This window comes from Vibrio sp. 11986-1-5 (genome assembly GCF_963878025.1).
Lineage (GTDB): Bacteria > Pseudomonadota > Gammaproteobacteria > Enterobacterales > Vibrionaceae > Vibrio > Vibrio injensis.
Map to the genome: position 1 here is coordinate 57672 of NZ_CAWNVW010000051.1, position 56054 is coordinate 113725.

The following is a 56054-nucleotide window of genomic DNA, read 5'->3' on the forward strand; positions in this document are numbered from 1 at the left end:
GAACCATTGAGTGCCATTCTACCCGGCGTAGCACTGCATGAACTGTGGGGAATGATGTCCGTAGCAGAGCAAGCGTTAATGACCGTTTCGATTTTTGTCGTCATAGCTGGATTACTCGGCATGTTGAGTAGTTTACTCACTAGCCTACAAGAACGCCGTCGAGAAATGTCAATTTTGCGGGCGATGGGCGCTCAACCCAAACACGTATTTGCTTTATTGATAAGCGAAGCGAGTGTTTTAACTTTGTTAGGCATTGTCACTGGTCTCATTGGCCTATACCTTGTTCTCGCTATCGCCTCCCCTATCGTAGCGAGTCAATATGGTATTCAACTACAACTCCAAGCCCTGACTCATTATGAGTGGCAACTGCTTGGCTATGTGCAAGCGGCTGGCACCATGATAGGCTTTATTCCTGCGCTGCGTGCCTACCGTCAATCACTCAGTGATGGTATGACGATACGACTCTAGGAGAAACAATAAGATGTATAAATGGTTACTGAGCTTATTGGTGCCACTACTTACGGCGATGAGCTTTAACGTCTACGCCAATAGTGAACCACTGCAATTAGACTGGATTGATCTCATTCCGGAAAATGAGCGCAACCAATTTAACGCGATGGGCATGCCGATGATCGATCACAACCTCGATTTACCCGCTCAGCAAATAAAAGTGGGTAGTGTACGCAGTGAGCTCAATGGCAGTCAGGTAAAAATCCCAGGCTTTGTCATTCCTCTTGAGGGAGACGAAAACTCCATTACCGAGTTTTTACTGGTTCCTTACTTTGGGGCTTGTATTCATGTCCCACCACCGCCACCGAATCAGATCATTTATGTCAAATACCCTCAAGGAGCTCCCATTCAACAGCTATGGGATGTGGTGTATGTGATAGGAACATTGAAAACCGAAGTGGTCAGTGCGGAATTGGCGGAAACCGCCTATCTGATTGAGGGAACCGCGATCGAAGATTACGATGACATGTAACAGGTTGTTAAATAATTGCTAATTGAAGACCGCTTTACTGGTTACATCATGTATTTGGCTAAATAACTTAGTAATCCCAAATAGATCAAAAACAGTAAAGTGGTCGATAGGTGCTTAAACCAGCGATTTTCTTTATCGTACTTCATTGCGTCCCCCAAGTCCTCTGATAACAATTTTAACAAGTTATTATCATTTATGATAGCGCAAATTTGTGCGCTATCACCAAGAGTTTCACTGGTTACCTTCGCCAATCCACGGTACATTTTAGAATATGATTCAATGGTAAAATTTGGTAACCCATGGCTGAGCTGAAATCCTCGGTTGTGATTGAGCATCCAACCACAACCCATTCCAATACAGAGAAAAAATCCAGTTATCTAAAAGATAGCGCGAGTCGTATCTCATCCATTGCTCAGCAACATGGGGTAGATGCTTTACTGCTCGATGAAAAACCGCAAAAAACGACGTTAGACAGAGCGCTAAAACGTGAACGAGAGAGAAAAGAGCAACGACAAAAAAACCTTGAACAGATCGTGCGTCTGGCGCACCTTTCTTGTCATAACGAAACGGCGGGCGATCCTGATCAAGACTGGCTATACCGTTTCTTCGATATGGCGCAAGATATTCATAACTCATCCATGCAGCGTCTGTGGGCTCAAGTTCTGAAACGTGAAGTGACCAACCCAGGGTTTACTTCGATGAAAGCACTGAGTATTTTGCAAAACATGACTCCCAAAGAAGCGCAAATTTTACAGCGTGCCGCCGGTCTCAGTTGCAGCTTTGGCAGCGATCCGAGCTTGAAATTACTGTTTGGTCTTAAAGTACAAAACAGTATTTTTAGTTTAGGTAAACGCAATATTACCTCAACATTAAATATTGGTAGCCACCAATTACCTTACTCCAGCTTACTGGTATTAATCGAACTTGGCTTACTGCATGCCACAGAATTAGAATCAGGAGCAATCGAGTTTGATCCCCCCCTCACCCTGAGCTATCAAGGTAAACAGCTCACGTTAAACGTGACCGCCAAAGGGGTACATTTGCTGTACTATCGCTTTACCCCCACAGGCAATGAACTCTGCCGACTATTAGGCAATAAACCCAATAGTAGTTATTACGATCAACTGATCGCTCTATTAGGGCAAAAGTTTATTGTTCATAGTGACGCGAGCGGTACCATTCATCACACGGTATAAACCTGCACTCATAAAAAAGCCACTCACAAAATGAATGGCTTTGAATAAGCAATAGCAAAGTCGTATCGCTTTAACGAATAATCCCTCGTTGCTGTAACGCAACAATACAGCGCTCAACCAATACCTCAACAGGCTCTTCACCTGCGGGTAAATCAATCTCAGCTTCCAACGGAGCTTCGTACACCGAATCAATCCCAGTAAACTGAGTCAGTTCACCCGCTCGCGCTTTTTTATACAACCCTTTTGGATCACGCTGCTCACACACGGCTAATTGAGTGTTCACAAACACTTCCAAAAATTCGCCTTCGGGCATTAATGCTCGTACTCGTTGCCTTTCAGCACGGTGCGGCGAAATAAAAGCCGTTAAAACAATCAATCCTGCATCGGCCATTAACTTGGCAAGCTCACCAATACGGCGAATATTTTCTCGGCGATCCTGCTCAGAAAAACCTAAATCGGCACACAGTCCATGACGCACATTATCGCCATCCAACAAATAGGTATGGTAACCAAGCTCAACAAGACGTTGCTCCAAAGCTCCCGCAATGGTTGACTTTCCGGATCCAGATAACCCAGTAAACCACAGAACGGCTGGGCTCTGGTGCTTTAATCGTGCTCGATGAGTCTTATCAACACTGTGCTCATGCCAGACGATCGTCGGTTTAGTAACATTATCGATAGTGTGCATTATTGCCCCTTAAATTGGCTGATATCTTTCGCCTCCCAATGGGGGAAATGTTTTCTGACTAATGCATTAAATTCCAACTCAAAAGCCGACAATCTACTGGTAACTGGGGCGTCTAACGCTTGCAATGGCTCACGAATCAAACCCGCTCCGACCGTGACGTTAGTCAAACGGTCAATGATAATAAAACCACCAGTATCCGCACAATCTTGATAGGTATCTACTGCTAGTTGATGGGTAAAGCGCCATTGACAACGGGCAATGCCATTAAGCGGTAGCTGTTCAGTTTGAAAGGTACTGAGCTGATTAATATCGTACTGATATTTAATGTGGGTTACTCGACCCAGAGTTTTTTTACCCGCAATTTTAATATCGTATTCACGCTCGGGTTGTAGTGGCTGCTCCGCCATCCATACCACATCCGCGACGAGTTGCGAGGTTAGCGAAACGTTCGCATCGGCCAACACTAATAGATCGCCGCGACTGATATCGATCTCATCTTGTAGAGTTAAGGTCACCGCTTGTCCTGCATTGGCATGGCTTAAATCTCCATCAAAGGTAACAATCCGCGTAATCGCAGAGGTTTTCCCAGACGGTAACACTTTGACCTTATCACCAACATGAATTGTGCCCGCGGCAACCGTACCAGCAAAACCACGAAAATCTAAATGAGGACGATTCACATACTGAACGGGAAAACGAAAATCAGCATTGATACTCGGTGGCTTAATCTGCACATTTTCCAACTGTTCGAGCAAAGACTCACCACGATACCAAGGCATGAATTGGCTCTTCTCGACGACATTATCACCTTCCAACGCAGAGATTGGAATTAAATCAATAGCGATGTCTTGGGCAAGATTTTTCGAGAAATCAGCGTATTGCTGGCAAATTTCGTCAAATCGAGCTTGGGAGTAATCCACCAAATCCATCTTATTGATCGCAACAATGAAGTGTTTGATCCCCAATAAATGGGCAATAAACGAATGGCGACGGGTTTGATCTAATACGCCTTTGCGTGCATCGATCAGGATAATGGCCAAATCGCAAGTCGATGCTCCAGTGGCCATGTTACGCGTGTACTGCTCATGCCCTGGTGTATCGGCAATAATAAATTTGCGCTTCTGAGTGGAAAAATAACGATAAGCAACGTCAATCGTAATGCCTTGTTCACGTTCAGCTTGTAAGCCATCGACCAATAGTGCGAGATCAGGCCGTTCACCGGTGGTGCCTACGCGCTGGCTATCAGAATGAACGGCAGCTAACTGATCTTCATAGATCTGTTTAGAATCATGCAACAGACGACCAATTAACGTACTTTTTCCATCATCAACCGATCCACAGGTTAGAAAGCGTAATAATGATTTATGTTGATGTTGGTTGAGGTATCCTTCAATACCCAGCTCAGCAAGTTGAGCATGCACTGCACTGTTCATTTTCTTTCCTCAAATCCTTAGAAATAACCTTGGCGTTTTTTCAGTTCCATCGATCCAGACTGATCGTGATCGATCGCCCGCCCCTGTCGCTCACTGGACGTTGCCACCAACATCTCTTCAATAATCCCGGTCAACGTATCGGCTTCAGATTCTACGGCTCCGGTCAGGGGGTAGCAGCCGAGAGTTCGGAACCGAACTCGCTTGTATTGAACCTCTTCACCCGGTTGTAATGGCATCCGCTGATCATCGACCATAATCAACATGCCATCTCGTTCAACCACTGGGCGAATATCAGCCAAATACAGCGGCACAATATCGATATTTTCTAGATAGATGTATTGCCAAATATCCAATTCCGTCCAGTTCGATAAAGGGAATACGCGAATGCTTTCCCCTTTATTAATTTGTCCGTTATAGGTTTTCCATAGCTCTGGACGTTGGTTTTTCGGATCCCACGTATGGTTTTGATCACGAAACGAATAGACCCGCTCTTTGGCTCGAGATTTTTCTTCATCACGACGCGCACCACCAAAAGCGGCATCAAACCCATAGTGATTGAGAGCTTGTTTCAATCCTTGGGTTTTCATGATATCGGTGTGTTTTGAGGAGCCATGCACAAAGGGATTAATCCCCATCGCCAATCCTTCTGGGTTTTTATGTACCAAAAGTTCAAAACCATACTTTTCAGCTGCCGCATCACGAAACTCGATCATCTCGCGAAATTTCCAATCCGTATCCACATGCAGTAAAGGAAAAGGAATTTTTCCCGGATAAAACGCTTTGCGAGCCAGATGCAACATCACGGAGGAGTCTTTACCTATCGAGTACATCATCACTGGGTTCGCAAATTCTGCCGCCACCTCACGAAGAATATGAATACTCTCCGCTTCAAGTTGCTGTAAATGGGTTAAACGTTGTGGATCCATTCTGTCGGTTTCCTTTTCGCTGCCTTGTCATTATCTCGAACAAGAAAATGGCAAGAGTAAAATAATCAATTAGGCATAGTGGTAGTGGGTGGGACGCTCAGTTTGCTCGCCAAACCAAGCCAATTTATCGGCTAACGCGACCACCTCACCAATCACAATTAAGGCCGGTGATTGCGCTTGAGTCGCTAATTGGGGTAAATCTTGCAAAACGCCTCGAAATACTTTTTGGGCTTGCTGAGTACCTCGCTCAATTATCGCAATTGGCGTCGAGGCATGGCGTCCATGTAAGAGGAGTTGCTGAGTGATCATCGTGGCGTTCATCAACCCCATATAAATAACTAAGGTTTGATGACCACGCGCTAAGGTCGGCCACTCCATCTCATCAATAGTGTCGTTTTTTAAATGTCCGGTGATAAATAAAGCCGACTGCGCATAATCACGGTGAGTTAATGGAATACCAGCGTACGCCGTCGCTCCAGCCGCAGCAGTAATGCCAGGGATCACTTGAAATGGAATGCCAGCATCCGCTAACACTTCCAGCTCTTCCCCACCACGGCCAAACATAAAAGGATCACCGCCTTTTATCCTCACCACGCGATGCCCCAATTGGGCAAAATCCACCAGCAGTTGATTAGTTTTTTCTTGCGGAACACTATGATGACCGGCACGTTTACCCACACAGACCAAAATCGTTTTGCTGGGGATCAACGCCATAATGTCTTCTGAAACTAAATAGTCATAGAGCACAACATCCGCTTGTTGTAGATAGTTGAGTGCTTTAACCGTCAGCAATTCAGGATCGCCAGGACCAGCACCAACTAATGCGACTTCTCCGGTGCGTAATTGGCTACGCGATAAGCGGGTATAGGAGTTCGAAATTCCCCCTCCATCTAATGCTACTAGCGTTGCTTGATGCGCTTTTTTCGTCGTAACGCTTTGTAAACCCGCCATCGTTGTTATCCTTAACTCAAATTGATGGCTTTATTATGAGTGGTAGATGTTATTGCTCGAAATTCTAAAATTTCATTTTTTATACTAAAAGCTGATAAGCAATCGTCAGCCTTGCTTTGCAATAGCAAAAGCTTCTGAATAACTCACACTTTGTGATGTTCAGTCCGACACATTGCATCACAATTTGTTACATTCACCGCTATTGCTAACGAGGAAAGCCAAACAAGCAATCCCGATAATCAACAGGAAATGACCTATGCACTCAAAACATCACTCCTTAGCCATCGCTGTGTTAGCGGGTCTTTTAAGCATGGCGGGGCCAGCAATGGCGGAAACACTCCAACTGAGAATCATTGAAACCACCGATATTCATACCAACTTGATGGATTATGATTACTACAAAGATATGCCATCGAAACAATTGGGATTGGCTCGTGCAGCAAGCTTAGTTAAACAAGCTCAGCAAGAAGTCACCAACTCTGTTCTGGTGGATAATGGTGATTTATTGCAAGGTAGCCCTATGGGTGACTATATGGCGGCAAAAGGCATCACTCCAGGCGAGATTCACCCGGCTTATAAAGCAATGAATCAACTCGGCTACGATGTGGGTAATATTGGTAACCATGAGTTTAATTACGGTTTAGATTTTCTCCAGCAGGCGATTAAAGGAGCGGACTTTCCTTACATTAATGCCAATGTATTTGATCAATACACAGGCGAGCACTATTTCCAACCCTATTTGATTAAGCCTCATACTTTTATCGATCAAAATGGCCAAGAGCAGATTGTCAAGGTTGGTTACATTGGCTTTGTCCCTCCGCAAATCATGGTCTGGGATAAGAAAAATCTTGCAGGCAAAGTGTTTGCCAAAGACATTAAGCAAACCGCAGAAACGCTCATCCCCCAGATGAAAAAGCAAGGTGCAGAGGTGATCATTGCGATCCCTCATTCAGGGATCTCGACCGATCCTTATCAAGCTGGGGCAGAAAATTCGGTGTATTATCTCACTCAAGTCAAAGGCATTGATGCCATCGCCTTTGGACACTCACACGCGGTATTCCCAAGTGCCGACTACGCGAACTTACCGGGTGCAGATATCAGTCAAGGTACCATCAATGGCATTCCTGCGGTGATGCCCGGTCGTTGGGGCAGCCATGTCGGCGTGATGGATTTAACCTTAAAAAATGAAAATGGCCAATGGCAAGTGGTCAATGGACGCGCAGAAGCTCGGCCAATTTTCGATCGTAAAACTCAACAAGCACTGGTTTCAGCAGATAAAAACATCGTCAAAGCCTTAGCCAAAGACCATCAAGCAACGCGAGAATTTGTTAATCAACCTATCGGTAAAGCCGATGATGTGATGTACAGTTTCTTAGCCCTAGTGCAAGACGACCCAACGGTGCAGATTGTTAACTTAGCCCAAAAAGACTATGTCGAGCAATTTATTCAAGGCGACGCTAATCTGGCAGGATTACCCGTTTTATCAGCAGCTGCCCCTTTTAAAGTCGGAGGTCGTAAAGATGATCCTAATGGCTTTACTGAAGTCGAAGCTGGACAACTGACCTTCCGTAATGCCGCCGATCTGTATCTTTATCCTAATACACTGGTGGCACTGAAAATGACCGGTAAGGAGGTCAAAGAGTGGTTGGAATGCAGCGCAGGCCAGTTTAACCAAATTGATCCACAGAGTGAGGCCCCGCAAAGCCTAATTAATTGGCAGGGTTTCCGTACTTATAATTTTGATGTCATCGATGGCGTCAATTATCAAATTGATGTCACACAACCGGCGAAATACGACGGTGACTGTAAACTTATCAACAAAGAGGCTGAACGTATAGTTGGCTTGACTTATCAAGGTCAACCACTGGATCTTAAACAAACGTTTTTAGTCGCGACCAACAACTATCGTGCTTACAGCAATAAATTTGCTGGTACGGGCAGTGAGTTTGTTGCCTTTGATTCGCCAGATGAAAACCGCACCGTGGTAGCAAGCTATATTTCTCGCATTAGCGCAGAACAAGGCCATGTTACCCCTAGTGCTGACAACAACTGGTCATTTGCGCCTATCAAAACCGATGCTCGCTTAGATGTGCGTTTTGAAACCTCGCCTAGTGAAAAAGCGGCACAATTTATTGAGGCCAAAGGCCAGTATCCCATGCAAAAAGTGGCTAACGACTCACTCGGCTTTGCCATTTATCGCATTGACCTGACTCAATAAGTTTTTCATTGTTGACTCATGCATCGAATGATTAGCTGCATGAGTATGATGATTTAGCACTTTGAGTAGCTAAGAAAATCAAAAGCCAGCGAACAAACGCTGGCTTTATCACAACATGGCGCCGGGTTGGTTTTATTTCAATAAACGAGCACGAAATTGACGGCCTTTCATTTTGCCGGTTTCCATTTTCTTCAGCGCTCGCTTAGCCACCGATTTATGCACAGCAACGTAAGCACGCATTGGCAGAACATTAATCTTACCAACGAACTGGCCATCAATCCCATCATCACTGGTTAAAGCACCTAAAATATCACCCGGACGAACTTTTTGTTTTTTACCACCATCGATCTGGATCGTTACCATCTTGGCTTGATAAGGCGTAGTGTTCTGCCCACTCATATTTGGCAATTGAGCAGGCTCAATGGGCATATCCATATATTCATCTATCATCGCTACGCGATGCATCTCATTGTCGCTAAAGAAACTGATCACTAGTCCTTGACTGCCAGCGCGCCCCGTACGGCCTATACGATGAACGTGCACTTCAGGGTCACGGGACAACTCAAAGTTAAACACCGCATCTAAGTTATCCACATCCAGCCCACGAGCAGCAACGTCGGTAGCGACCAAAATCGAGATACTTTTATTAGCAAACTGCACCAAGGCTTGGTCACGATCGCGCTGCTCTAAATCACCGTGCAGCTCAATCACGCTGAAGCCTTTATGCTTTAACTGCTCGGCAACATGGGTCACTTCCCTTTTGGTATTACAAAATACCACCGCTGATTCTGGTTGATGATGTAATAGCAACTGGGCTAAGGCATTATCACGCGCCTCCGCACCTTCCAGTTTATAAAAGTACTGTTGAATCGTCGTTGAAGCGTGGGTGGATTCTACTTTAACCATTTCTGGATTACGCATGATCCGCTCAGCCACCTGCTTGATTTGAGCAGGAAAAGTGGCACTGAATAGTAAGGTTTGTCTGACTGTTGGCGCTTGAGCAATAATCGCATCTAACGCATCTTGAAAACCCATCTCTAACATTCGGTCTGCTTCATCGAGTACTAAAGTATTCAGCTCGGAAAGATCAATCCGTCCTTTTTCAAGATGATCCAAAATACGCCCTGGTGTACCAACCAAAATATGCGCGCCATGCTCTAATGAACCGATTTGCGGCCCCATCGGCATACCGCCACATAAAGTAAGAATTTTAATATTGTGGATGGCGCGACCTAAAGTGCGGATTTCCGTCGCTACTTGGTCAGCCAGCTCACGAGTAGGACAGAGCACGAGCGCTTGCACGCGAAAGCGTTTGACATCAAGATTGGATAAAACACCTAATCCAAAAGCGGCCGTTTTCCCTGAGCCTGTCTTTCCTTGGCCGATAACATCCTTGCCCGCTAAAATGGTAGGTAGGCTTAATGCTTGAATGGGAGTCATTTGGGTATATCCCAAAGTATCAAGGTTAGAAAGCAGTTCAGGCTTTAGTGGTACGGTCGAAAATGCACAATTACTCAAGGGGTGTCCTTTGGTTAGACGAAATTAAACGTCCATTATCGTTATTTAACTTCGTGTGGCTAGTGAATATTTAATGATCGGTACCCAAACAACTTGGAGTTGCAGGTAGGCAGTAAGTGAATTCATCCCCATGAGCATAGACAGACTCTGTCATTGGCGACCTCCCCTCCCTGCAGCTTCAATTAGGGAGGAGATAGAGGTGAAATTCTTCGTCAACTTTAACCTTTGTTAATGAATCCTATTCTTAAGCTTGCTACAGTCATCTTTTCATTTTTAAAGGAAAATTACGATGATCACTTGGCAATGCCTTCCCTTTACAGGTTTAACCACTCACCAACTGTATGAATTACTCAAACTACGAGTGGATGTATTTGTCGTCGAACAAGCCTGCGCTTACCCAGAGCTCGATAGTAAAGACGTTCAACCTGGCGTATGGCATTTATTAGGCTATCAAGATCAGTCCTTGATTGCTTATGCGAGACTGCTGGCTCCTGGAATCAGTTATCCTTCAGTCAGCATTGGCCGAGTCGCCACTCAACAGCAAGCTAGGGGTAACGGCCTCGGACGTCAATTACTAGAACAAGCATTGGCCGAGTGCCAACATCAATGGCCAGATAAGGACATAGAAATCGGCGCACAACATTATTTGGCGAGTTTTTATCAAGGATATGGCTTTCAACCGACCTCGGCCGTCTACTTAGAAGATGGTATTCCTCATATTGATATGCGGTTAGAAAAATAGCGTGTTTATCGCTCCTAATTACTGGCTGCGTCCGAAACCACCATCCGATAGTCGGAAAAACATTACTGATTGATTATTACGTTCTAACTGCAAAATATCCAGTTGCCCATCTGCGGCCAGCTTAAAACGGATTCGTTGCCCTTGCTGTATTTGACTCAAGGGCTTATCACTACCTTCAATCCTCACTAATGCGTTGAGATCAGCTAAGGGTAACTGATTGCTTCTAAACACTTGCGACAAGGTATCACCTTGTTTAACGATATATTCTTGCCAAATCTTTTCCTGAGGAGCAGCCAGAGTTGTGACCGTTGTGGCTTGTTCGACACGTTGCTCACTTAGCCCTTGGGTATTCACCGGAATGGATACTCGAGTGCTCGCTGGCGCAGAAACACGAGTTGGAGCATCTTCTTTAGATGAGAAAGGGTAAATCAACAACAAGACAAATAAAGGAATCAAAACCATTAACGCTCGTTGATGATAAACAGGGAGCTGTGCCCAAAATGCTTTTATACTCTGCCAGATAGGATGCTGAGTAAGCCGCTTAGCATAAGATCGCCAATCAATAGCCGCCCACTGCTGCAAAAATTGCCGTGCCATCTGCTTCAGAGAAGAAGATGTTTGTTGCTTTTTTCTGTGTCGACGATTCATTTTTATCCGCCCTTCATTGACTTGGTACAGTATAAAAATTCATGCTCTAAGAGTATAGAGCATGACCCTGCTTCAACCAAAGGTTGACACAATCTTGAAGATTAAAGCTCGAAGTCTCGATCTGAATCACACCTTGGCACCTTTATAACATGAATGCTCGCCAAACATTTCATCATAGCGCTGAAGCTGGTATTCTGTGGGCTTTATTTTTGTGACAAAGAGTGACGTGTATGTCTGACGTAAAATTTGAAACTGTAGAACAAAAAGCCAGCTACGGCATTGGTCTACAAATGGGCCAGCAACTAGCGGGAAGTGGTCTTGAAGGGCTAAATGTGGATGCGATTGCTGCAGGTATCGCGACAGCGCTTGTCGGTGATATGCCAGCAATCGAAATCGATGAAATTAACCAAGCCTTACAAGCCATGCATATGCGCGCTGAAGAGGCGATGCAAGCTGCCGCTAAAGTTGCCGCTGCAGAAGGTGAAACATTCCTTAAAGATAACGCTCTACGCTCAGAAGTTACCGTGCTTGACTCAGGCTTACAGTATGAAGTGATCACTCAAGGTTCTGGTGAAATTCCAACTTCTGATAAATCTGTCCGTGTCCATTATCATGGTGAACTGACGGATGGTACCGTTTTCGATAGCTCTGTTTCTCGTGGCCAACCTGCTGAATTCCCAGTGACTGGTGTTATCAAAGGCTGGGTAGAAGCATTACAGTTGATGCCAGTGGGATCGAAGTGGAAACTGTATATTCCACACGATCTCGCTTATGGTGAACGCGGCGCTGGCGCAGCAATTCCACCCTTTGCCGCACTCGTGTTTGAAGTAGAATTGCTTGATATTCTTTAATCATCATTAATACGCTATTGTTAAGCGGTGCAATGCACCGCTTTTTTTATACGAATTTTCTGAGATTAGTCATCAGGGGTAAATCATTCATCGTGCATTTGCTACACTGTTTAAAAATGTAGCATCCATTGATGGTCATAAGTTGACATCAATAATGATTTAGGGACCAATCGCATTATGAACCACACTTTACTTAATACATTACTGCTCTCAACGTTACTTAGTAGCGCACCCAGCATGGCCTTCCTCAAACTTGGTGAACAGTCAAATCAAGGTCTAGCAACATTAGTTGGTAGTGGCTTATTGGAAACCAAGCAACATACCACACTGATTAACCAAGTAAAAAATCAACTCCCAATCTCAGATCAACAAGCGGGAGGAGGAGTTGCAGCATTATTAGCTCTCGCTAATAATCAATTACCACAGCAGAATCAAACTGAACTTAACACCGTGATCCCTAACCTTGGGCAACTGACTCAATTAGGCTTATCAACAACCAACGTTTCACCATCAGCGATGACTCATCTTAAAGACGTAACGAATGTCTTCAATCAATTAGGTTTGGATGCCAATATGATCGCACAATTTACACCAATTATTATTCAATATTTAACAAGTCAGGGGGCTGGAAGCAGTTTAGTTGGTGCGTTGCAAAGTATGTGGCAATAAAGATAAGAATGTCGATCACGGAATAAAAGGCAAAACAGCCAAGAAATAAAAGAATAAAATTGTCTTGTATGGTAAGTAGATCTATCGATTAATTATTAATCACAATGCAATAAAAAAGCCGAGCTAATGCTCGGCCTTTTATTCGCGAACTGATTACTCCGCAGCAGCTTCAACAGCTACTTCTGGGCGGTCAACAAGCTCAATGTAAGCCATTGGAGCTTTATCGCCAGCACGGAAACCACACTTAAGAATACGAGTGTAGCCACCTTGACGTGCAGCAAAACGTGGACCTAATTCGTTAAATAGTTTTGCAACAACTTCGTTATCACGAGTACGTGCAAATGCAAGACGACGGTTAGCAACACTGTCAGTCTTAGCTAGTGTAATCAAAGGCTCAACGACGCGACGCAGCTCTTTCGCTTTTGGCAAAGTAGTCTTGATAACTTCATGACGTACTAAAGAGCTAGCCATGTTGCTGAACATCGCTTTGCGATGACTGCTGTTGCGGTTGAGTTGACGACCACTCTTACGATGGCGCATGACCAAATCCTTCTAACTAATATCGATTAATCTTCAGCGATTGACGCTGGCGGCCAGTTTTCTAGGCGCATACCCAGAGAAAGGCCACGTGATGCAAGCACGTCTTTAATCTCAGTAAGAGATTTCTTACCAAGGTTAGGCGTTTTCAGTAGCTCAACCTCAGTGCGCTGTACTAGATCACCGATGTAGTGAATCGCTTCTGCTTTCAAACAGTTAGCAGAGCGAACTGTTAGTTCAAGATCGTCTACAGGACGCAGTAGGATCGGATCGAATTCTGGCTTCTCTTCCTTCTCCTCAGGAACGCGTACATCACGAAGATCTACGAACGCATCCAACTGTTCAGCAAGAATTGTTGCTGCACGGCGGATAGCTTCCTCAGGTTCTAGAGTACCGTTCGTTTCCATATCGATGACGAGCTTGTCTAAGTCAGTACGTTGCTCAACACGAGCAGCATCAACAGAGTAGGCAATTTTGTCTACTGGGCTGAATGTTGCATCGACAAGCAAACGACCGATTGGACGTTCATCTTCTTCAGTATGAATACGAGCAGAAGCAGGAACATAACCACGTCCACGTTCTACTTTGATGCGCATAGCGATCTCAGCATTGTCATCAGTCAGATGACAAATAACGTGTTCAGGGTTTACGATCTCTACATCACCATCATGGGTGATGTCACCTGCAACCACAGGGCCCGAGCCTGATTTGTTTAATGTAATGAACACTTCATCTTTGTTTTCGCCTAAGCGAACAGCCAGTCCTTTCAGATTAAGAAGAATCTCAAGGATATCTTCCTGTACACCTTCTTTGGTACTGTACTCATGAAGTACGCCTTCAATTTCTACCTCTGTTACGGCACAACCCGGCATAGATGATAAAAGAATTCGGCGAAGTGCATTACCAAGAGTATGGCCGAAACCACGCTCTAATGGCTCAAGAGTTACTTTTGCGTGTGTCGTGCTGACCTGTTCGATATCAACAAGACGTGGCTTAAGAAATTCTGTTACAGAACCCTGCATTGTGTCCTCTCTTTAGTTTAAACCTTACTTAGAGTAAAGCTCGACGATCAATTGTTCGTTGATGTCAGCAGATAGGTCTGAACGTTCAGGCAAACGCTTGAATGTACCTTCCATCTGGCTTGCATCTACTTCAATCCAAGTTGGTTTTTCGCGTTGTTCTGCAACTTCTAGAGCTGCTTTAATGCGAGATTGCTTTTTCGCTTTCTCACGGATTGCAACAACGTCGTTAGCCGCAACATTGAAAGAAGGTACGTTTACAACGCTACCGTTTACTAGGATAGCTTTATGGCTAACCAATTGACGTGCTTCAGCGCGAGTTGCACCAAAACCCATACGGTAAACTACGTTGTCCAAACGGCCTTCAAGAAGCTGAAGTAGGTTTTCACCCGTGTTGCCTTTTAGGCGCGCAGCTTCTTTGTAGTAGTTACGGAATTGTTTTTCTAGAACGCCATAGATACGACGAACTTTTTGCTTCTCACGAAGCTGAACGCCATACTCAGATAGACGACCGCGACGAGCGCCGTGTACACCTGGTGCGTTATCAATTTTACACTTGGTATCAATCGCACGAACGCCTGACTTAAGGAACAAGTCAGTACCTTCGCGGCGGCTAAGCTTCAGCTTAGGACCCAAATATCTTGCCATGATCTTTCTCCAATGTTCCCAGAAACGTTAAACGCGACGTTTCTTAGGTGGACGACAACCGTTATGAGGGATTGGTGTCGCATCAACGATGTTTGTGATACGGAAACCAGCAGCATTCAGTGCGCGAACTGTAGATTCACGACCTGGACCTGGACCCTTAACCATAACCTCTAGGTTCTTTAGGCCATATTCTTTAGCCATTTCAGCACAACGTTCAGCAGCAACCTGTGCAGCAAACGGTGTTGATTTACGAGAACCGCGGAAACCTGAACCACCAGCAGTAGCCCAAGCTAGTGCGTTACCTTGACGGTCAGTGATGGTTACGATTGTGTTGTTGAAAGATGCGTGGATATGCGCTACGCCATCAGCAACTTGCTTGCGTACACGCTTACGTGCGCGAGTTGGTTGTTTAGCCATTGTACTCTACCCTTCCCGATTATTTCTTGATCGGCTTACGCGGACCCTTACGGGTGCGAGCGTTGGTTTTAGTACGCTGTCCACGTAGTGGTAGACTGCGACGATGACGAAGACCACGATAGCAACCAAGGTCCATAAGACGCTTGATGTTCATGGAAACTTCACGACGAAGATCACCCTCTACAGTGTATTTAGCTACACCATCACGCAGTTGATCGATCTGCTCTTCAGTTAGTTCACTGATCTTAACACTTTCAGCAATACCCACGTCAGCTAGGATAGCTTTTGAACGGGTTTTACCGATGCCGTAGATTGCAGTTAATGCGATCACAGCATGCTTTTGATCAGGAATGTTAATGCCTGCTATACGGGCCACTATTCACTCCTAGTACTTTCTATAAAAGAATTATCCGCAGCAAAGCCCGTCGAGGATACGCTGCGGGATACTACTTCTTTTGCACGCAAAAGGTAGGCCGAGAAATATACTCGACCACCCTTTAATTTTCAAGTAAAAATTTCTGCTTATTAGCCTTGGCGCTGCTTGTGCTTTGGCTCACTGCAAATCACGCGAACGACACCGTTACGCTTGATAACTTTACAGTTACGGCAGATTTTTTTAACGGAAGCACGAACTTTCATTGCTAAACTCCGTAAATCTAACTTAAATGGCGACCGTATTAACGGCCATAGCCTTTTAAATTTGCCTTTTTCAACACAGAGTCATATTGATTTGACATCAAATGAGTCTGTACCTGTGCCATAAAGTCCATAATAACCACTACTACAATCAGTAATGATGTACCGCCGAAGTAGAAACGTACGTTCCACGCGACCATCATGAACTCAGGGATCAGACAGATAAAGGTAATGTATAACGCACCAGCTAGGGTTAAACGAGTCATTACTTTATCAATGTATCTTGCTGTCTGTTCGCCTGGGCGGATACCGGGTACGAATGCACCTGACTTCTTCAGGTTATCTGCTGTTTCACGTGGGTTGAAAACCAACGCTGTATAAAAGAAACAGAAGAAAATAATCGCTGCAGCATAAAGCATTACATACAATGGCTGACCAGGGCTAAGCGCTAATGAAACGTCTGTTAACCAGCCGAACCATTGGCTCTCACCATTTTGACCAAACCACTGAGCGAGTGTTCCTGGGAACAAAATAATGCTTGATGCAAAAATTGCAGGTATAACACCAGCCATATTTATCTTTAATGGCAAGTGAGTACTTTGCGCTGCAAAAACTTTACGACCTTGTTGACGCTTTGCGTAGTTGACAACGATACGACGCTGACCACGCTCCATGAAAACAACAAAGTAAATCACAGCAAAAGCTAATACCGCAATCAACAACAAAAGAAGCACATGCAGTTCACCTTGACGCGCTTGCTCGATAGTATGTCCTATTGCCGAAGGCAATCCAGCAACAATACCTGCAAATATAAGAATGGAGATACCATTCCCAATCCCTCGCTCTGTAATTTGTTCACCTAACCACATCAAGAACATGGTACCGGTTACTAAACTTACGGTCGCAATCAGGGTAAACATGGTTTGGTCGATAACAACCAGATTGTTGACCATGTTTGGTAAGCCTGTTGCAATACCTATAGCTTGGAATGTTGCAAGTACAAGCGTGCCGTAGCGCGTATATTGGCTTATCTTACGACGGCCTGCTTCACCCTCTTTTTTGAGCTCGGCTAACGCTGGATGAACTACAGTTAGCAACTGGACAACAATTGATGCCGAAATATACGGCATGATGCCCAGTGCTAATATAGATGCACGCTCAAGAGCACCACCAGAGAACATGTTAAACATCTCTATGATGGTACCTTTTTGCTGTTCGAACAAATCGGCAAGTACAGCAGCGTCAATACCAGGAATCGGCACAAAAGAGCCCGCTCGGAATACTAAAAGTGCACCAATTACGAATAATAAGCGCGACTTCAACTCACCTAAGCCGCTCTGAGCACTACGAAAATCTTGTCCTGGTTTCTTAGCCATCTGTACCTCAATCCTCGAGATTATTCCTCGATTTTACCGCCTGCAGCTTCGATTGCAGCTTTAGCGCCTTTAGTCACGCGCAGACCTTTAACAGTCACTGCTTTGTTGATCTCACCAGAAAGAACGATTTTAACGAATTCAATATTCTTCGTTACAAGGTTCGCTGCTTTCAAGCTGTTTAGATCAACAATGTCACCTGTTACTTTCGCTAGCTCAGCTAGACGAATTTCAGCAGTCACAAGACTCTTACGAGAAGTGAAACCAAACTTAGGTAGACGTTGTTTCAGAGGCATTTGACCGCCTTCAAAACCTGGACGAACACCGCCGCCAGAACGTGACTTTTGACCTTTGTGACCACGGCCACCAGTTTTACCAAGGCCAGAACCGATACCGCGACCTAAACGCTTCTTAGAAGGCTTAGAACCCTCAGCCGGCGATAGAGTATTCAAATGCATTCTGATTACTCCTCAACTTTAACCATGTAGTAAACCTTGTTGATCATACCGCGTACACACGGAGTATCTTCAAGTTCTACTGTATGGTTGATTTTACGAAGACCTAAACCGCGCAAAGTAGCTTTATGCTTTGGTAGGCGACCAATTGAGCTTTTAGTTTGAGTTACTTTAATAGTTGCCATGTGTTCTTACTCCGAAATCGCTTCAACAGTTAGACCACGTTTAGCTGCAACCATTTCTGGTGACTTAACATCTACTAGAGCGTCGATCGTAGCACGAACGATGTTGATAGGGTTCGTAGAACCGTATGCTTTAGATAGAACGTTATGTACGCCGGCAACTTCAAGTACAGCACGCATCGCACCACCGGCGATAACACCTGTACCTTCTGCAGCTGGCTGCATGTAAACTTTAGAGCCCGAGTGGCGACCTTTCACTGGATGGTGAAGAGTGCCTTCGTTAAGTGCGATAGTAAACATGTTACGACGCGCTTTTTCCATTGCTTTTTGAATCGCTGCAGGTACTTCACGTGCTTTGCCGTAACCGAAACCTACACGACCATTACCGTCACCAACTACTGTTAGTGCAGTGAAGCTCATGATTCGACCACCTTTAACCGTTTTAGAAACACGGTTAACTGCGATTAATTTTTCTTGCAAATCATTCGCTTGAACTTGTTGTTCTTTAGCCATCTTCCAACCCTACCTTAGAATTTCAGACCAGCTTCGCGAGCAGATTCTGCTAGCGCGGCTACTCGACCGTGGTATTGGAAACCAGAACGATCAAACGCAACTGACGATACGCCTTTTTCAAGCGCACGCTCAGCAACAGTTTTACCTACTGCTTTTGCTGCATCGATGTTACCAGTATTCTTCACTTGCTCACGGATCGCTTTTTCTACAGTAGAAGCTGCGGCGATAACCTCAGAGCCATTAGCTGCAATCACTTGAGCGTACACGTGACGAGGAGTACGGTGTACTACTAGGCGAGTTGCACCCAGTTCTGCAATCTTACGACGTGCGCGTGTAGCACGACGGATGCGAGATGCTTTCTTATCCATAGTGTTACCTTACTTCTTCTTAGCTTCTTTAGTACGCACATTTTCATCTGCGTAACGAATACCTTTACCTTTATAAGGCTCAGGCGCGCGGTAAGAACGAATGTCAGCCGCAACTTGACCAACTTCTTGCTTATCACAACCAGTTAGGACAATTTCAGTTTGGCTTGGACATTCGGCTTTAACACCCGCTGGCAACTCGTGCTCAACAGGGTGAGAGAAGCCTAGAGTTAGACCTACAGCGTTGCCTTTCATAGCAGCACGGTAACCTACACCCTTAAGAACGAGCTTCTTAGTAAAGCCTTCAGTAACACCAACAACCATATTGTTCACTAGTGCACGAGCAGTACCTGCTTGAGCCCAAGCGTTTGCGATTCCCTCACGAGGACCGAACGTTAGGTTGTTTTCTTCCTGTGCGATCACGACGCCAGTATGAACTACACGAGATAGCTCACCTTTAGGACCTTTAACCGTGATCTCTTGGCCGTTTAGTTTCACCTCTACGCCAGCTGGAATAGCGACAGGTGCTTTAGCAACACGAGACATGTTCTACTCCTATTTATTAAGCTACGTAGCAAATGATTTCACCGCCAAGACCTGCTTTACGAGCAGCGCGATCTGACATCAGACCCTTGGAAGTGGAAACAACAGCAACACCAAGACCGCCCATCACTGATGGTAGTTCGTCTTTCTTCTTATAAACACGAAGACCTGGACGAGACACGCGCTTGATTTGCTCGATTACTGGTTTAGCTTGGAAGTACTTAAGAGTAACTTCTAGCTCAGGTTTTGCTTCGCCTTCAACAGCGAAGTCTGCGATATAACCTTCAGCTTTAAGTAGTGCAGCAATTGCAACTTTAAGCTTTGAAGAAGGCATTTTAACAGCAACTTTGTTTGCTGCCTGACCGTTACGAATACGGGTCAGCATATCCGAAATCGGATCTTGCATGCTCATAAACTTTACTCCAAATGATTAAGTGGCAATTACCAGCTGGCCTTACGAAGTCCAGGAATCTCGCCTTTCATGCAAGCTTCACGAACTTTAATACGGCTCAGACCGAATTTACGTAGGAAACCGTGTGGACGACCAGTTTGGTTGCAACGGTTGCGCTTACGTGATGCACTCGAATCACGTGGAAGTGATTGCAATTTAAGAACTGCATTCCAACGATCTTCTTCAGATGCGTTTACATCGCTGATGATAGCTTTAAGTGTTGCACGCTTTTCTGCGTACTGAACTACTAGCTTTGCACGTTTTACTTCACGTGCTTTCATTGATTGTTTAGCCATAACAGTAACCCTTCACCTTACTTACGGAATGGGAAGTTAAAGGCAGCCAGCAGAGCACGGCCTTCCTCATCGGTACCAGCAGACGTCGTGATAGTGATATCAAGACCGCGTACACGATCGACTTTATCGTAGTCGATTTCCGGAAAGATGATTTGCTCGCGAACGCCCATGCTGTAGTTACCGCGTCCGTCAAAAGACTTAGCGCTAACACCACGGAAATCTCGTACACGTGGTAGAGCGATAAAAATCAAACGCTCTAAGAAATCCCACATGCGCTCGCCACGCAAGGTTACTTTACAACCAATTGGGTAGCCTTCACGGATTTTGAAACCAGCTACAGATTTGCGCGCTTTAGTGATAAGTGGCTTTTGACCAGAGATGGTCGCCATATCAGAAGCTGCGTTTTCTAGTAGTTTCTTATCGTTGATTGCTTCACCAACGCCCATATTGAGGGTGATTTTCTCAATTCTAGGGACTTGCATGACGCTTGTGTAACCGAACTGTTTGGCCAGTTCAGCGACTACAGACGACTTGTAGTAATCATGCAGTTTCGCCATAGTAGAACTCCAAATTACTCTATTAGTTAGAAACGATTTCGTTGTTAGACTTAAAGAAACGAACTTTCTTACCATCTTCGAAACGGAAACCGATACGGTCCGCTTTACCGGTTGCTGCATTAAAGATAGCAATGTTAGATGCATCAATCGCTGCTTCTTGCTCTACGATACCACCTTGGATACCAAGCGCAGGAACTGGCTTTTGATGTTTCTTAACTAGATTGATACCTTCAACGATAACTTTACCAGTTGTTAGAACCTTAGTTACTTTACCTTTCTTGCCTTTGTCTTTCCCAGCAAGAACGATCACTTCGTCATTACGACGGATTTTAGCTGCCATTTTTTGCCGCTCCTTACAGAACTTCAGGTGCTAGTGACACAATCTTCATGAATTTCGCGTTACGAAGCTCACGAGTCACTGGACCAAAGATACGTGTACCGATTGGTTGCTCGGTATTGTTGTTTAGCAATACGCAAGCATTACGGTCGAAGCGAATGACAGAACCGTCTGGACGACGTACGCCTTTACGGGTGCGAACTACCACCGCCTTCAATACATCACCTTTTTTCACTTTACCGCGAGGAATTGCTTCTTTCACAGTAACTTTGATGATGTCGCCAACATGGGCGTAACGACGGTGAGAGCCACCCAGAACCTTAATACACATTACGCTGCGAGCGCCTGAGTTATCAGCTGCGTCCAGCATACTTTGCATTTGGATCATGTTAGTGCTCCGCTAAATATTAAAAAAACTAGACCCATCTCGGGTCGGGCTGCCTCTTTAAAGGGACGCGAATTGTACCACCCTTTTTTGTGATTGGGTAGTCAAAAAACAAGCGGCCCCAAAAATAATCGGGGCCGCTGTATTCGCATTAAAAGCTCAATTAAATTTTCGCTTTTTCTACTACTTTTACCAAAGTCCAAGACTTAGTCTTAGACAGTGGACGACACTCACGGATTTCAACGGTATCGCCTGCGCCACACTCGTTGTTTTCATCATGTGCGTGTACTTTAGTCGTGCGACGAACGAATTTACCGTAAATTGGGTGCTTCACGAAACGTTCGATAGCAACAACGATAGATTTGTCCATCTTGTCACTGATAACACGACCTTGTTGGGTACGAATTTTATCGCTCATTATGCGCCTGCCTTCTCAGTCAAAACAGTTTTCACACGTGCGATATCACGACGGACAGCTTTCAGAGTATGAGTTTGCTGTAGTTGACCAGTCGCTGCTTGCATGCGCAAGTTGAACTGCTCTTTCAACAAACCTAGTAGCTCTGCATTAAGCTCTTCAACGTTTTTCTCGCGTAGATCTTGTGCTTTCATCACATCACCTGCTTAGTTACAAATGTAGTCTTGAATGGCAGTTTACGTGCCGCTAGGCGGAACGCTTCACGAGCCAATTCTTCAGGTACACCATCAACTTCGTACATCACCTTGCCAGGTTGGATTTGGGCTACCCAGTACTCAACGTTACCTTTACCCTTACCTTGACGAACTTCAAGTGGTTTTTCTGTGATTGGTTTGTCTGGGAACACACGGATCCAGATTTTACCTTGACGCTTAATGTGACGTGTCATAGCACGACGTGCCGCTTCGATTTGACGAGCAGTTAGACGACCACGGCCTACAGCTTTCAAACCAAAGGTGCCGAAGCTTACTTCAGTACCTTTTGCTAGACCACGGTTACGACCTGTATGAACCTTACGGAACTTGGTACGTTTAGGTTGTAGCATCTGTCGACTCCTTACTTACGGCCTTTGCGCTGCTTCTTAGGCTTGTCAGCCTTTGGCTCTACTGCGTTAGCAGCTGGCATACCGCCTAGGATTTCACCTTTGAAGATCCAGACTTTAACACCAATCACACCATAGGTAGTGTGAGCCGAAGAAGTTGCGTAATCAATGTCAGCACGTAGTGTATGTAGAGGCACACGGCCTTCACGATACCACTCAGAACGTGCAATTTCAGCGCCGCCTAAACGGCCACTTACTTCCACTTTGATACCTTTAGCGCCTAGACGCATAGCGTTTTGTACCGCGCGCTTCATAGCACGACGGAACATAACACGACGCTCTAGTTGAGACGCGATGCTATCAGCCACTAGCTGGCCGTCTAGCTCAGGTTTACGTACTTCAGAAATATTGATCTGAGCTGGTACGCCTGCAATCTTCGCTACTGCTGCGCGTAGCTTCTCAACGTCTTCACCTTTCTTACCGATAACCACGCCTGGACGAGCAGTGTGAATAGTCACACGAATACTCTTAGCAGGACGCTCGATAACGATGCGTGATAGAGACGCTTTTGCCAATTCCTTAGTGAGGTATTGACGTACCTTGAAGTCGCCGTCTAGGTTGTCAGCGAAATCTTTGGTATTAGCAAACCATGTAGCATTCCAAGGCTTAACGATGCCTAGACGAATACCATTAGGATGTACTTTCTGACCCATTGCTTACTCTCCTAGTCTCTTAGCGGTCTGCGACAACAATAGTGATGTGGCTTGAACGCTTCAAGATACGATCCGCACGACCTTTTGCACGAGGCATAATACGCTTCATGGTTGGGCCCTCATCTACGAAGATTTTAGCGACACGTAGATCGTCAATGTCAGCACCTTCGTTGTGCTCCGCGTTAGCGATTGCTGACTCTAGAACCTTCTTAATCAGTTCAGCTGCTTTTTTGTTGCTGAACGTTAGCGTTTCTAGAGCTTGGTCAACTGACTTACCACGAATTTGATCTGCAACTAAGCGAGCTTTCTGAGGCGAAATGCGAGCAAAGTTATGTTTAGCGAATGCTTCCATCATCTACTCCTTAACGCTTCTTGGCTTTCTTATCCGCAGCATGGCCACGGTAAGTGCGAGTTGGGGCAAATTCACCCAGTTTGTGACCGATCATCTCGTCAGTTACAAAAACTGGAACGTGTTGACGACCATTATGGACAGCGATGGTCAAACCGATCATTGTTGGAATGATCATTGAACGACGGGACCAAGTCTTAATAGGCTTTTTGTCTCCGCTTTCCACCGCTTTCTCTACCTTCTTCAGCAAGTGTAGGTCAATAAATGGACCTTTCTTGAGAGAACGTGGCATGGCGATTCCTCTTTAAATAGATTACTTATTACGACGACGTACGATGTACTTGTCAGTGCGTTTGTTACTACGAGTTTTGTAGCCTTTCGTTGGTACGCCCCATGGAGATACAGGATGACGACCACCAGAAGTACGGCCTTCACCACCACCATGTGGGTGATCAACAGGGTTCATTACTACACCACGTACGGTTGGACGTACGCCGCGCCAGCGTGAAGCACCCGCTTTACCAAGCTCACGTAGCATGTGCTCAGAGTTACCAACTTCACCGATTGTTGCACGGCCTTCAGAAAGTACTTTGCGCATTTCGCCAGAACGTAGACGGATAGTAACGTATGCACCGTCGCGAGCGACAAGTTGAGCATACGCACCAGCAGAACGAGCTAGCTGTGCACCTTTACCAGGCGTTAATTCAACGTTATGAATCGTTGAACCAACAGGGATGTTGCGCAATGGCAGAGTGTTACCTGCTTTGATTGGCGCATCAACACCAGACTGGATAGTATCACCAGCTTGGAGACCTTTAGGTGCAATGATGTAGCGACGCTCACCGTCTGCGTACAGAACTAGAGCGATGTTTGCGCTACGGTTTGGATCGTATTCTAGACGCTCAACTTTCGCTGGGATACCGTCTTTAGTACGTTTGAAGTCAATCAAACGATAGTGTTGCTTATGACCACCACCGATATGACGTACTGTAATACGACCGTTGTTGTTACGACCACCATTCTTAGAGTTTTTCTCTAGAAGAGGTGCGTATGGCTTACCCTTGTGGAGGTCTGCGTTAACAACTTTAACGACGTGACGACGACCAGGGGAAGTCGGCTTACATTTAACAATAGCCATTATTCAACTACTCCTGTTATTCCGCGCCGCCAACGAAGTCAAGATCTTGACCTTCTTTCAAAGTCACATACGCTTTTTTAACGTCGCTGCGGCGACCTTGGCGTAGACCTTGACGTTTGGTCTTACCCTTAAGAATAAGAGTATTTACAGACTTAACTTCAACTTCAAATAGCTTTTCTACAGCTGCTTTGATCTCTTTTTTAGTCGCATCTTTAGCAACTTTAAAAACGATAGTGTTCGCTTTTTCAGCTGCCATAGTGGCTTTTTCAGAGATGTGCGGTGCACGTAGAACTTTTAGTAGACGCTCTTCACGGATCATGCCAGCATCTCCTCAACTTGCTTAACTGCAGCAGCAGTCATTAGAACCTTGTCAAATGCGATTAGGCTTACAGGATCGATACCAGTAACATCACGCACGTCAACTTTGTATAGGTTACGAGCAGCTAAGAATAGATTCTCGTCTACTTCGCCAGTCACGATAAGAACGTCATTTAGCTCAAGTTCTTTCAACTTTGCTGCTAGTTCTTTCGTTTTTGGTGCTTCAACCGAGAAGTTATCAACAACGATTAAACGCTCTTGACGAACTAGCTCAGAAAGAATGCTTTTCATAGCGCCGCGGTACATTTTTTTGTTTACTTTAACGCTGTGATCTTGTGGCTTCGCAGCAAAAGTAACACCACCTGTACGCCAGATTGGGCTACGGATTGTACCAGCACGTGCACGGCCAGTACCTTTTTGACGCCATGGCTTAGCGCCACCGCCAGAAACTTCTGAACGTGTCTTTTGAGCACGAGTACCTTGACGAGCACCTGCTGCATACGCAACAACTACTTGATGTACAAGAGCTTCGTTGAACTCACGTCCGAAAGTAGTTTCGGAAACAGTTAGTGCGTTAGCACCTTTAACCATCAATTCCATTACTTACTCCTAGACGTTATGCTTTAATAGCTGGTTTGACGATCACGTTAGCGCCAGTTGCACCTGGGACTGCACCTTTAATAAGAAGCAGATTGCGCTCAGCGTCAACACGTACGATCTCTAGGTTTTGAGTCGTTACACGCTCAGCACCCATGTGACCTGCCATTTTTTTGCCTTTAAATACGCGACCTGGGGTTTGACATTGGCCAATTGAACCAGGAGCACGGTGAGACAAAGAGTTACCGTGAGTCATATCTTGGGTACGGAAGTTCCAGCGCTTAACAGCACCTTGGAAGCCTTTACCTTTCGATGTACCAGTAACGTCTACTTTCTTAATTTCGTTGAACAATTCAACAGTCAGTTCAGCACCAACTTCGAACTCTTCGCCGTTTTCTAAACGGAATTCCCAAAGACCGCGACCAGCTTCTACACCTGCTTTCGCAAAGTGACCAGCTTCTGGCTTAGTTACGCGGTTAGCTTTCTTAGTTCCAGCTGTTACTTGGATAGCAGCATAGCCGTCAGTCTCAAGAGTTTTCACTTGAGAAACACGGTTCGCTTCAACCTCAACAACAGTTACTGGGATAGAAACGCCTTCTTCAGTAAATACGCGGGTCATACCCACTTTACGTCCGACTAGACCAATCATTCTTCTAATCTCCCTTAACCTAGGCTGATTTGAACATCAACACCAGCAGCAAGATCAAGACGCATAAGAGCATCAACAGTCTTGTCAGTTGGTTCAACGATGTCGATCAGACGCTTGTGAGTACGAATTTCGTACTGGTCACGTGCATCTTTGTTTACGTGTGGAGAGATAAGAACAGTGAAACGCTCTTTACGAGTAGGCAGTGGAATTGGACCACGAACCTGTGCGCCGGTACGCTTAGCTGTTTCAACGATTTCCGCTGTAGAAGCATCGATTAGTTTGTAATCGAAAGCTTTAAGGCGGATACGGATGCGTTGGTTCTGCATGAGACAGAGCTCCAATAAGTAAAAATTACACAAACAATATCGCCATTCGAACCTGCCATGGCGGGTGAATGTCGATTGATTTATGTGAAACCGTAGTACCCCGATTGGGCACATTGTCAGCTAATTAAATTAACTAAAGCTAATCCTATTAACTGCGAACATAAGCTGAGTATACGTTACCTCACCTGTGTTACCACAAGCTTGCTCCTCGCTGCTCATTGGTTCACAACTGGCTTAACCAGTGGGGGTGCATTATACAGATCACAGATTGACTTGCAAGGGGGTGTTGGAAAAATAAACGAATGAGGCGAGAAACAAGAAACCTAGGTTAGTAGACCTAGGTTTCTTAACGATAGCATCGGTATAAACATTAAATGTTATTGCGTTGACGCACCGCTTCAAATAAGCAAATCCCGGTCGCGACTGAGACATTTAAACTGGAAACACTGCCAGCCATTGGTATTTTGATTAGATCATCACAAGTATCACGAGTTAAACGGCGCATGCCATCTCCTTCTGCTCCCATCACGATCGCTAAAGGTCCAGTCAATTTGCTTTGATAAAGATCATGGGTCGCCTCGCCGGCCGTGCCAACAAACCAAACCCCTTGCTCTTGTAGAGCACGCATCGTGCGCGCTAAGTTAGTCACACGTACTAAAGGGACGGTTTCTGCTGCACCACAAGCGACCTTACTTACCGTGGCTGTCATCGGTGCTGAACGATCTTTAGGTACAATCACCGCCGCCACACCAGCAGCATCAGCATTACGCAAACACGCACCTAAGTTATGCGGATCGGTCACGCCATCCAGCACCAGCAGAAGTGGTTGTTGATACTGACTTAATATTGCGTCTAGATCATGTTCGTTTAACGCTTTAGCTGGCTTGACTTTAGCTATCAACCCTTGGTGATTAGCTCCTTGAGCTTTGTCATCCAGTGCCTTACGCCCCATCTCCTGAATTGATAGCCCTAAACGCTGCAATTCATTCAATAGCGGAAGTAGCCGATCATCTTGACGACCTTTCAAAACATACACTTCAATGATACGGGCCGGCTCACGCTGCATCACAGCATTAACCGAATGAATGCCGTAAATCAGTTCATTACTCATTACTTACCTATTTCGTTTTTGCTCGGCTCTTTGCCGTTTTAGAACGAGATTTCGCTTTACTGGCTTTATCAGACTTAGCGCGTTTACTTTTCGCTGAGTCTGCGCTCTCTGATTTATCTGGACGCTTGGTTGGCTCAACCATTGGAACAGCTTTGCCACCACGCGTGCCCGCTTTTTTACTCTTGGCTTTTGCTTGCGCTTCAACCGCCCGCTTTTTGGCCGTTTTACCTTCGCCGCGTAGCTTACGACTTGTTTCAACTAATTCAAAGTCAATTTGTCTATCATCTAAATTGACTGATAACACCTTCACTTTAACTGCATCACCCAAGCGATAAATATGACCGAATGACTCACCAATCAAACGTTGGCCGATAGGGTCAAACTGATAATAATCATTAGCCAAATTAGAGATGTGCACCAAGCCATCGATATGTAATTCAGTGAGTCGTACAAAGAAACCAAATCCAGTCACATTGGCTATCACACCATCGAGCTCTTCCCCAACATGATCTTGCATATACTCGCACTTTAGCCAGTCTGATACTTCTCGTGTTGCATCATCGGCGCGGCGTTCAGTCATTGAACACTGTTGTCCATAAAAGTCCATCTCTTCAAACGAGTAGTGATAGCCTCCGGTTGGTGTCCAGCGATCTTGGGTCTGATGATGTTCTTTAGCAATCAAATATTTGATTGCACGGTGTAAAAGTAAATCCGGATAACGGCGGATCGGTGAAGTAAAATGGGCATAACGTTTTAATGCTAGACCAAAGTGACCTGCGTTATGGGGGTTATAAACCGCTTGCTTCATTGAGCGCAGTAGCATGGTTTGAATCAGCTCTTTATCTGCACGTTCACCGATTTGTTTCATTAGATTGGCGTAATCGGTTGGCGATGGCTCCAGTCCACCACTCAAGTCGAGTCCTAGTTCGCCCAAGAAGTCTCTAAAGCCCATTAGGCGTTCTTCACCCGGTGGCTCATGCACTCGGAACAGAGCGGCTTCCTTGGCTTTTTCGACTAGCGATGCTGAGGCGATATTAGCGAGGATCATACACTCTTCAATCAGCTTATGAGCATCGTTACGGATCACAGGCTCAATGCTTTCGATCTTACGTTGAGCGTTAAAGATGAATTTGGTTTCTACCGTTTCAAATTCAATTGCGCCACGTTGTTCACGAGCGGTTTTCAGTACCTGATACATGTTATGTAACTGCTCAAGATGAGGCACAACCGCTTGATAGCGCTCACGCAGTTCTTCATCACCCTGCAAAATATCGTTAACTTTGGTGTAGGTGAGTCGAGCATGAGAACTCATTACCGCTTCATAATGCTGGTAATCGATAAGTTTGCCGCTATCGGAGATGGTCATCTCACACACCATACATAACCGATCGACTTGTGGGTTGAGCGAGCACAGTCCGTTAGATAAAACTTCCGGCAACATGGGGACCACTTGCGATGGGAAATACACGGAGTTACCACGATTGGTCGCCTCTTTATCCAACGCGCTACCAGGACGAACATAATAACTCACGTCAGCAATGGCCACCCATAGACGCCAGCCACCCTCTTTTCTGGCTTCACAATACACAGCATCATCAAAGTCACGAGCATCTTCACCATCAATGGTCACTAAAGGCAATTGACGTAAATCGACTCGACCTTGTTTGGCTTCTTCAGGGACTTCTTCTTTTAGTCCACTGACTTGCTTTAAGACTTCATCAGGCCATTCATGAGGAATTTGATGGGTGCGAATAGCGATTTGAGTCTCCATACCCGGTGCCATACTTTCACCTAGTACTTCTACAACCTTACCCATCATGCCTCGGGTACGAGTACCACGATCGGTTACTTCAATCACCACAACATTGCCCATCCGAGCGCCTTCGCGGTGTTCGGTTGGGATTAAAATATCTTTATGGATGCGCGAGTCATCCGGAACCACATACGAATAACCTTGCTCAAGGAAAAAACGCCCGACAATTTGTGCATTACGAGCTTCAAGGATACGCACTAAACGCCCTTCTTTTCGGCCTCTTTTATCGGTGCCAGTTGGTTGCACTAAGACGAAATCACCATGAATAAGGGTACGCATTTGATGGTGTGGCAGTAAAATGTCGTTTTCTTTGTTTAGACCACCTTCTGGGCGAACCCAGCCATGGCCATCTTTATGACCAATGACATGGCCTTTAATCATTTCCAGTTTTTCTGGTAGGGCGTAACATTGACGACGCGTAAACACCAATTGGCCATCTCTCTCCATCGCTCTGAGGCGACGACGTAGACCTTCGTAATGATCCTCACCCGATAATTCAAGGGCGGCGAACAGATCGTTACGGTTCATGGGTACATTGGCTTTGGTGAGGAATTCTAAAATATATTCACGACTTGGGATCGGGTTATCGTAGTTATCGGCTTCGCGATCCGCAAACGGATCAGTATGGGTAGTATCAGACATAGGCAGACCTGCTTTTCTAGGAAGGTACATAAAGTATATCCTACTGTGTTCTTAAGCTTAATAGCTAATCCCAACCGGCAGAAGCGCAACAACTTTGTGTATTACGTGACCGGAATCAAGTTGTCACAATAAATAACGAAGAGTTGAATCGTGTGTATGATGACAGGATGTTGAGAGAAAGTGGTAAAGCGAGCGTTAAACGCTAAGTAGGAAATAATAAGATAGGATTGAGTATTAATAATATTCTACATCTATCACTTACTGCATAACAATCATCCAGTAAGCGAAAGAATCATAGAGAAAAAGGCTAAGATAAACAAGCTTTATTTACCAGAAGCTGCCACGGCGCTTCGCTCGGGCAATGATATTTTCTGGCATCCTCATTTCTAATCCTTGTCGTAGCAAGGTAATTCGATTGTGAGTTCGCTGATCGGCAGTCACTGAGTTGTATAACCAGCGATAGGCATCTTCATAATCTAACGGGCTACCATGATCGCGTAATAACAGCTCAGCAAGATGAATCCGAGCATTCAGATTGCCCATCGCCGCCGCTTCACGAAGATACGGAATGGCTCGCTCTCTATCTTGCTGGACTAACGTGCCTCGCGAATAATAACGACCAAGCTGTTCTAGGGCACTGGCTAATCCTTGATGGGCAGCATTTTCCATATAGTACAAGCCCAGCTCAACATCTTGCTCAACACAAACGCCCCACGCCAACATATCACCATATAAAAATTCATAAGCAGGCAGACTGATCCGCGTTGCACGAGCAACAATGTCCTCGACCAACTGGCAGCGATCGGCTTTCAGTCGCTCCAAGTGTTGGTTCTGTTCGATCAGTTTAATTAGCTCAGCTTCAGAATAAATCGGCACAGGCTCTTTAACATCCGCCACGTTGGCGTGACCGAAGGAAGAGTGAAATGCGAATAATATAGAAGCGGCTACCGTACGTAGCTTCATACTTGCACTCTTGGTTGAATCCGATAGCCATACTAGTATAGCGCGACAGCGCGCAAGGGCTCGGCTTGATTCTTGTATCGGCAGCCCTCGCATTCACTTTAGGATAAATTGCCTCTTTACGGCAACTTTTTGCCACCAAGACCAAGAGTATGAATAATGAAGCATAAAAAAGCTGGCGAAGCGCCAGCTTTTTAAAATAGAACAATTGTCAAACGAGTCAAAAAGTTACACGTTAAATGGGTGTACTTTTATGATCGTCTCGTTACGGTCTGGACCCGTTGAAATAATATCAATTGGCACGCCCGTTAACTCTTCAATGCGCTTAATATAATTAATCGCCGCTTGAGGTAATGACTCAATTGATGTCGCGCCAAAAGTATTTTCTGACCAACCTGGCATCGTTTCGTAAATAGGCGTTACCGCCTCGAAAGCATCCGCCGCCATTGGTGATACCTGTGCAACAGAACCATCCGGCATTTGATAACCCGTACAGATTTTTAGCTCTTCCAGCCCATCAAGCACATCTAACTTGGTTAAACAAAAACCAGTAACGGAGTTGATTTGAATCGCACGGCGCATAGCCACCGCATCAAACCAACCACAACGACGTTTACGACCCGTCGTCGCGCCAAATTCATGACCTTTAGTACCTAAGTGGTTGCCTACTTCATCATCCAATTCTGTTGGGAATGGACCTGCACCAACACGAGTACAGTAGGCTTTTGCGATACCTAAGATATAACCTAGATGACGTGGACCAAAACCTGAGCCAGCAGCCACACCACCAGCGGTTGTGTTAGAAGACGTTACATAAGGATAAGTACCGTGGTCAATATCCAACAGTGTACCCTGTGCACCTTCAAACATGATCTTGTCACCACGCTTACGTGCCGCATCCAATTCATCGGTCACATCGATGACCATAGAGGTCAACAATTCAGCGTAGCCTTGTACTTGAGCTAAGACGTCGTCATAGCTCACTGGATCTACTTTATAAAAATGCTCTAGCTGGAAGTTATGGAATTCCATGACTTCTTTAAGTTTTTCAGCAAAGGAAACCATGTTGAACAAATCGCCAACACGCAGGCCACGACGCGCCACTTTATCTTCATAAGCAGGACCAATACCGCGACCTGTGGTACCGATGGCTTTTTTACCACGAGCCAGTTCGCGTGCTTGATCAAGAGCGATATGATAAGGAAGAATCAAAGGACAAGCTTCAGAAATGAACAGACGCTCCTTAACAGGAATGCCGCGCTGTTCAAGCGGTGTCATCTCTTTGATTAATGCATCCGGTGACAGAACTACGCCATTACCAATAATGCATTTCACGTTGTTGCGAAGAATACCGGACGGAATTAAGTGAAGAACGGTTTTTTCACCGTCGATGACTAGAGTATGCCCCGCGTTATGGCCGCCTTGGTAGCGAACCACATATTTGGCATCTTCTGTTAAAAGGTCAACTATCTTACCTTTACCTTCGTCACCCCACTGGGTGCCTAGAACGACTACGTTATTTCCCATCTTTCCAAGTCTGATTGCTAGTTAAAAAAGGATTCTAGCACCGAATCCCTAGAGTTGCAGTTATTTTTTAAACGCATTGCGCTTGTCGGTTACTCGCAACGAGACTCCAATTAAAAAAACCGTCTCGTACAGAGACAGCGAGCGCTTCTATTCATCAGCATAAATTTTTACCGAGCAAATCCCATCACGGTCAATCGCCGCACGATACATGCCGGAACTGTTCATCGCAAAATGAATGTGGCCCTGTTGATCAATAGCGATCAATCCGCCTTCGCCTCCCACTTGCTTGAGTTCACCTTGAATAACCGTCTCACAAGCGGTGACGAGGTCTTGTTGCAGGTAACGCATTCGAGCAGCCACTTCTCCTGCAACCTGATAGCGAATAAAGTATTCACCCACTCCAGTTGCTGAGATCGCTACATTACCATTTTCAGCCAGCGTACCTGCGCCAATGATCGGTGAATCCCCTACTCGTCCATAACGCTTATTGCTGATGCCGCCAGTACTGGTTGCTGCCGCCAAATTACCCTGTTGATCGAGCGCAACCGCACCCACGGTGCCATATTTCTTATCATCTGGATAAACCGATTCAGATAACGCCGTTTGATCACTGGCTTTCATGGCTAATAATTGCTCATAACGTCGCTCAGTAAAAAAATAGTCCTGTTCGGTATACGGATGGCCGTGCGCAAAAGCAAACGTCTCAGCACCTTCACCAATCAAAAACACATGCTCACTGTGCAACAGCACATCTCTCGCCAGAACAACCGGATTTTTGATGTGTTTTACCCCAGCAATCGCGCCAACGCACCGTTGTTGACCATGCATCACCGCGGCATCCATCTCAACCATTTCTTGATGAGTCAAGACAGAACCTTTGCCAGCATTAAATAACGGCGAATCTTCAAGTAAAGTAACAGCAGCGACAACCGCATCTAGCGCATCGCCACCTTGCTCTAAATGCTGATGTCCAGCGCACACCGCCGCCTCTAAGGTTTGGGTTATTTCTTGCTGCAGTGAAGCACTCATCTGCTCACGCACTATCGTGCCAGCTCCGCCATGAATGGCGATTGCAAAGGGAGATTTCATCGTAGAGTTCCTTTAAAAAAAGCGCTAACCGTAGAACAGTTAACGCTTTCAATATCATCGACAAACTTACACGATTTCCGAATACCAATCGGTCTTAGCCGCTGGTTTCCATCGTAATAAGTTATCTTTGGCTATCGATTAATGAGAGCCACAGCTACCGCCACCGCAGCAGCCTTCTTTTTCTTGTCCATGATGGTGGTGACCTTCACCGCCGCAGCAACCATCGTGGTCGTGGTCATGCCCATGGTCGTGGCCACAGCCACCAGCATGATGAATATGACCATGCTCGAGTTCTTCCGCTGTCGCTTCACGTAGCGCAATCACTTCAACATCAAACGTCAAGGTCTGGCCCGCTAACATGTGGTTACCATCAACCACCACTTCATCACCATCTACCTCAGTGATCTCAACCGGGATAGGCCCCTGATCAGTATCAGCTAAGAAACGCATACCGACTTCCAACTCATCCACACCTTGGAAAACATCCGCAGGAACACGTTGTACCAGCGCATCACTGTGTTCACCATAAGCATCTTCTGGTGCGATAGTTGCGCTAAATTTATCACCGATAACTTTACCTTCGAGCTCACGCTCAAGACCAGTGATTAGGTTGTTGTGACCATGTAAATACTCCAGTGGGGCTTCCACTGTTGATTGGTCTACGAGCACGCCATCTTCCATTTTTACTTGGTAGGCAATGCTCACAACCACGTTTTTTTCAATTTTCATAACGGCTCCAAGGAGGTTGGTTTTGTTTTGCTCATCTCAGATTAAAAGAGAGATGGGCAATATTATGAAGATTATACACTGAAACTCAATTACTCTGGTTTAAAAATCCCAATCATTTGTTCAGTGGCATGTTGACTTTTTTCTACCGACTGCGGTTTACGTTGTTCTGCGTAATCACATTCCACACACTCCACCAACTCAATGTTATTCTCTATCCACCAGCGAAGTGTGTCTTCTGTTTTACAATTTGGGCAACGGGCTCCAGCAATAAAACGTTTTTTTGTGCTCACTATTTCGTCCTACGTTTTTCCCAATAATCACGAGCTTGGCGATCATTTGCCATCTCTCGTCCAAAAATTTCTTCCAACTCTTTACGAGCCGCTTTAGTCCGTAACGTTAAGTTTTTATCATCACTGTGCTGCGGCAATAGTTCTTTCAGCATGGTGACATCCAAGCGGCGAAAATGCGCTTCTGCTCGTTTAGCCTGATAAGGGTGCATGCCTAATTGCACAAGCACTTGTCGTCCTAAATCTAAAGCGCCGAGAAACGTCTCTCGAGAATGCCCGGCGATACCGTGGCTTAACAATTGATAGGCCTCTACCCGACTTCGCGCCCGCGCTAAGATTTTCAGTTGTGGAAAGTGCTGTTGACACAAAGTCACAATCCGCATCACTTGATCGGGCTCATCGGTACAGATCACTATCGCCTCCGCCTGTGCAGCCCCCGCAGCACGCAGCAGTTCAAGGTGGGTCGCATCGCCATAAAACACCTTATAACCATATTTACGCAGCAGTTTAATTTGGCTGGCATCACTCTCTAGTACGGTAATTTTAATCTTATTGGCGTACATTAATCGGCCAACGATCTGTCCAAAACGGCCAAAGCCAGCGATGATCACTTGCGGAGTTTGATGGTCAATCGTATTGTCAGGCTCCTCGTCAGTGCTATTTAACGTCTGGCTATAATAGAAGGTTTGAAGTTTGAGCAATAATGGGGTCGTCATCATCGAGACACTGATCACTAAAACCAGCAACGCTGACTGACTATCTGTTAATAAATACCCATCCGTGGCTGCCGTCAAAATAACAAAACCAATTTCTCCGCCTTGACTCAAAATCAACGCGCTGCGACTGCGTGCTTTCGAACGCACTTTAGCTAGACGCGCTAAACCATACATGATCGCCATTTTGACACTGATTAATCCGATCACCAGCAGACTGACCAGCCACCACTCCTGCCACAATAAAGCGATATTAACCGACATGCCCACGGCGATAAAAAATAACCCCAACAATAAGCCTTTAAAAGGTTCAATAGCCGTACTTAGCTCATGTCGAAATTCACTTTCCGCAAGTAGCATACCTGCCAGAAAAGCGCCCAAGGCCATCGACAAACCAAGCTTTTCCATCAATAAGGCAATCGCAATCACCAACAATAGCGAGGCTACGGTAAATAGCTCGCGCACTTGGCTATTCACCACCCACCGAAATAAAGGCTGCAATAGGAAATGCCCAGCAATTAATAGCCCTGCTACCCCTGCCAACATCGACATTAATGGTAAGCTGTCACCCGTTGTTTGGCCGGCAAAGATGGCCACTAAAGCAAGCGTTGGAATGACCGCTAAATCTTGAAACAGCGACACAGCAAATACCGTGCGTCCCGTATCACTTAAGGTTAACCGCATTTCATCAATGGTACGTAGCGCTATTGCCGTCGACGATTGCGCAAGAATCAACCCAATAGTAATACTCACTGGCCAAGAGAAACCGTACATCCACAAACCGCTCGCGAGCACACTACTGGTGATTAACATCTGTGACCCACCTTGCCCAAGGATCGGTCCTTTCATTTGCCACAATCGTTTAGGATTCAGCTCTAAGCCAATCAAAAATAGCAGCAGTACCACGCCAAATTCGGCAAAGTTCAAAATCGCATTAACATCTGTGATAAGCTTTAACCCCCAAGGGCCAATCACAATCCCGGCGAGTAAGTAGCCTAAAATAGCGCCAAGCCCTAAACGTTGAGCTATCGGTACTGCGACCACGGCAGCCGTCAAAAAAATCACCGAACTGGAGAGCCAATCAGTCATCATGACGTAACCCTTCTAGCCAAGCGACATACTGATCAGCATGTTGTTTGCGTTCAGCATCACTGATGTGCCTTGCCCAATACATCACTAACGGCTCAATCCAGCGCATACGACATAACGCGGCGGTTAATTCAAAAGGTTGTAGAATTTCACTCAATGGATAACGATTGTATCCCTCAGTACTAAAGGCCTCTCGATGCCCACCGGTCGTGATTACACTTCGCCAACGCTTACCTTGCAGTGCACTTTCTGGCCCAAAAGCAAAGCCTTTACCGAGCACTTTATCAATCCACTCTTTTAACAATGCTGGACACGAATACATGTATAACGGGTGTTGGAAGACAATCACATCAACGGCCAGTAAACGTTGATGCTCTTGATTCACATCGATAAAAAAATCGGGATAGGTCGCGTACAGATCAAGCACTTCGACATGAGGTAAAGCGATAATTCGTTCAATCAACAGACGATTAGCCAGCGAGTGATCCGGGTCGGGATGAGCGTAAATCACTAATACTTTCGGTAAGTGGGCGGCGCTTGCGTGATGGGAAGAAACCGTTTCTCGATCCTTAGTCATTCCTTGACTCTCTTTAATAAAAGCGATCCATTATCAGAGCAAGCAACGGATTTCCTTAGCGTAAACTGCTCAATCGTGACGAAAATTATAGTATGAAAGCCGACTAAGCGATAGCTAAGCCTCCCCTCACCCAGCGAATCCTAACGATGAAGAGCCACATAGGAAGACGCGCAATGGATCGGTATAATCATCGACATTTATACCGATTCCTCCTACTATTCGCGACGACATACACGGCTAACTAGACTCGACTTTTTATGATTATCTTCTCTGACATTCAATTACTCCGTGGCGGAAAACCGCTGCTTGATAAAGCCTCAGCCACTATTCATCCCGGCGATAAAGTCGGTTTGGTCGGCAAAAATGGCTGCGGTAAATCAACGCTATTTGCATTAATGAAAGAGGAGCTATCGATTGATGCCGGCTCATTTAATCAACCGGCTCATTGGGAATTGGCCTGGGTTGCCCAAGAAACGCCCGCTTTAGAGCGACAAGCTTTAGAGTACGTGATTGATGGTGATCGAGAATATCGTCGCTTAGAACAACAACTCCGTGAAGCCGAGCAACAAGATAATGGCACCCGTGTCGCCGAATTACATGGTCATATTGAAACCATTGGTGGTTACAGTATTCAAGCGCGTGCAGCCGAACTTCTGGATGGTTTAGGCTTTAGTCAGCAACAAATGAGTTGGAATTTGACCCAATTTTCTGGTGGTTGGCGTATGCGCCTTAACCTTGCCCAAGCGCTGATTTGTCGCTCTGATTTGCTGCTGCTTGATGAACCAACCAACCACCTCGATTTAGATGCGGTCATGTGGCTCGAGCGTTGGCTACAAACCTATCCTGGTACGTTATTACTGATCTCTCACGATCGCGATTTTCTTGATCCGATCGTCAATCGGATTATCCATATTGAAAATCAGCAGCTCAATGAATACACCGGTAACTACTCATCGTTTGAAGTACAACGCGCGCAAAAGCTAATGCAGCAACAAGCGCAATATCAAAAACAGCAAAAGCAGATGGCACACATGCAAAGCTATATTGATCGCTTTCGCTATAAAGCCTCAAAAGCGCGCCAAGCACAAAGCCGAATTAAAGCACTGGAAAAAATGGAGCAAGTTTTACCAGCGCAATTTGATAACCCCTTTAGCTTTGAGTTTCGTCAACCCGCAGCCTTGCCTAATCCGATTTTAATGATGGATAACGTGGCCGCCGGATATGACGATCGACTGATCCTCGAAAAGATTCGTCTTAACTTAGTCCCGGGTAGCCGAATTGGTTTGCTAGGACGTAATGGCGCGGGTAAATCAACATTAATCAAACTGCTCTCCAGTGAACTGAAACCGCAAAGTGGCGATCTCACTTACTCTCAAGGCGTGAAAATCGGCTACTTTGCCCAGCATCAGTTGGAAACATTACATCCACAAGAAACGCCGTTACAGCACATGATGCAGATTGCTCCTGATAAAACCGAACTTGAGCTGCGCAATTATTTAGGCAGTTTTGGTTTTCAGGGGGAAAAAGCGCTAGAAAAAGTGGCCCCTTTCTCCGGTGGCGAGAAAGCCCGTTTAGTACTAGCACTGATTGTCTGGCAAAAACCTAATCTATTGTTGTTGGACGAACCGACCAACCATTTAGATTTAGACATGCGCCAAGCTTTGACCTTTGCCTTACAAAGCTTTGAGGGAGCGATGGTGATCGTCAGTCATGACCGCTATCTACTACGCGCAACCACTGACGAGCTGTATTTAGTGCATGATCAGCAAGTCGCTCCTTTTGATGGTGACTTAACCGATTACTACAAATGGCTAACCGATCAACAGAAAATTGCGCGTAAAGAAGCCCAAGCCACTCAACCCGTCAAAGACAGCGCCAACAGTGCTGCAGCGAAAAAAGAACAAAAACGCCGCGAAGCCGATTTTCGTAAACAGACCGCGCCAATTCGCAAAAAATTGACACAGTTAGAAGAGAAAATGGATAAGTTGAATGCGATTCTCGCTCAAGCCGAGTTAACCCTTTCTGAGTCCAGTTTGTATGACGCGGAAAATAAAGCCCAATTAACCGAAGTGATTGCTAATCAGGCCACAGCAAAAAGTGCCCTTGAGCAAGTAGAAAGTGATTGGATGGCCGAGCAAGAACATCTTGAGCAACTGGAACAGGAATTTCATCAATCATGATACCAACACACGCGCATTCATCATTAACGTTAGAAGGCTTATGGCAATTTAGCCTTGACTATTATGCGGTTAATGAAGTGAAAGAAGCGTGCTTGTGTCTGCAAAACCAGTTTCAGGGGAATGTTAATTTACTCTTGCTGCTCAAATGGTTAGACGAACAACAACTCAGCATTAACGATTCAGAATGGCCACGCTTATTGGCGTGTTTAAATCATTCAGAAAGCTTAGTTCACTCTTTTCGTGAGTTGCGCCGTAAACTAAAGTCTCACCTATCAGAAACACTATACCGTGAAGCGCTACAGTTTGAATTACGGTTAGAAAAACAGCAGCAAGCAGAGCTGATCGCCTGCGTACAGGGGTTCCGATTATCCCCGACCAAAGACCTAGCGTTGACTGAGCGCTACTGTCGACAACTTGGCGCTGAGCATTTGATCTCTCTGTTCTCTACCTCGGTAAAACCAACATGATGATCATAAAGAATTGAGGTTTTTTATGTCGCCGTTTACTGCCGCGAATGGATTAACCAACCCACATTTACAAACTCTGCTACCGCGCTTAATTCGTCGAGCGGCTTGCTTTACGCCGGTTTGGCAAACTTTAACCACGCCAGATAACGATTTTCTTGATTTAGCATGGAGTGAGCCAGCTACCCCCGGTGTCGATAAGCCCATTTTTGTCTTATTTCACGGTTTAGAAGGCAGTTTTTATAGCCCTTATGCGAATGGTTTAATGGATGCGTTTGCTCGACATGGTTGGCTATCGGTGATGATGCATTTTCGAGGCTGCAGCGGAAAACCCAACCGCTTAGCTCGAGCTTACCATTCGGGTGAAACAGAAGACGCGCGTTTCGTACTTGAATACCTACGAGCACAATTCCCTCAGCGCACCATTATTGCGACTGGAGTCTCTTTAGGCGGTAATATGCTGGTCAACTATTTGGCGCGCTATCGGGATGATCCTATTGTCGATGCAGCCACCATCATTTCCGCACCACTGGATTTAGCAGCGTGTTCGCAACGTATTGAACAGGGCTTTTCAAAAATTTATCGCCGTTATTTACTCTCATCATTAAAAAATAATGCGTTAAAAAAAGCGCCATTGCTGCAAGATGAGCTAGGTTTAACCACGCAATGCATTCGTCAAGTAAGCAAGCTCTACCAATTTGATGATTTGATCACCGCACCGCTACACGGTTTTAAAGATGCTCAAGAATACTATCAACAATGCTCAGGCCTGATGAAATTAGGCGCGATTACTATCCCTACGCTGATCATTCATGCTGCCGATGATCCGTTTATGACTGAAGCAGTGATCCCGCGCGGCCCTTTAAACCCAGAGATTAACTACCAATTATTTGAACACGGTGGCCATGTTGGTTTTTTAACTGGCAGCTTAGGTCAACCTAGGTTCTGGCTTGAGCAGGCTTTGCCGAGTTACTACGTTGATTGGCGACAGAGATAAAAATTAGCGTCCTATTGCAGCGAAACATCGTAAAACAGAGATTATCAGTTCATAAAATCATGAGGTATTTATGATCGTTCCTTGGCAACATATCGCCAGTGACACTCTAGACAATTTAATTCGTGAGTTTGTCTTACGCGAAGGCACTGACTACGGTGAAAGTGAAATCAGCTTACAAGACAAAATCGATCAAGTCATCGCTCAACTGCGCAGTGGGCAAGCGATGATCGTCTATTCTGAGTTACACGAAACGATCGATATCAAAAGTACCGCACGCTGACGGCAAAAATCGGCGTTTTCTGCTGCGTTTTTTCCATGATATAGTGAAACCAGCCATGGGCTTTGCCCCTCAAGGATCAACAGACAAGGTATGTCATGTCAGCAAAACATCCCATTATTGCGGTCACCGGTTCATCAGGCGCTGGTACAACGACCACATCAGAAGCTTTCCGTAAAATGTTCAATATGATGAACATTAAACCCGCTTGGGTGGAAGGTGATAGCTTCCACCGCTTCACTCGTCCAGAAATGGATATTGAAATTCGTAAAGCAAGAGAACAAGGTCGACATATTAGCTACTTCGGTCCGCAAGCGAATGACTTCCCTGCTCTGCAAGATTTTTTCCGCCAATATGGCAAAACGGGCGCAGGACAAATCCGTCGTTATCTGCATACCTTTGACGAGGCCGTCCCCTATAATCAGATGCCCGGCACCTTCACACCTTGGCAGCAACTGCCTGATGATACCAATGTCTTATTTTATGAAGGCTTACATGGCGGTGTGGTCGACGGTGACATTAATGTCGCGCAACATGTCGATTTTTTAATTGGCATGGTTCCAATTGTCAATTTGGAATGGATCCAAAAATACGTGCGCGATACTCGTGATCGCGGCCATTCTCGTGAAGCAGTCATGGATTCTATCGTTCGCTCAATGGACGATTATCTGAATTACATTACCCCTCAGTTTTCGCGTACTCACATTAACTTTCAACGAGTGCCTACGGTCGACACCTCAAATCCTCTCAATGCGAAAGGCATCCCGAGTTTAGATGAAAGCTTTGTGGTGATCCGTTTACGCGGGATAAAGAATGTCGATTATCCCTATTTACTGGCAATGATTGATGGCTCGTTTATGTCGCGTCACAACACGATTGTGGTTCCTGGCGGCAAAATGGGCTTTGCTATGGAACTTATCGTGCAACCCTTACTCCAGCAATTAATTGAATCCGGAAAAATTGGTTGAGATTGCCTTATCTTGACCTGATGAGTAAGAAATTCGCATAATCGGTCAGGCTACGGTCTTATTAACACGATTACTTTTCATACCGTGATCATGTGCACGTTTTTGCGTAAAATATCCATGGTTTGATACGATTAAAATCAAGAAATCGCGTTCGAAAAAGGATACTATTCCTTACCGAACACAAGATAGCTTGCAGCCATTAGGAAGTCCTCTTATTCTAGTTAATCCATTAAGGCTTCGCTAAAATATACGGACAGCAGCGAGCGTACCCTGCAGAGGAAGTGAGATATTATGGTTCTAGGTAAACCTCAAACCGACCCAACACTAGAGTGGTTCCTTTCACATTGTCATATTCATAAGTACCCTTCAAAAAGCACGCTGATCCATGCGGGCGAAAAAGCGGAAACCTTGTACTACATTGTTAAAGGTTCTGTTGCGGTACTGATTAAAGACGAAGAAGGTAAAGAGATGATTCTTTCTTACCTTAACCAAGGTGATTTCATCGGCGAGCTTGGTCTGTTCGAAGAAGATCAAGAGCGTACCGCTTGGGTTCGAGCTAAATCCCCTTGTGAAGTCGCGGAAATTTCTTTTAAGAAGTTCCGTCAATTGATTCAAGTTAACCCCGATATCCTGATGCGTCTATCAGGGCAAATGGCTCGTCGCCTACAAGTGACCAGCCAAAAAGTCGGTGATTTGGCGTTCCTTGATGTGACTGGTCGTATTGCACAAACTCTACTAAACCTAGCAAAACAACCCGATGCAATGACTCACCCTGATGGGATGCAAATCAAAATCACTCGTCAAGAAATTGGTCAAATCGTTGGTTGTTCTCGTGAAACCGTTGGTCGGATTCTGAAAATGCTTGAAGAGCAAAATCTGATATCCGCACACGGTAAAACCATCGTGGTCTACGGCACTCGTTAACCTCTGGTTTAACATGCTTAAAGCCTGAATAAGCTACTTTAGTTCACCTAAAGTAGCTTTTTTGTTGTTCATTGTTGGCTACCCATTCCGTTTTTTACTAACGAAGATCGGTGCTTTCAAAGATTTTATCTGCTGAAGCTGCCACAAAGCCGCTATACAATTGACCGTTCGCCATTGGATAACGTTTAGCGAACTCATAAAAACCACCGGGGATCACTTCAACACCGTCGTTAAACGAGACTGGCACCTTATCAGCCATGGTCGAGGACTGTTCTAGTAACACTTCTGGTGTGCCCTTCACTTCACCGCCATTTTCATTGATAGTAAAGCCCGCCTGACGCAGATGATCATTGACCGCTTTCACTTCATTAAATGCCTTGAGCTGATTAACACTCACCGTAAAGTGATTGGCACCATAACCATGGGCGGCTAACCACGCCGCATACTCGCTTTCTTTGGCTAAGATTTGATAATCCACAAACGAGAGATCCCATAGACGGCCAGCATAAAGAAAGTCGACATCATCAAGGCGAGTCGTCTCGACTTGAGCCACTAACTTAGCCACGATCGATTGTAACTCTGCTGAGCACTCTTCGACCTTTAATTCACTAATAAATACCTTAGGTTGCTTAGGATCAGGATGCTCATAATGCTTCGCCACCAGCTTTTTGCTTTCAAACAGATAATCACCACAAGCAACGTAGCCTAAGGCCAGAAACGGCTTGGCCAAAGTCTCTATACCCAGTGGTGCTATATTAAAGGTTCGTAAAGCAATGTGGTCATTGATCAGTGCTTCGTCTTCCTGGAGCAAATGATGGACTTTTTCTGCCGCAGGGCAAAGACGCTGAATATAGTCATTCCATAAACATTGAAAAAGCGCACTTGGCGTCATGACGCCTCCTTGTCAGTGGGTGGATAACGCCTCTCGCGATAGAGACGTTATAGGTTAAACATTATCGACACGCTTTAGCTGTGTTGACGATTTAAGGCAAAACAACCCCTGGTGATAGTGTCGCGGGTAATTCTGTCGTTTGCCCTTCCATCGACGCCATTGGGTAAGCACAGTAATCCGCGGCGTAAAACGCGCTGGGACGCAAGTTACCTGACGCACCCGGCCCACCAAAGGGAGCATCGCCACTGGCTCCGGTAAGTTGACGGTTACGGTTAACGATGCCAGCGCGAATATGATCAATAAAATATCGCCACTCTTGATCGTCGGTCGACACTAACCCTGCTGATAGACCAAAGCGCGTATTATTAGCCAGCGCTACAGCTTGAGGCAGTGTTTGATAACGAATGACTTGCAATAATGGGCCGAAATATTCTTCATCAGGTAAATCATTAATCGCAGTGACATCAATAATCCCTGGTGTGACGAACGCCGCTTGTTGAGCCTTCGCTGTTAATAAACATTTTCCGCCTAACGCTTGTAAATTCGCTTGTGCCGTCAAAATAAACTCAGCGGCGGCACGTGAAATCTGTGGCCCCATAAAGGGGGCAGGATCAGCAAAAGGCTGATCAATGCGCAGCCGCTCGGTCGCTTTTAGCAGTTTATCGAGCAGCTGATCGCCTTTTTCCCCTTCAGGTAAATAAAGGCGACGAGCACAAGTACAGCGTTGTCCTGCACTAATAAACGCTGACTGAATAATGGTGTATACCGCCGCATCAATATCGCCATAATGCTCAGAAATCACCATCGGATTATTGCCGCCCATCTCCAGTGCTAACATTTTATCGGGTTGACCGGCAAACTGACGATGTAAGAGGTGACCAGTATTGGCACTACCAGTAAAGAGCAAGCCATCAATATTTTTTGATTGCGCGAGCGCAATGCCCGTTTCTTTCGCACCTTGCACTAGGTTAAGCACACCATCGGGCAATCCCGCCGCTTGCCACAATTGCATCGCTAGCTCACCAGTCCATGGGGTTTGCTCAGAAGGTTTAAACACCACTGTATTACCAGCCAGTAAAGCAGGAACAATGTGTCCATTGGGCAAATGAGCAGGAAAATTATACGGACCAAATACCGCCATTACGCCAAGAGGACGATGCCGCAATACAATCGTATTGCCTGCCACCTCACGTTGCTGCTGCCCAGTACGCTCATGATAAGCACGAATAGAAATCGCAATTTTACCAGCCATCGCCGCCGCTTCGGTGCGCGTTTCCCATAGCGGTTTGCCGGTTTCTTTGGCAATCACTTCTGCAATTTTTTCACTGTTGGCTTTGACCTGCTCAGCAAACGCCAACACTATTTGTTCACGCTCAGCAAATGGCCGATTTTTCCATGCGATGAATGCTTGGCGAGCCGCGCTGATCGCTTGTTCAACTTGCTCTGCCGTGGCGCTATTGCCTTGCCAAATCACTTGATCATCGTAAGGGCTGATTGAACTCAACGCATCGCCTTGTCCAGCAATCCATTGACCTGCTATCCACTGAGTCATTTTATCTTCCTTCTCTAAACTATTGAGCCAAAATTCTTAACCAATCCCCTTGGTCAACTTGTAATGCTTGAGCCACTTCGGGAGTAATCAATACCGTTTCTCGTTCAGGGTTATAGGCCGCTTTTTCAGCGGTAGCACGAAAATGAGTAAATGAGGTATTGCACATTAAATACTGTTGAGCACTGGAGTGACGGGCGACTTCCACTCTTGCTCGAACCGAATTACGTACCGATTCAATATTACGGACATCACATTCAACGGCTGGGCCAGCATCAAAAATATCGACGTAATTGCGACAAGTAAATCCTTCGTCTTCCAATAGCTTGAGGGCTGGACGAGTATTCTCGTGCACTTGGCCAATCACCGCTTGGGCTTCAGGACTGAGTAAATTGATATAAATCGGCAACTTGGGCATTAAGTCGGCAATAAAACCTTTTTTACCGATCCCAGTTAAATAGTCAGCCAAGGTAAAATCGATCGAAAAGAAATGCTCTTGCAGCCACTGCCAAAAGGGAGAATTACCGTCCGCATCAGAGACGCCTCGCATTTCAGCAAAGATGGTTTTAGAGAAACGTTCTGGATGCTCCGCCATCATTAAAAAACGACTCTTCGACATTAAGCGGCCATTTAAACCTTGGCGAAAGTGCTCTCGCAAAAATAAGCTGCAAATTTCTGAGCATCCGGTGTAGTTGTTACCAAAGGTGAGTAATTTGACGACATTGTTGACCCCAAGCTTATGTGAGGCATGGACAATGGTACTAATATGATAAGAATAAAAAGGGCGATCCCAACCAACCGCCGCTTCAATACCCGTTGTACCGGCAACCTCTCCGGTTACACTGTCTACACCGACCATTAAATAACCTTCATCCCCTGGTTGCGTCACGGACGGTTTGGCAAAGCTGTATTCTGAGTGTTCAATACGATTGGTGAGGAGTTCTTGATTAACGGGCAGTGACGTAAAGCCATGACCCGATTCAATGGCACAGTCATGAAGTGCCGGATAGTCAGACGTTGCAATAGGGCGAATAACTAGCATCAATATTCCCTCCAGATGCATAGCACTAGGCCAGTTTGGCCTAGCGAAGACAGCAAACACCCGCCGCTATCCATGGTGGGTGTGAATAGCAGAAAGACTACACGAGTGTTGCGATCGCTTGCTCGAGTTTAGCCAATCCTTGTTCGATTTCTTGTTGAGTGATCAATAATGAAGGCGTCATACGGATCACGTTCGGTCCCGCCACCAACAGCATTAATCCTTGCTCTCCAGCCGCTAATAAAATGTCTCGAGAACGGCCTTGCCACTGCTCATTCAGTGCTGCGCCAAGCAGTAAACCTTGACCACGAATTTCAGAAAACACATGGTACTTATCATTGATTTTGGTTAATCCCTCGCGAAACCAAGCTTCACGTTGCTTCACACCCGCTAAGGTTTCTGGTTGACTAACAATATCAACGACGGCCAGACCAACAGCGCACGCTAACGGGTTACCGCCATACGTTGAACCGTGGGTACCGACTTTCATATGCTCGGCAAGCTTATTAGTGGTTAACATCGCACCAATCGGGAAGCCGCCACCTAATGATTTCGCCGTACTTAAGATATCTGGCGTGACACCTAAGCCTTGGTAAGCATAAAAATGCCCCGTACGCCCATTACCGGTTTGAACTTCATCAAAAATCAGTAGCGCATTATGCTTATCACACAGTTCACGCACCGCCTGAACAAATTCTGGCGTTGGTGAAATAATACCGCCTTCACCTTGTAGAGGCTCCATCATGATCGCACAGGTACGATCCGACATATGCGCTTGCAAAGCATCAATATCGTTATAAGGCAGGTGAGTAATATCGCCGGGTTTCGGTCCAAAACCGTCAGAATAAGCCGCTTGTCCACCTACCGTTACAGTGAAGAAGGTTCGGCCATGGAAACCTTGTTTAAAGGCTATGATTTCCGTTTTCTCTGGGCCATAAACGTCAGCTGCATAACGACGAGCTAATTTCAGTGCCGCTTCATTAGCTTCAGCGCCTGAGTTGGCAAAAAAAACTTTGTCAGCAAAACTCAGCTCAATCAATTTATTAGCAAGTTGCAATGCTGGCTCATTGGTCATCACATTGCTCAAATGCCACAATTTATTGGCTTGTTCGGTTAAGGCATTAACCATGGCAGGATGGCAGTGCCCTAAACAACTAACGGCGATACCACCAGCAAAATCGATGTACTCTCGCCCCTGCTGATCCCACACACGGGAGCCTTGTCCTTTTACTGGGATGAACGCCATCGGGTTATAACAAGGCACCATTACCTCATCAAATAAACCACGTTGTATCTGTTTTTCCATTGTCATTACCCATTCCTTCTTATACCGCATGCCAAGTTGCTCAGCCATTTGGCGACAAAACCTTAGCGTAAGATTTTGTATGGCATTACCACTAATACGGCATTGTATTTACAAAATATTAACCAATTCAATAGCGAAATATTCTTTTCACGACATCAATACCAGTGTACTCGATATCGCCTCTGATTATTTATGCACTAACGACTGCCTTTTATGAAGTGTTTTTTATCTTCACATGCAAAATAGAATAGATAGCCATTGCAAGGCAAGGGGTTCACTAAGGAGAGAGGCTATAAAGGCGCATAAAATTGCACATCACAATCAAGCGCCATTCAGCACAAAGAAATGTTAAGAAAAGTGATCAAGATCGGTAATGGTTGGCTTAACGATTTAAGAAATTGGCCAGTAGCTGATGCCCTTGCTCGGTTTTAATCGATTCAGGATGAAACTGCACCGCATCAATCGGTAACGTTCGATGCTGATACCCCATAATTTCATCGACAGAACCATCGTCTAATTCCGTCCACGCCGTGAGCTCAAAACAAGCTGGTAGTGAATGAGCCTCAACCACTAATGAGTGATAACGAGTAACCGTCAATGGGTTATTTAAGCCAACAAATACACTGCGTCCATTGTGCTTAATCTGTGATGTTTTACCATGCATGACTTGTCTGGCGCGCACCACTTGTCCACCAAACACTTGCGCAATCGCCTGATGACCAAGACATACCCCTAATATCGGCAGCTTCCCGGCAAAATGAGTGATCGCTTGAAGAGAAATTCCCGCTTCATTCGGCGTACAAGGTCCGGGGGAAATCACTAAATGGCTCGGATTAAGGGCTTCAATCCCCTTTATATCAATCTGATCATTACGTACGACTTTGACCTCTTTCCCTAATTCACAGAAATATTGATATAAGTTGTAGGTAAAGGAGTCGTAGTTATCGATGAGAAGCAACATAATGTCAGCCGTGCCAGTCAGTTGAAGAAACAGAAGGCGATATTGTGCAGCACCGTTGTAGAAAGGCAAGTGCTTTACTTGAGTAGCATAAGAGTCATCGACATTAAGGGTCTTGATGTTCCGCCGCATTGAACAATAAAAAACGATCAAATACAGCTTGTGCATGTCCACTTTGCTGGGCATCTAGCAAATACTGGTTAATACCATTGAGTAGAGGTAATGCCTCCGGTAAATCACGACGAATTTGCACATGAAACTGCTTATCTCTACCCAATAAATGAGGTGTAATTGGCCGTTCAAGCTGATAAAGACCAAGCTGAATACCACCATAAATTGGCTCAATTTCACTTAGAAACCAATCACAGCGCTGCTTTTGTAACATATCTAACGCTTGTTGCACGGTGTTTAAACGCAGCGATGGCTCGCGAGATAGGCCAAAGTCCTGATAGTTAAAACCGTGTACACCACACAATACACCAGAATCTTGATGATGACTGAGGAGATTATTCGAATCAGCGAGGGTAAAATAACCGAGTTGAATACGATAAAGGGTGACTGAAAAGTAGCTATACTCCGCTCTGTCATGACGATAGCTGGCATTCCACGTCAAATCACAACGTCCATTCGCCTGAGCTAGCTCATGCTGCACCCTCGCCCACGGCATAAACAAAAGCTGATAATCAACGTTTAAGTGTTCAAGGGATTGCAATACCAATGTCGTGGCTGAGCCGGTTAGTGATTGAGCTTTTTCTTCATCGGTAGCGCCTTGCCAATAAGTAAACGGCGGCCACACATTCATATTGCCCACACAAACCCGTAAAGGGCTCGCAGCTAACCCATTGCTGATGATCAGCAATCCACACAGTAACCACCATTTCATCGCGATCCCCTTACTGTACCACTCCCACTAAGTGTAGACCGTGTTGATTTATCTTGTAGTCGCCAGTAGACAAATAAGCCCAAAGTGAGTCATTCGCTTTGGGCTTATTCAGTGTCGTAGAATCAAGGAGCAGCTTATGGACGAGGCACAAATCCAACCGCTTGCTGAACATTTTTCAATGTCAGTGCAGCGCGAGCAGACGCTTTTTCGGCCCCGGCTTTCATGACCGCATCCAGATAGGCTCTGTCATCGCGAATACGATGGTACTCCGCTTGTACCGGATCAAGCATCGCGACTAATGCCTCTCCAACATCCTTTTTAAAAGGACCGTACATTTCAACGCCTTGATATTGCGCTTCAATCTCAGCAAAGGTTTTGCCTGTGGCCGCTGAATATAGGCTCATTAAATTCGAGATACCGGCTTTTTGCTCAGTATCAAAGGCGATACGCGGTGGCGTTTCGGTATCCGTTTGCGCTTTATTGATCTTCTTGATAATCGACTTGGGATCTTCCAATAACGTAATTACATTTTTACGATTATCGTCCGATTTTGACATTTTCTTGGTCGCATCTTGCAGGCTCATGACTCGTGCATTCACTTGCGGAATGTACGGTTCAGGAATGGTGAAGATCGGTTGTTCCGGACTGTAAATATTGTTAAAACGTGTCGCGATATCACGCGCCAGCTCGAGGTGCTGTTTTTGATCGCTGCCCACGGGAACTTGATGCGCGCCATAGAGCAAGATATCGGCCGCCATCAATACTGGATAACCAAATAACCCAGCATTGACATCGTTAGCATAACGAGCCGATTTGTCTTTAAACTGAGTCATGCGACTGAGTTCACCCATTTGGGTATAACAATTAAGTATCCAGCCAAGTTGAGTATGTTCAGGCACATGAGATTGGACAAACAAGGTGCTTTTTTGCGGATCGACACCAACGGCAAGACAAATGGATAACGCATCAAGTGTCGCTTCATATAACGCCTTGGGATCTTGACGTACGGTAATCGCATGTAAATCAACCACACAGTACTGACAATCATAATCATCTTGCATCTGTTGCCATTGACGCAGAGCACCCAAATAGTTACCAATGCTGAGTTCACCAGATGGTTGAACACCACTCAATACGATGGGTTTGCTCATGAGTATAATTTCCTTGTGATTCAAAATAAGGGAAGGCGATACCCACACCACTGAGCATGGCTAGTCGGCGGCAAATCAATCCCATGAGCATAGATAAGTTCTATGCTTGGAGTGAATAAACGTCGCCAACACCACAGTAGCTTCCAGTAGGAAGGGTATAAAACCAATAAAAAACTGCGCTTACGGTGAGTAGGCGCAGTTTAGCAGTGTACTCATTGATGAGTATTTTACCAGAGGCAAATGATGATTTTTACGCGCAAACCATAACAACATCGAGGAGCTGAACGATATCATCCGCTACTACATCGGGTTTAGCATTGGCGATCGGCTCACCGTGGTTATAACCATAGGTTAAGCCAAATGAAGCACAACCCGCATTTTGGGCTGCTAAAATGTCGTTTTTCGAATCACCGACCATCAGCATTTGCTCAGCTTTTAATTGGTGCTTTTCAAGCAACCAATGAAGCGCCATGGGATCGGGTTTTTTATGGCTAAAGGTATCGCCACCAATCACGTCACTAAATAGCTCAGCTAAACCGTGTTGAGCAAGAACATCAGGCACAAATTTACTCGGCTTATTGGTCACCAACGCTAAAATAAACCCCGCGCGATGCAGTTCTGCCAAGGTATGCTTTACATTCGGATAGAGGTGGCTCAATTGGTGGCCGGTTTGCGCATAATACTCATCAAATAACAAACGCGCTTGCTGGCGAGTATCATCATTCAACTTAGGATCGATATTGAGACTTTGACTTAAACAGCGACCGATTAACACATCGGCACCATTACCAACATAGTCACGTACCTGAGATTCCGTTACCCCAGGATAGCCCAAAGCGCGCACCGCTTGATCAGCAGCAACAGCAAGATCAGGCACACTATCAAGCAGTGTTCCATCGAGATCAAACGCGATTAATTTTATTGATTGCAAAACTCTATCCTATTTGTGCTCTCCCTACCGACGAATCAAAGTCACTCGCCGATTAACGTCATCGGCGCTCAGCGGTAAGGAATAATAACTATTTTATTAATTACGATGTTCAACGCCAACCAGTTCACTACGCATAGCATCAATCACCGCTTTATAATCTGGCTCGCCAAAAATTGCCGACCCGGCAACAAACATATCCGCGCCAGCTTGGGCGATTTCACGGATATTCTCGACCTTTACGCCCCCGTCTATTTCTAAACGAATCGAGCGACCACTTTGCGTAATACGCTCACGTACCGCACGTAGCTTATCTAACGTGTGCGGAATAAAGGACTGACCACCAAAACCTGGATTGACCGACATTAGGAGAATCAAATCGACTTTGTCCATAATGTAATCGAGGTGACTGAGCGGCGTAGCAGGATTCAATACCACCCCAGCCTGACAACCATGCTCTTTGATCAATTGCAAGGTGCGATCAACATGCTTCGAGGCTTCCACATGAAAGGTGATCATTGATGCGCCAGCGTTAGCAAAATCAGGAATAATTCGATCAACCGGCTCAACCATAAGATGCACATCGATTGGCGCGGTAATGCCATAATCACGTAGCGCTTTACAAATTGGCGCACCAAAGGTCAGATTGGGTACGTAATGATTATCCATCACATCAAAGTGAATCACATCAGCTCCAGCGGCAAGCACTTTATCAACATCGTCGCCAAGACGCGCAAAATCTGCAGAGAGAATGGATGGAGCAATAAGAAAATCTTTCATACCTGACCTCTTCGGTGATAGAACAAAGCAAATAAAATATGCCCAGTATTCTAACCTAGGGGTGGCAAAGATCCTAACCGGAAGCGACGTTCACTCCCTCAGAGAGTGAGAATTACCTCATTGACTCAGGTGTAAACAAGGCTAATAACTCATCGACTTTATTCCGCCCAGCACCATTACGGCTGATTGTGCGCTTAACTTTAACCACATTCAGTTGCGCACCATGGTAAAGGCGACGAGTTAAAATCGTATCGTGATTCGAAATGAGGACCGGGATACCGCGCTCTTGAGCGGTTTTCTCAGCCAAATCGGCTAAAGCCGCTTGGTCATCAAGACTAAATCCATTCCCCGCATAAGCAGTAAAATTTGCGGTATTCGATAACGGCGCATAAGGAGGATCACAGTAAATAGCACTGGATGCCATGGCTTGATGAAAAGTTTGTTGGTAACTTGCGCAAATAAACGTGGCACGCTGCGCTTTCTGTGCAAAAAACTCTAGCTCGGCTTCAGGAAAATACGGTTTTTTGTACGAGCCAAACGGGACGTTAAATCCACCTTTTTTGTTATAACGGCATAAACCATTAAACCCAAAACGATTCATATACAAAAAAGCCAGCGAACGATACATCACATCATCGCAGTCATTAAACTGTTTACGTACGTCTAAATAGGCTTCTTTACGATTATTTTCTGGTGTAAACCAACGCTTGGCTTCGCGAATATACTCTTGCGGCTGATGTTTTAATAAATTGTATAAATTGATTAAATCCGGATTAATATCCGCCAACAAATAATGTTCAAAATCGCTATTAAGGAAAATCGAACCTGCACCGACAAAAGGCTCAACCAACTGACTTGCAGGTGGCAGATGGCGTTGAATCTCTTCGACTAGGCCAAACTTTCCCCCAGCCCATTTCAAAAAGGCACGCTGCTTTTTCATCTACTGCTCTAATCAATCACCAAAAATAAGGGTGCGGAATGTAACATATTTTCTACTGAATCTCAGCGTTATTTCGCACGTTGAATTTCACGTTGAACTTGGCTAAGTGATTTGGCCCAAGGACCGAGTGCTTGTACCGCTGGTGGTAAAGTAGCCACCGCGTCACGAGCTAACTGGATGGTTGGATAGTTATCATAAGTAACGATATACCAATCCACCTCATCACGAACGGTTGGGTAGACGTATAGCGTTTCTGTCAGTGAATAACGGTCAATAAAGTTTTGGACTTCTTGCAGAGAATTCACCGCCGCCAACTGTAAGGTATAGCTGCGCGGCGACATCGCCATCAACTCTTCTCTGGCGAAAGAGAAACGAATAGGTCCTGATGACGGAGTAGATTCATCCACTATCGACAAATCGTCATTCGTCCCTTGAATGATAGGATAGCGATTAACCTCAACAGCGACTGATTCCGAACGACCATCCAGTAAGGCATCCACTACATCGGAAGTGATCACCACTCGCTGATGTGCAGTATCAGCGATACCAACCCCTTCTAAACTCTCAACCACTTTGGGAGGCAAAGCAATGGCATCATCGGCCATCGGATTGGATGGGTTCGGTTGTGAAGACGTCACAGCGACGTTTTGATAAGAACGAGCATTGTCCTCTTGAGACGGTAACGTCGGAATCGCCGTTTGCTCAGCTCGTTGAGTTAATACAGGCAATGTCTCATTTGGCGACGGCTGGGACCATAGCCACCAGTAGCCACCACCAATAAATAACATCAATAACAGTACCAGCAAGCCAATATTCAGCGGTGAGCCGATGATCGAGCGAATAATGATGCGCTTCTCACGCTTTTGATCGACTAACGCCATGATCTCCCCCGGAAGATAATTCACTTTTTTATATGCGCTACGAGCTTGACGCTCCAGTGTTGGATCAACATAACGCATGACTCGCTGTTCAAATAACCGGTCGGCCTCATACTCTGATAATGGCTCGATCTCGAGTTCAATCGGTTTATGTTCTTGACCATAAGTTAAGCGAGTTAATAACGCATCAAGACGATTAGCTTGCGCAAATAACACCACATTAATGGTCCAGCGAGGATTAGTCTGAGCTTCAAGCACCCACATCCATAACTCGGAGAGTAACGTATCAGACAACAAATGCGCATCATCAATCACCACAACAATGTCGCATGTCGTACGCTCGCCAATCAAACGTGAAAAACTATCAAGCAACGCATCTTTGGCATTAAACAGTGGCTCTGATAACACTTGGCTAAGAATGGTGGTGCGATGCTGCTCATCGCTTTGATTAGAATGACATAAAAGTAAGGATTGATTTTTATCCGCCGCCCAATACTCAAGGTAACGTTGCGCTAACCAAGATTTTCCGGCACCTAGACCGCCAAAAACATTCACTAGGTTGGAACCAAAACGCGTCAGTAACTGTAATCGTTCCAACAGTTCAGTTTGCGAATCTAACTCTAGTTCATGTTCCACACTCATCGACGATCCTAATGGCTTAATGTCTGATACTGATACCGAAACTGACTGATCAACGATACAGCGGTCAGGTAGACTCATTCTAATTTAGATTGAATGGGAACGTCTGGCCAACACCGCTGTAACATCAAGTAGGCAGAATACCACTATATATTACGACAATCTTCTATCGCTTGCTTAATCACCGTTTGCGAAACCCCTTTTACCACTTCAGACGTTCCGATACCGGTTGGGAGCACTAAGCGTAACTCACCCGCCAAGACCTTTTTATCACGCATCATATGTTTAATGAAATCATCAAAACTCATGCTGCTCGGCGTGTGCACAGGTAAGCGCGCTTTTTTCAGTATGGCATGAATACGCTGTTGCTGCTGCTCTGAGATCAAACCTTGTAACTTAGCCGTTACTGCGGCCATCATTGTGCCTGCCGCTACGGCTTCACCATGCAACCAGCAGCCATAACCTAACTCGGCTTCAATGGCATGGCCAAAGGTATGACCTAGATTTAATAAAGCGCGAATTCCGGATTCCTTTTCGTCTTGAGCAACGACTTCCGCCTTTATCTGGCAGCAACGAGCAATCGCATAAGACAGCGCGGACGCCTCTAACGCATACAAGTCTTCAAGATGGTTTTCAAGCCACACAAAGAAATTATGATCATAAATAATGCCATATTTGATCACTTCAGCCATGCCGGCGGCAAACTCTCGGGGGGGCAGTGTCGCTAGGCAGTCAGTATCAATAATCACCGCTTGAGGCTGGTAAAATGCCCCAATCATATTTTTACCCAACGGATGATTCACCGCGGTTTTTCCACCGACCGAAGAGTCGACTTGAGCCAATAATGTGGTTGGGATTTGAATAAAATCGACACCGCGTTGATAACACGCTGACGCAAACCCGACGAGATCACCAATCACCCCACCACCAAGCGCAATAATCACCACATCGCGGCTGTAATTATGCTCAAGTAGATAGCTCATGACCGTATTGAAGGTATCGAGATTTTTGTACTGTTCGCCGTCTGGAAGTTCCAGTAGAGCCGATGAACAGCCGATTTGGTTTAGAACGGCAAGTAATCGCTCAGCATAAAGTGGCGCAACCGTATCATTGGTGATCACC

General features: G+C 45.5%; 65 protein-coding genes and 4 pseudogenes (2 of these 69 cut by a window edge). 13 read left to right on the forward strand and 56 right to left on the reverse strand.

Features of this window, described 5'->3' with window-relative positions:
* From AACS00_RS13210 to AACS00_RS13220, 3 genes are all read left to right on the forward strand, one after another.
* Positions 1 to 468, forward strand: the final stretch of a protein-coding gene (locus AACS00_RS13210; protein ID WP_072670417.1) for an ABC transporter permease. It extends 792 nt beyond the left edge of the window; only the last 468 of its 1260 coding nucleotides appear in the window; its start codon lies off the left edge, out of view; its stop codon occupies positions 466 to 468.
* A 58-nt stretch (positions 469 to 526) separates the two neighbouring features.
* Entirely contained in the window at positions 527 to 982 is a 456-nt protein-coding gene (locus AACS00_RS13215; RefSeq protein WP_004394560.1) for a DUF3299 domain-containing protein, read from the forward strand.
* A 299-nt stretch (positions 983 to 1281) separates the two neighbouring features.
* Entirely contained in the window at positions 1282 to 2178 is an 897-nt protein-coding gene (locus AACS00_RS13220) for a TIGR03899 family protein (RefSeq protein ID WP_110167695.1), read from the forward strand.
* A gap of 70 nt (positions 2179 to 2248) precedes the next feature.
* Here the strand turns inward: AACS00_RS13220 and cysC are convergent, their stop codons facing one another.
* From cysC to cobA, 4 genes and pseudogenes are all read right to left on the reverse strand, one after another.
* The gene (gene cysC / locus AACS00_RS13225) at positions 2249 to 2857 is read right to left on the reverse strand and encodes an adenylyl-sulfate kinase (RefSeq protein WP_375152957.1); all 609 of its coding nucleotides are present in this window, start codon (positions 2855 to 2857) and stop codon (positions 2249 to 2251) included.
* 8 nt (positions 2858 to 2865) lie between these two features.
* Positions 2866 to 4299 carry a sulfate adenylyltransferase subunit CysN gene (gene cysN / locus AACS00_RS13230; RefSeq protein ID WP_072670422.1) on the reverse strand — a complete coding sequence of 478 codons (1434 nt, stop codon included), beginning with the start codon at positions 4297 to 4299 and terminating at the stop codon, positions 2866 to 2868.
* Between the two features lie 17 nt (positions 4300 to 4316).
* Positions 4317 to 5228: pseudogene (cysD, locus tag AACS00_RS13235) on the reverse strand (sulfate adenylyltransferase subunit CysD); the annotation flags it as partial.
* 66 nt (positions 5229 to 5294) lie between these two features.
* A pseudogene (cobA, locus tag AACS00_RS13240) lies at positions 5295 to 6086 on the reverse strand (uroporphyrinogen-III C-methyltransferase); the annotation flags it as partial.
* A 346-nt stretch (positions 6087 to 6432) separates the two neighbouring features.
* Here cobA and cpdB point away from each other — a divergent pair.
* A complete protein-coding gene (cpdB, locus tag AACS00_RS13245; RefSeq protein WP_110167696.1) occupies positions 6433 to 8394 on the forward strand; it encodes a 2',3'-cyclic-nucleotide 2'-phosphodiesterase in 1962 nt (653 codons plus the stop codon).
* Positions 8395 to 8526: 132 nt separating this feature from the next.
* Here cpdB and dbpA read toward each other — a convergent pair whose 3' ends face one another.
* On the reverse strand, positions 8527 to 9912 hold the full coding sequence (dbpA, locus tag AACS00_RS13250) for an ATP-dependent RNA helicase DbpA (RefSeq protein WP_110167697.1): 1386 nt from the start codon (positions 9910 to 9912) through the stop codon (positions 8527 to 8529).
* A gap of 289 nt (positions 9913 to 10201) precedes the next feature.
* Between dbpA and AACS00_RS13255 the strand changes: the two genes are divergently transcribed.
* The gene (locus tag AACS00_RS13255; protein WP_072670427.1) at positions 10202 to 10654 is read left to right on the forward strand and encodes a GNAT family N-acetyltransferase; all 453 of its coding nucleotides are present in this window, start codon (positions 10202 to 10204) and stop codon (positions 10652 to 10654) included.
* Positions 10655 to 10672: 18 nt separating this feature from the next.
* Here the strand turns inward: AACS00_RS13255 and AACS00_RS13260 are convergent, their stop codons facing one another.
* Positions 10673 to 11302, reverse strand: coding sequence for a LysM-like peptidoglycan-binding domain-containing protein (locus AACS00_RS13260; protein WP_072670428.1), 630 nt, complete (start codon positions 11300 to 11302; stop codon positions 10673 to 10675).
* Positions 11303 to 11532: 230 nt separating this feature from the next.
* On the opposite strand from AACS00_RS13260, the gene AACS00_RS13265 reads away from it, so the two are divergent.
* A complete protein-coding gene (locus AACS00_RS13265; RefSeq protein WP_072670429.1) occupies positions 11533 to 12153 on the forward strand; it encodes an FKBP-type peptidyl-prolyl cis-trans isomerase in 621 nt (206 codons plus the stop codon).
* 177 nt (positions 12154 to 12330) lie between these two features.
* The gene (locus AACS00_RS13270) at positions 12331 to 12822 is read left to right on the forward strand and encodes a DUF2780 domain-containing protein (protein WP_072670430.1); all 492 of its coding nucleotides are present in this window, start codon (positions 12331 to 12333) and stop codon (positions 12820 to 12822) included.
* 153 nt (positions 12823 to 12975) lie between these two features.
* Here AACS00_RS13270 and rplQ read toward each other — a convergent pair whose 3' ends face one another.
* From rplQ to kefG, 37 genes are all read right to left on the reverse strand, one after another.
* Positions 12976 to 13362, reverse strand: a complete 387-nt coding sequence (rplQ, locus tag AACS00_RS13275) for a 50S ribosomal protein L17 (protein WP_001216361.1) — start codon at positions 13360 to 13362, stop codon at positions 12976 to 12978.
* A 26-nt stretch (positions 13363 to 13388) separates the two neighbouring features.
* Positions 13389 to 14381, reverse strand: coding sequence for a DNA-directed RNA polymerase subunit alpha (locus AACS00_RS13280; protein WP_004394549.1), 993 nt, complete (start codon positions 14379 to 14381; stop codon positions 13389 to 13391).
* A gap of 24 nt (positions 14382 to 14405) precedes the next feature.
* Entirely contained in the window at positions 14406 to 15026 is a 621-nt protein-coding gene (gene rpsD / locus AACS00_RS13285) for a 30S ribosomal protein S4 (protein ID WP_072670431.1), read from the reverse strand.
* Between the two features lie 27 nt (positions 15027 to 15053).
* Positions 15054 to 15443 (reverse strand): 30S ribosomal protein S11, encoded by a 390-nt coding sequence (rpsK, locus tag AACS00_RS13290; protein WP_001118870.1) that lies wholly within the window; start codon positions 15441 to 15443, stop codon positions 15054 to 15056.
* A gap of 19 nt (positions 15444 to 15462) precedes the next feature.
* A complete protein-coding gene (gene rpsM / locus AACS00_RS13295) occupies positions 15463 to 15819 on the reverse strand; it encodes a 30S ribosomal protein S13 (protein WP_004394544.1) in 357 nt (118 codons plus the stop codon).
* Positions 15820 to 15968: 149 nt separating this feature from the next.
* Complete coding sequence (rpmJ, locus tag AACS00_RS13300; RefSeq protein ID WP_000868186.1) at positions 15969 to 16082, reverse strand: 50S ribosomal protein L36; 114 nt, start codon at positions 16080 to 16082, stop codon at positions 15969 to 15971.
* Positions 16083 to 16120: 38 nt separating this feature from the next.
* A complete protein-coding gene (secY, locus tag AACS00_RS13305) occupies positions 16121 to 17455 on the reverse strand; it encodes a preprotein translocase subunit SecY (protein ID WP_004394541.1) in 1335 nt (444 codons plus the stop codon).
* A gap of 20 nt (positions 17456 to 17475) precedes the next feature.
* Positions 17476 to 17910 (reverse strand): 50S ribosomal protein L15, encoded by a 435-nt coding sequence (rplO, locus tag AACS00_RS13310; protein WP_072670432.1) that lies wholly within the window; start codon positions 17908 to 17910, stop codon positions 17476 to 17478.
* A 5-nt stretch (positions 17911 to 17915) separates the two neighbouring features.
* Positions 17916 to 18092, reverse strand: coding sequence for a 50S ribosomal protein L30 (gene rpmD / locus AACS00_RS13315; RefSeq protein ID WP_000201159.1), 177 nt, complete (start codon positions 18090 to 18092; stop codon positions 17916 to 17918).
* Between the two features lie 6 nt (positions 18093 to 18098).
* Positions 18099 to 18602, reverse strand: a complete 504-nt coding sequence (gene rpsE / locus AACS00_RS13320; RefSeq protein ID WP_004394539.1) for a 30S ribosomal protein S5 — start codon at positions 18600 to 18602, stop codon at positions 18099 to 18101.
* Between the two features lie 14 nt (positions 18603 to 18616).
* Positions 18617 to 18970, reverse strand: a complete 354-nt coding sequence (gene rplR, locus AACS00_RS13325) for a 50S ribosomal protein L18 (RefSeq protein WP_004394538.1) — start codon at positions 18968 to 18970, stop codon at positions 18617 to 18619.
* 9 nt (positions 18971 to 18979) lie between these two features.
* Positions 18980 to 19513, reverse strand: a complete 534-nt coding sequence (rplF, locus tag AACS00_RS13330; RefSeq protein WP_004394537.1) for a 50S ribosomal protein L6 — start codon at positions 19511 to 19513, stop codon at positions 18980 to 18982.
* 16 nt (positions 19514 to 19529) lie between these two features.
* Entirely contained in the window at positions 19530 to 19922 is a 393-nt protein-coding gene (gene rpsH / locus AACS00_RS13335; RefSeq protein WP_004394536.1) for a 30S ribosomal protein S8, read from the reverse strand.
* A gap of 29 nt (positions 19923 to 19951) precedes the next feature.
* Positions 19952 to 20257, reverse strand: a complete 306-nt coding sequence (rpsN, locus tag AACS00_RS13340; RefSeq protein ID WP_004394535.1) for a 30S ribosomal protein S14 — start codon at positions 20255 to 20257, stop codon at positions 19952 to 19954.
* Between the two features lie 17 nt (positions 20258 to 20274).
* On the reverse strand, positions 20275 to 20814 hold the full coding sequence (gene rplE / locus AACS00_RS13345; RefSeq protein ID WP_004394534.1) for a 50S ribosomal protein L5: 540 nt from the start codon (positions 20812 to 20814) through the stop codon (positions 20275 to 20277).
* A 22-nt stretch (positions 20815 to 20836) separates the two neighbouring features.
* Positions 20837 to 21154, reverse strand: a complete 318-nt coding sequence (gene rplX / locus AACS00_RS13350; protein ID WP_004394533.1) for a 50S ribosomal protein L24 — start codon at positions 21152 to 21154, stop codon at positions 20837 to 20839.
* 13 nt (positions 21155 to 21167) lie between these two features.
* Positions 21168 to 21539 (reverse strand): 50S ribosomal protein L14, encoded by a 372-nt coding sequence (gene rplN, locus AACS00_RS13355; protein ID WP_004394532.1) that lies wholly within the window; start codon positions 21537 to 21539, stop codon positions 21168 to 21170.
* Positions 21540 to 21699: 160 nt separating this feature from the next.
* Entirely contained in the window at positions 21700 to 21954 is a 255-nt protein-coding gene (rpsQ, locus tag AACS00_RS13360) for a 30S ribosomal protein S17 (RefSeq protein WP_072670433.1), read from the reverse strand.
* Positions 21954 to 22145, reverse strand: a complete 192-nt coding sequence (gene rpmC, locus AACS00_RS13365) for a 50S ribosomal protein L29 (protein ID WP_072670434.1) — start codon at positions 22143 to 22145, stop codon at positions 21954 to 21956. Before rpmC ends, rpsQ begins: the two co-directional genes overlap by 1 nt.
* A complete protein-coding gene (gene rplP / locus AACS00_RS13370) occupies positions 22145 to 22555 on the reverse strand; it encodes a 50S ribosomal protein L16 (protein WP_004394529.1) in 411 nt (136 codons plus the stop codon). The genes rpmC and rplP overlap by 1 nt, the downstream gene beginning before the upstream one ends.
* A gap of 11 nt (positions 22556 to 22566) precedes the next feature.
* On the reverse strand, positions 22567 to 23265 hold the full coding sequence (gene rpsC / locus AACS00_RS13375) for a 30S ribosomal protein S3 (RefSeq protein WP_004394527.1): 699 nt from the start codon (positions 23263 to 23265) through the stop codon (positions 22567 to 22569).
* Between the two features lie 19 nt (positions 23266 to 23284).
* On the reverse strand, positions 23285 to 23617 hold the full coding sequence (rplV, locus tag AACS00_RS13380; RefSeq protein ID WP_004394526.1) for a 50S ribosomal protein L22: 333 nt from the start codon (positions 23615 to 23617) through the stop codon (positions 23285 to 23287).
* Positions 23618 to 23627: 10 nt separating this feature from the next.
* Positions 23628 to 23906 (reverse strand): 30S ribosomal protein S19, encoded by a 279-nt coding sequence (gene rpsS / locus AACS00_RS13385; protein WP_004394525.1) that lies wholly within the window; start codon positions 23904 to 23906, stop codon positions 23628 to 23630.
* Positions 23907 to 23927: 21 nt separating this feature from the next.
* On the reverse strand, positions 23928 to 24752 hold the full coding sequence (rplB, locus tag AACS00_RS13390; RefSeq protein ID WP_004394524.1) for a 50S ribosomal protein L2: 825 nt from the start codon (positions 24750 to 24752) through the stop codon (positions 23928 to 23930).
* Between the two features lie 16 nt (positions 24753 to 24768).
* Entirely contained in the window at positions 24769 to 25071 is a 303-nt protein-coding gene (rplW, locus tag AACS00_RS13395) for a 50S ribosomal protein L23 (protein ID WP_004394523.1), read from the reverse strand.
* Positions 25068 to 25670 carry a 50S ribosomal protein L4 gene (gene rplD, locus AACS00_RS13400; protein ID WP_004394521.1) on the reverse strand — a complete coding sequence of 201 codons (603 nt, stop codon included), beginning with the start codon at positions 25668 to 25670 and terminating at the stop codon, positions 25068 to 25070. Before rplD ends, rplW begins: the two co-directional genes overlap by 4 nt.
* A gap of 16 nt (positions 25671 to 25686) precedes the next feature.
* Positions 25687 to 26316, reverse strand: coding sequence for a 50S ribosomal protein L3 (rplC, locus tag AACS00_RS13405; protein WP_004394520.1), 630 nt, complete (start codon positions 26314 to 26316; stop codon positions 25687 to 25689).
* 14 nt (positions 26317 to 26330) lie between these two features.
* Positions 26331 to 26642: a 30S ribosomal protein S10 gene (gene rpsJ, locus AACS00_RS13410; RefSeq protein WP_001181007.1), complete on the reverse strand. Its 312-nt coding sequence runs from the start codon at positions 26640 to 26642 to the stop codon at positions 26331 to 26333.
* Positions 26643 to 27012: 370 nt separating this feature from the next.
* Positions 27013 to 27753 (reverse strand): 23S rRNA (guanosine(2251)-2'-O)-methyltransferase RlmB, encoded by a 741-nt coding sequence (gene rlmB / locus AACS00_RS13415; protein ID WP_110167698.1) that lies wholly within the window; start codon positions 27751 to 27753, stop codon positions 27013 to 27015.
* A 7-nt stretch (positions 27754 to 27760) separates the two neighbouring features.
* Entirely contained in the window at positions 27761 to 30208 is a 2448-nt protein-coding gene (gene rnr, locus AACS00_RS13420; RefSeq protein ID WP_110167780.1) for a ribonuclease R, read from the reverse strand.
* Positions 30209 to 30535: 327 nt separating this feature from the next.
* Positions 30536 to 31171, reverse strand: a complete 636-nt coding sequence (gene motX, locus AACS00_RS13425) for a flagellar protein MotX (protein WP_040903975.1) — start codon at positions 31169 to 31171, stop codon at positions 30536 to 30538.
* 225 nt (positions 31172 to 31396) lie between these two features.
* Positions 31397 to 32695, reverse strand: a complete 1299-nt coding sequence (locus AACS00_RS13430) for an adenylosuccinate synthase (RefSeq protein WP_072670436.1) — start codon at positions 32693 to 32695, stop codon at positions 31397 to 31399.
* Positions 32696 to 32842: 147 nt separating this feature from the next.
* Positions 32843 to 33784, reverse strand: a complete 942-nt coding sequence (locus tag AACS00_RS13435) for an isoaspartyl peptidase/L-asparaginase family protein (RefSeq protein ID WP_110167699.1) — start codon at positions 33782 to 33784, stop codon at positions 32843 to 32845.
* Positions 33785 to 33922: 138 nt separating this feature from the next.
* Positions 33923 to 34513: a peptidylprolyl isomerase gene (gene slyD, locus AACS00_RS13440; protein ID WP_110167700.1), complete on the reverse strand. Its 591-nt coding sequence runs from the start codon at positions 34511 to 34513 to the stop codon at positions 33923 to 33925.
* Positions 34514 to 34602: 89 nt separating this feature from the next.
* On the reverse strand, positions 34603 to 34803 hold the full coding sequence (locus tag AACS00_RS13445; protein ID WP_110167701.1) for a YheV family putative zinc ribbon protein: 201 nt from the start codon (positions 34801 to 34803) through the stop codon (positions 34603 to 34605).
* Positions 34803 to 36602, reverse strand: coding sequence for a glutathione-regulated potassium-efflux system protein KefB (gene kefB / locus AACS00_RS13450; protein ID WP_110167781.1), 1800 nt, complete (start codon positions 36600 to 36602; stop codon positions 34803 to 34805). Before kefB ends, AACS00_RS13445 begins: the two co-directional genes overlap by 1 nt.
* Positions 36595 to 37179: a glutathione-regulated potassium-efflux system ancillary protein KefG gene (gene kefG, locus AACS00_RS13455; RefSeq protein ID WP_110167702.1), complete on the reverse strand. Its 585-nt coding sequence runs from the start codon at positions 37177 to 37179 to the stop codon at positions 36595 to 36597. The genes kefB and kefG overlap by 8 nt, the downstream gene beginning before the upstream one ends.
* A 257-nt stretch (positions 37180 to 37436) precedes the next feature.
* Here kefG and AACS00_RS13460 point away from each other — a divergent pair, with 257 nt between their 5' ends.
* From AACS00_RS13460 to crp, 6 genes are all read left to right on the forward strand, one after another.
* Complete coding sequence (locus AACS00_RS13460; RefSeq protein ID WP_110167703.1) at positions 37437 to 39359, forward strand: ABC transporter ATP-binding protein; 1923 nt, start codon at positions 37437 to 37439, stop codon at positions 39357 to 39359.
* The gene (locus AACS00_RS13465; RefSeq protein ID WP_110167704.1) at positions 39356 to 39826 is read left to right on the forward strand and encodes a TIGR02444 family protein; all 471 of its coding nucleotides are present in this window, start codon (positions 39356 to 39358) and stop codon (positions 39824 to 39826) included. Before AACS00_RS13460 ends, AACS00_RS13465 begins: the two co-directional genes overlap by 4 nt.
* Before the next feature lie 25 nt (positions 39827 to 39851).
* Positions 39852 to 40820 (forward strand): hydrolase, encoded by a 969-nt coding sequence (locus AACS00_RS13470; protein ID WP_110167705.1) that lies wholly within the window; start codon positions 39852 to 39854, stop codon positions 40818 to 40820.
* Between the two features lie 70 nt (positions 40821 to 40890).
* A complete protein-coding gene (locus AACS00_RS13475; protein ID WP_004394499.1) occupies positions 40891 to 41100 on the forward strand; it encodes a YheU family protein in 210 nt (69 codons plus the stop codon).
* Positions 41101 to 41195: 95 nt separating this feature from the next.
* On the forward strand, positions 41196 to 42065 hold the full coding sequence (locus AACS00_RS13480) for a phosphoribulokinase (protein WP_004394498.1): 870 nt from the start codon (positions 41196 to 41198) through the stop codon (positions 42063 to 42065).
* A 291-nt stretch (positions 42066 to 42356) separates the two neighbouring features.
* Positions 42357 to 42989, forward strand: coding sequence for a cAMP-activated global transcriptional regulator CRP (gene crp, locus AACS00_RS13485; protein ID WP_004394497.1), 633 nt, complete (start codon positions 42357 to 42359; stop codon positions 42987 to 42989).
* A gap of 97 nt (positions 42990 to 43086) precedes the next feature.
* On the opposite strand, the gene AACS00_RS13490 is transcribed toward crp, so the two are convergent.
* The 13 genes and pseudogenes from AACS00_RS13490 to aroB form a co-directional block, all read right to left on the reverse strand.
* Positions 43087 to 43881, reverse strand: coding sequence for a DUF1338 domain-containing protein (locus AACS00_RS13490; protein ID WP_110167706.1), 795 nt, complete (start codon positions 43879 to 43881; stop codon positions 43087 to 43089).
* 91 nt (positions 43882 to 43972) lie between these two features.
* Entirely contained in the window at positions 43973 to 45433 is a 1461-nt protein-coding gene (astD, locus tag AACS00_RS13495; protein WP_110167707.1) for a succinylglutamate-semialdehyde dehydrogenase, read from the reverse strand.
* A gap of 19 nt (positions 45434 to 45452) precedes the next feature.
* A complete protein-coding gene (astA, locus tag AACS00_RS13500; protein WP_110167708.1) occupies positions 45453 to 46472 on the reverse strand; it encodes an arginine N-succinyltransferase in 1020 nt (339 codons plus the stop codon).
* 97 nt (positions 46473 to 46569) lie between these two features.
* On the reverse strand, positions 46570 to 47781 hold the full coding sequence (locus AACS00_RS13505) for an aspartate aminotransferase family protein (RefSeq protein ID WP_110167709.1): 1212 nt from the start codon (positions 47779 to 47781) through the stop codon (positions 46570 to 46572).
* 376 nt (positions 47782 to 48157) lie between these two features.
* Positions 48158 to 48736, reverse strand: coding sequence for an aminodeoxychorismate/anthranilate synthase component II (locus AACS00_RS13510; protein WP_110167710.1), 579 nt, complete (start codon positions 48734 to 48736; stop codon positions 48158 to 48160).
* Positions 48737 to 48839: 103 nt separating this feature from the next.
* Positions 48840 to 49616, reverse strand: a complete 777-nt coding sequence (locus AACS00_RS13515) for a substrate-binding periplasmic protein (RefSeq protein WP_110167711.1) — start codon at positions 49614 to 49616, stop codon at positions 48840 to 48842.
* 134 nt (positions 49617 to 49750) lie between these two features.
* Positions 49751 to 50767: a tryptophan--tRNA ligase gene (trpS, locus tag AACS00_RS13520; RefSeq protein WP_110167712.1), complete on the reverse strand. Its 1017-nt coding sequence runs from the start codon at positions 50765 to 50767 to the stop codon at positions 49751 to 49753.
* Positions 50768 to 51017: 250 nt separating this feature from the next.
* Complete coding sequence (locus AACS00_RS13525) at positions 51018 to 51698, reverse strand: phosphoglycolate phosphatase (protein ID WP_110167713.1); 681 nt, start codon at positions 51696 to 51698, stop codon at positions 51018 to 51020.
* Between the two features lie 96 nt (positions 51699 to 51794).
* Positions 51795 to 52475, reverse strand: coding sequence for a ribulose-phosphate 3-epimerase (gene rpe / locus AACS00_RS13530; RefSeq protein ID WP_110167714.1), 681 nt, complete (start codon positions 52473 to 52475; stop codon positions 51795 to 51797).
* Positions 52476 to 52587: 112 nt separating this feature from the next.
* Entirely contained in the window at positions 52588 to 53415 is an 828-nt protein-coding gene (locus AACS00_RS13535; RefSeq protein WP_110167715.1) for a Dam family site-specific DNA-(adenine-N6)-methyltransferase, read from the reverse strand.
* A gap of 68 nt (positions 53416 to 53483) precedes the next feature.
* Positions 53484 to 54014, reverse strand: a pseudogene (locus AACS00_RS16775) (SPOR domain-containing protein); the annotation flags it as partial.
* Positions 54015 to 54539: 525 nt separating this feature from the next.
* Positions 54540 to 55013 (reverse strand): annotated as a pseudogene (locus AACS00_RS16780) (ATP-binding protein); the annotation flags it as partial.
* 65 nt (positions 55014 to 55078) lie between these two features.
* Positions 55079 to 56054, reverse strand: the 3' portion of a protein-coding gene (gene aroB, locus AACS00_RS13545; RefSeq protein ID WP_110167717.1) for a 3-dehydroquinate synthase. It continues 110 nt past the right edge of the window; only the last 976 of its 1086 coding nucleotides appear in the window; its start codon lies off the right edge, out of view; the stop codon is at positions 55079 to 55081.

What these genes read in the sequence shown, in the direction of transcription:
- AACS00_RS13215 (WP_004394560.1), top strand. Translation starts at nt 527, where the DNA reads ATGAGCTTTAACGTCTACGCCAATAGTGAACCACTGCAATTAGACTGG.
- AACS00_RS13220 (WP_110167695.1), top strand. Translation starts at nt 1,282, where the DNA reads ATGGCTGAGCTGAAATCCTCGGTTGTGATTGAGCATCCAACCACAACC.
- cysN (WP_072670422.1), bottom strand. Translation starts at nt 4,299, where the DNA reads ATGAACAGTGCAGTGCATGCTCAACTTGCTGAGCTGGGTATTGAAGGA.
- cpdB (WP_110167696.1), top strand. Translation starts at nt 6,433, where the DNA reads ATGCACTCAAAACATCACTCCTTAGCCATCGCTGTGTTAGCGGGTCTT.
- AACS00_RS13255 (WP_072670427.1), top strand. Translation starts at nt 10,202, where the DNA reads ATGATCACTTGGCAATGCCTTCCCTTTACAGGTTTAACCACTCACCAA.
- AACS00_RS13260 (WP_072670428.1), bottom strand. Translation starts at nt 11,302, where the DNA reads ATGAATCGTCGACACAGAAAAAAGCAACAAACATCTTCTTCTCTGAAG.
- AACS00_RS13265 (WP_072670429.1), top strand. Translation starts at nt 11,533, where the DNA reads ATGTCTGACGTAAAATTTGAAACTGTAGAACAAAAAGCCAGCTACGGC.
- AACS00_RS13270 (WP_072670430.1), top strand. Translation starts at nt 12,331, where the DNA reads ATGAACCACACTTTACTTAATACATTACTGCTCTCAACGTTACTTAGT.
- rplQ (WP_001216361.1), bottom strand. Translation starts at nt 13,362, where the DNA reads ATGCGCCATCGTAAGAGTGGTCGTCAACTCAACCGCAACAGCAGTCAT.
- AACS00_RS13280 (WP_004394549.1), bottom strand. Translation starts at nt 14,381, where the DNA reads ATGCAGGGTTCTGTAACAGAATTTCTTAAGCCACGTCTTGTTGATATC.
- rpsD (WP_072670431.1), bottom strand. Translation starts at nt 15,026, where the DNA reads ATGGCAAGATATTTGGGTCCTAAGCTGAAGCTTAGCCGCCGCGAAGGT.
- rpsK (WP_001118870.1), bottom strand. Translation starts at nt 15,443, where the DNA reads ATGGCTAAACAACCAACTCGCGCACGTAAGCGTGTACGCAAGCAAGTT.
- rpmJ (WP_000868186.1), bottom strand. Translation starts at nt 16,082, where the DNA reads ATGAAAGTTCGTGCTTCCGTTAAAAAAATCTGCCGTAACTGTAAAGTT.
- secY (WP_004394541.1), bottom strand. Translation starts at nt 17,455, where the DNA reads ATGGCTAAGAAACCAGGACAAGATTTTCGTAGTGCTCAGAGCGGCTTA.
- rplO (WP_072670432.1), bottom strand. Translation starts at nt 17,910, where the DNA reads ATGCATTTGAATACTCTATCGCCGGCTGAGGGTTCTAAGCCTTCTAAG.
- rpmD (WP_000201159.1), bottom strand. Translation starts at nt 18,092, where the DNA reads ATGGCAACTATTAAAGTAACTCAAACTAAAAGCTCAATTGGTCGCCTA.
- rpsE (WP_004394539.1), bottom strand. Translation starts at nt 18,602, where the DNA reads ATGGCTAAAGAACAACAAGTTCAAGCGAATGATTTGCAAGAAAAATTA.
- rplR (WP_004394538.1), bottom strand. Translation starts at nt 18,970, where the DNA reads ATGGATAAGAAAGCATCTCGCATCCGTCGTGCTACACGCGCACGTCGT.
- rplF (WP_004394537.1), bottom strand. Translation starts at nt 19,513, where the DNA reads ATGTCTCGTGTTGCTAAAGCACCTGTCGCTATTCCAGCTGGCGTAGAG.
- rpsH (WP_004394536.1), bottom strand. Translation starts at nt 19,922, where the DNA reads ATGAGCATGCAAGATCCGATTTCGGATATGCTGACCCGTATTCGTAAC.
- rpsN (WP_004394535.1), bottom strand. Translation starts at nt 20,257, where the DNA reads ATGGCTAAACAATCAATGAAAGCACGTGAAGTAAAACGTGCAAAGCTA.
- rplE (WP_004394534.1), bottom strand. Translation starts at nt 20,814, where the DNA reads ATGGCGAAACTGCATGATTACTACAAGTCGTCTGTAGTCGCTGAACTG.
- rplX (WP_004394533.1), bottom strand. Translation starts at nt 21,154, where the DNA reads ATGGCAGCTAAAATCCGTCGTAATGACGAAGTGATCGTTCTTGCTGGG.
- rplN (WP_004394532.1), bottom strand. Translation starts at nt 21,539, where the DNA reads ATGATCCAAATGCAAAGTATGCTGGACGCAGCTGATAACTCAGGCGCT.
- rpsQ (WP_072670433.1), bottom strand. Translation starts at nt 21,954, where the DNA reads ATGAGCGATAAAATTCGTACCCAACAAGGTCGTGTTATCAGTGACAAG.
- rpmC (WP_072670434.1), bottom strand. Translation starts at nt 22,145, where the DNA reads ATGAAAGCACAAGATCTACGCGAGAAAAACGTTGAAGAGCTTAATGCA.
- rplP (WP_004394529.1), bottom strand. Translation starts at nt 22,555, where the DNA reads ATGCTACAACCTAAACGTACCAAGTTCCGTAAGGTTCATACAGGTCGT.
- rpsC (WP_004394527.1), bottom strand. Translation starts at nt 23,265, where the DNA reads ATGGGTCAGAAAGTACATCCTAATGGTATTCGTCTAGGCATCGTTAAG.
- rplV (WP_004394526.1), bottom strand. Translation starts at nt 23,617, where the DNA reads ATGGAAGCATTCGCTAAACATAACTTTGCTCGCATTTCGCCTCAGAAA.
- rpsS (WP_004394525.1), bottom strand. Translation starts at nt 23,906, where the DNA reads ATGCCACGTTCTCTCAAGAAAGGTCCATTTATTGACCTACACTTGCTG.
- rplB (WP_004394524.1), bottom strand. Translation starts at nt 24,752, where the DNA reads ATGGCTATTGTTAAATGTAAGCCGACTTCCCCTGGTCGTCGTCACGTC.
- rplW (WP_004394523.1), bottom strand. Translation starts at nt 25,071, where the DNA reads ATGATCCGTGAAGAGCGTCTACTAAAAGTTCTACGTGCACCGCACATC.
- rplD (WP_004394521.1), bottom strand. Translation starts at nt 25,670, where the DNA reads ATGGAATTGATGGTTAAAGGTGCTAACGCACTAACTGTTTCCGAAACT.
- rplC (WP_004394520.1), bottom strand. Translation starts at nt 26,316, where the DNA reads ATGATTGGTCTAGTCGGACGTAAAGTGGGTATGACCCGCGTATTTACT.
- rpsJ (WP_001181007.1), bottom strand. Translation starts at nt 26,642, where the DNA reads ATGCAGAACCAACGCATCCGTATCCGCCTTAAAGCTTTCGATTACAAA.
- rlmB (WP_110167698.1), bottom strand. Translation starts at nt 27,753, where the DNA reads ATGAGTAATGAACTGATTTACGGCATTCATTCGGTTAATGCTGTGATG.
- rnr (WP_110167780.1), bottom strand. Translation starts at nt 30,208, where the DNA reads ATGTCTGATACTACCCATACTGATCCGTTTGCGGATCGCGAAGCCGAT.
- motX (WP_040903975.1), bottom strand. Translation starts at nt 31,171, where the DNA reads ATGAAGCTACGTACGGTAGCCGCTTCTATATTATTCGCATTTCACTCT.
- AACS00_RS13430 (WP_072670436.1), bottom strand. Translation starts at nt 32,695, where the DNA reads ATGGGAAATAACGTAGTCGTTCTAGGCACCCAGTGGGGTGACGAAGGT.
- AACS00_RS13435 (WP_110167699.1), bottom strand. Translation starts at nt 33,784, where the DNA reads ATGAAATCTCCCTTTGCAATCGCCATTCATGGCGGAGCTGGCACGATA.
- slyD (WP_110167700.1), bottom strand. Translation starts at nt 34,513, where the DNA reads ATGAAAATTGAAAAAAACGTGGTTGTGAGCATTGCCTACCAAGTAAAA.
- kefB (WP_110167781.1), bottom strand. Translation starts at nt 36,602, where the DNA reads ATGACTGATTGGCTCTCCAGTTCGGTGATTTTTTTGACGGCTGCCGTG.
- kefG (WP_110167702.1), bottom strand. Translation starts at nt 37,179, where the DNA reads ATGACTAAGGATCGAGAAACGGTTTCTTCCCATCACGCAAGCGCCGCC.
- AACS00_RS13460 (WP_110167703.1), top strand. Translation starts at nt 37,437, where the DNA reads ATGATTATCTTCTCTGACATTCAATTACTCCGTGGCGGAAAACCGCTG.
- AACS00_RS13465 (WP_110167704.1), top strand. Translation starts at nt 39,356, where the DNA reads ATGATACCAACACACGCGCATTCATCATTAACGTTAGAAGGCTTATGG.
- AACS00_RS13470 (WP_110167705.1), top strand. Translation starts at nt 39,852, where the DNA reads ATGTCGCCGTTTACTGCCGCGAATGGATTAACCAACCCACATTTACAA.
- AACS00_RS13475 (WP_004394499.1), top strand. Translation starts at nt 40,891, where the DNA reads ATGATCGTTCCTTGGCAACATATCGCCAGTGACACTCTAGACAATTTA.
- AACS00_RS13480 (WP_004394498.1), top strand. Translation starts at nt 41,196, where the DNA reads ATGTCAGCAAAACATCCCATTATTGCGGTCACCGGTTCATCAGGCGCT.
- crp (WP_004394497.1), top strand. Translation starts at nt 42,357, where the DNA reads ATGGTTCTAGGTAAACCTCAAACCGACCCAACACTAGAGTGGTTCCTT.
- AACS00_RS13490 (WP_110167706.1), bottom strand. Translation starts at nt 43,881, where the DNA reads ATGACGCCAAGTGCGCTTTTTCAATGTTTATGGAATGACTATATTCAG.
- astD (WP_110167707.1), bottom strand. Translation starts at nt 45,433, where the DNA reads ATGACTCAGTGGATAGCAGGTCAATGGATTGCTGGACAAGGCGATGCG.
- astA (WP_110167708.1), bottom strand. Translation starts at nt 46,472, where the DNA reads ATGCTAGTTATTCGCCCTATTGCAACGTCTGACTATCCGGCACTTCAT.
- AACS00_RS13505 (WP_110167709.1), bottom strand. Translation starts at nt 47,781, where the DNA reads ATGACAATGGAAAAACAGATACAACGTGGTTTATTTGATGAGGTAATG.
- AACS00_RS13510 (WP_110167710.1), bottom strand. Translation starts at nt 48,736, where the DNA reads ATGTTGCTTCTCATCGATAACTACGACTCCTTTACCTACAACTTATAT.
- AACS00_RS13515 (WP_110167711.1), bottom strand. Translation starts at nt 49,616, where the DNA reads ATGAAATGGTGGTTACTGTGTGGATTGCTGATCATCAGCAATGGGTTA.
- trpS (WP_110167712.1), bottom strand. Translation starts at nt 50,767, where the DNA reads ATGAGCAAACCCATCGTATTGAGTGGTGTTCAACCATCTGGTGAACTC.
- rpe (WP_110167714.1), bottom strand. Translation starts at nt 52,475, where the DNA reads ATGAAAGATTTTCTTATTGCTCCATCCATTCTCTCTGCAGATTTTGCG.
- AACS00_RS13535 (WP_110167715.1), bottom strand. Translation starts at nt 53,415, where the DNA reads ATGAAAAAGCAGCGTGCCTTTTTGAAATGGGCTGGGGGAAAGTTTGGC.